This window comes from Streptomyces sp. NPDC053665 (genome assembly GCF_055585285.1).
In genome coordinates this window covers 336047-390802 of record NZ_JBVJKK010000003.1, presented here as the reverse complement: position 1 = coordinate 390802, position 54756 = coordinate 336047, and the positions used below count along the sequence as shown (strand labels likewise).

General features: G+C 73.7%; 53 protein-coding genes, 1 pseudogene and 1 riboswitch (2 of these 55 only partly in view). Of the genes and pseudogenes, 20 read left to right on the top strand and 34 right to left on the bottom strand.

What is annotated here, in order from left to right; all coding sequences use genetic code 11:
• Positions 1-956, top strand: partial view of an FAD-dependent oxidoreductase gene (locus ACZ6ZN_RS14760; RefSeq protein ID WP_469646237.1) — the 3' portion only. Its footprint begins 448 nt before the window's first position; 956 of the gene's 1404 nt are visible here — the last part of the coding sequence; its start codon lies beyond the left edge, outside the window; it ends in the stop codon at positions 954-956.
• Positions 957-1157: 201 nt separating this feature from the next.
• On the opposite strand, the gene leuE is transcribed toward ACZ6ZN_RS14760, so the two are convergent.
• Positions 1158-1808 (bottom strand): leucine efflux protein LeuE, encoded by a 651-nt coding sequence (gene leuE / locus ACZ6ZN_RS14755; RefSeq protein WP_398106905.1) that lies wholly within the window; start codon positions 1806-1808, stop codon positions 1158-1160.
• Positions 1809-1870: 62 nt separating this feature from the next.
• Positions 1871-3451, bottom strand: coding sequence for an acyl-CoA mutase large subunit family protein (locus ACZ6ZN_RS14750; RefSeq protein ID WP_469646233.1), 1581 nt, complete (start codon positions 3449-3451; stop codon positions 1871-1873).
• A 124-nt stretch (positions 3452-3575) separates the two neighbouring features.
• On the opposite strand from ACZ6ZN_RS14750, the gene ACZ6ZN_RS14745 reads away from it, so the two are divergent.
• A complete protein-coding gene (locus ACZ6ZN_RS14745; RefSeq protein ID WP_451876603.1) occupies positions 3576-4427 on the top strand; it encodes a L,D-transpeptidase family protein in 852 nt (283 codons plus the stop codon).
• 157 nt (positions 4428-4584) lie between these two features.
• On the opposite strand, the gene ACZ6ZN_RS14740 is transcribed toward ACZ6ZN_RS14745, so the two are convergent.
• The 4 genes from ACZ6ZN_RS14740 to ACZ6ZN_RS14725 all read right to left on the bottom strand — a co-directional run bounded on the left by ACZ6ZN_RS14740 (position 4585) and on the right by ACZ6ZN_RS14725 (position 8353).
• Positions 4585-5748, bottom strand: a complete 1164-nt coding sequence (locus ACZ6ZN_RS14740) for a hypothetical protein (protein ID WP_469646230.1) — start codon at positions 5746-5748, stop codon at positions 4585-4587.
• Positions 5748-6422 (bottom strand): RNA polymerase sigma factor, encoded by a 675-nt coding sequence (locus tag ACZ6ZN_RS14735; protein ID WP_398106909.1) that lies wholly within the window; start codon positions 6420-6422, stop codon positions 5748-5750. The genes ACZ6ZN_RS14740 and ACZ6ZN_RS14735 overlap by 1 nt, the downstream gene beginning before the upstream one ends.
• A 350-nt stretch (positions 6423-6772) precedes the next feature.
• Positions 6773-7591, bottom strand: a complete 819-nt coding sequence (locus ACZ6ZN_RS14730; protein WP_469646226.1) for a hypothetical protein — start codon at positions 7589-7591, stop codon at positions 6773-6775.
• Between the two features lie 144 nt (positions 7592-7735).
• Positions 7736-8353: an RNA polymerase sigma factor gene (locus ACZ6ZN_RS14725; protein ID WP_469646223.1), complete on the bottom strand. Its 618-nt coding sequence runs from the start codon at positions 8351-8353 to the stop codon at positions 7736-7738.
• A gap of 216 nt (positions 8354-8569) precedes the next feature.
• Here ACZ6ZN_RS14725 and ACZ6ZN_RS14720 point away from each other — a divergent pair, with 216 nt between their 5' ends.
• On the top strand, positions 8570-9745 hold the full coding sequence (locus tag ACZ6ZN_RS14720) for an N-acetylmuramoyl-L-alanine amidase (protein ID WP_469646221.1): 1176 nt from the start codon (positions 8570-8572) through the stop codon (positions 9743-9745).
• On the opposite strand, the gene ACZ6ZN_RS14715 is transcribed toward ACZ6ZN_RS14720, so the two are convergent.
• From ACZ6ZN_RS14715 to ACZ6ZN_RS14700, 4 genes are all read right to left on the bottom strand, one after another.
• Entirely contained in the window at positions 9742-10161 is a 420-nt protein-coding gene (locus ACZ6ZN_RS14715) for a hypothetical protein (protein WP_469646218.1), read from the bottom strand. The two genes, ACZ6ZN_RS14720 and ACZ6ZN_RS14715, sit on opposite strands and share 4 nt — an antisense overlap.
• 177 nt (positions 10162-10338) lie before the next feature.
• On the bottom strand, positions 10339-10893 hold the full coding sequence (locus ACZ6ZN_RS14710) for a hypothetical protein (protein WP_469646217.1): 555 nt from the start codon (positions 10891-10893) through the stop codon (positions 10339-10341).
• Positions 10894-11000: 107 nt separating this feature from the next.
• On the bottom strand, positions 11001-11507 hold the full coding sequence (locus ACZ6ZN_RS14705) for a hypothetical protein (RefSeq protein ID WP_469646213.1): 507 nt from the start codon (positions 11505-11507) through the stop codon (positions 11001-11003).
• A 95-nt stretch (positions 11508-11602) separates the two neighbouring features.
• The gene (locus ACZ6ZN_RS14700; protein ID WP_469646909.1) at positions 11603-13201 is read right to left on the bottom strand and encodes a beta-N-acetylhexosaminidase; all 1599 of its coding nucleotides are present in this window, start codon (positions 13199-13201) and stop codon (positions 11603-11605) included.
• A gap of 290 nt (positions 13202-13491) precedes the next feature.
• Here ACZ6ZN_RS14700 and ACZ6ZN_RS14695 point away from each other — a divergent pair, with 290 nt between their 5' ends.
• The 8 genes from ACZ6ZN_RS14695 (at position 13492) to ACZ6ZN_RS14660 (ending at position 19491) form a co-directional block, all read left to right on the top strand.
• Positions 13492-14019 (top strand): 2-oxo-4-hydroxy-4-carboxy-5-ureidoimidazoline decarboxylase, encoded by a 528-nt coding sequence (locus ACZ6ZN_RS14695; protein WP_451876595.1) that lies wholly within the window; start codon positions 13492-13494, stop codon positions 14017-14019.
• Between the two features lie 158 nt (positions 14020-14177).
• Complete coding sequence (gene sdhC, locus ACZ6ZN_RS14690; RefSeq protein WP_037670267.1) at positions 14178-14558, top strand: succinate dehydrogenase, cytochrome b556 subunit; 381 nt, start codon at positions 14178-14180, stop codon at positions 14556-14558.
• A 5-nt stretch (positions 14559-14563) separates the two neighbouring features.
• Positions 14564-15046, top strand: coding sequence for a succinate dehydrogenase hydrophobic membrane anchor subunit (locus ACZ6ZN_RS14685; protein WP_398106917.1), 483 nt, complete (start codon positions 14564-14566; stop codon positions 15044-15046).
• 19 nt (positions 15047-15065) lie between these two features.
• A complete protein-coding gene (gene sdhA, locus ACZ6ZN_RS14680; protein ID WP_451876594.1) occupies positions 15066-16820 on the top strand; it encodes a succinate dehydrogenase flavoprotein subunit in 1755 nt (584 codons plus the stop codon).
• A complete protein-coding gene (locus ACZ6ZN_RS14675) occupies positions 16820-17599 on the top strand; it encodes a succinate dehydrogenase iron-sulfur subunit (protein ID WP_369198797.1) in 780 nt (259 codons plus the stop codon). Before sdhA ends, ACZ6ZN_RS14675 begins: the two co-directional genes overlap by 1 nt.
• A 157-nt stretch (positions 17600-17756) precedes the next feature.
• Complete coding sequence (locus ACZ6ZN_RS14670) at positions 17757-18164, top strand: hypothetical protein (protein ID WP_398106919.1); 408 nt, start codon at positions 17757-17759, stop codon at positions 18162-18164.
• A 14-nt stretch (positions 18165-18178) separates the two neighbouring features.
• Positions 18179-18712: a thiol-disulfide oxidoreductase DCC family protein gene (locus ACZ6ZN_RS14665; RefSeq protein WP_398106920.1), complete on the top strand. Its 534-nt coding sequence runs from the start codon at positions 18179-18181 to the stop codon at positions 18710-18712.
• 17 nt (positions 18713-18729) lie between these two features.
• A complete protein-coding gene (locus ACZ6ZN_RS14660) occupies positions 18730-19491 on the top strand; it encodes a TetR/AcrR family transcriptional regulator (protein WP_451876592.1) in 762 nt (253 codons plus the stop codon).
• Positions 19492-19509: 18 nt separating this feature from the next.
• On the opposite strand, the gene ACZ6ZN_RS14655 is transcribed toward ACZ6ZN_RS14660, so the two are convergent.
• A complete protein-coding gene (locus ACZ6ZN_RS14655; protein ID WP_469646204.1) occupies positions 19510-20835 on the bottom strand; it encodes a metallophosphoesterase in 1326 nt (441 codons plus the stop codon).
• Positions 20836-20858: 23 nt separating this feature from the next.
• Positions 20859-21098: an SCO4848 family membrane protein gene (locus ACZ6ZN_RS14650; protein WP_398106923.1), complete on the bottom strand. Its 240-nt coding sequence runs from the start codon at positions 21096-21098 to the stop codon at positions 20859-20861.
• A gap of 91 nt (positions 21099-21189) precedes the next feature.
• Between ACZ6ZN_RS14650 and ACZ6ZN_RS14645 the strand changes: the two genes are divergently transcribed.
• Positions 21190-22485, top strand: a complete 1296-nt coding sequence (locus ACZ6ZN_RS14645; protein ID WP_469646201.1) for a D-alanyl-D-alanine carboxypeptidase family protein — start codon at positions 21190-21192, stop codon at positions 22483-22485.
• Here ACZ6ZN_RS14645 and ACZ6ZN_RS14640 read toward each other — a convergent pair.
• The 4 genes from ACZ6ZN_RS14640 to ACZ6ZN_RS14625 are packed head-to-tail and all read right to left on the bottom strand — an operon-like array spanning position 22433 to position 25245.
• Positions 22433-23350, bottom strand: a complete 918-nt coding sequence (locus ACZ6ZN_RS14640) for a YihY/virulence factor BrkB family protein (protein ID WP_398106925.1) — start codon at positions 23348-23350, stop codon at positions 22433-22435. The genes ACZ6ZN_RS14645 and ACZ6ZN_RS14640 overlap by 53 nt on opposite strands.
• Complete coding sequence (locus ACZ6ZN_RS14635; protein ID WP_398106926.1) at positions 23338-23790, bottom strand: GtrA family protein; 453 nt, start codon at positions 23788-23790, stop codon at positions 23338-23340. Before ACZ6ZN_RS14635 ends, ACZ6ZN_RS14640 begins: the two co-directional genes overlap by 13 nt.
• Positions 23787-24731: a decaprenyl-phosphate phosphoribosyltransferase gene (locus ACZ6ZN_RS14630; protein WP_469646197.1), complete on the bottom strand. Its 945-nt coding sequence runs from the start codon at positions 24729-24731 to the stop codon at positions 23787-23789. Before ACZ6ZN_RS14630 ends, ACZ6ZN_RS14635 begins: the two co-directional genes overlap by 4 nt.
• Positions 24724-25245, bottom strand: a complete 522-nt coding sequence (locus ACZ6ZN_RS14625) for a phosphatase PAP2 family protein (RefSeq protein ID WP_469646195.1) — start codon at positions 25243-25245, stop codon at positions 24724-24726. Before ACZ6ZN_RS14625 ends, ACZ6ZN_RS14630 begins: the two co-directional genes overlap by 8 nt.
• Before the next feature lie 133 nt (positions 25246-25378).
• Here ACZ6ZN_RS14625 and ACZ6ZN_RS14620 point away from each other — a divergent pair, with 133 nt between their 5' ends.
• A complete protein-coding gene (locus ACZ6ZN_RS14620; protein ID WP_451876587.1) occupies positions 25379-26761 on the top strand; it encodes an FAD-binding oxidoreductase in 1383 nt (460 codons plus the stop codon).
• A 38-nt stretch (positions 26762-26799) separates the two neighbouring features.
• The gene (locus tag ACZ6ZN_RS14615; protein WP_469646191.1) at positions 26800-27555 is read left to right on the top strand and encodes a decaprenylphospho-beta-D-erythro-pentofuranosid-2-ulose 2-reductase; all 756 of its coding nucleotides are present in this window, start codon (positions 26800-26802) and stop codon (positions 27553-27555) included.
• A gap of 19 nt (positions 27556-27574) precedes the next feature.
• On the opposite strand, the gene ACZ6ZN_RS14610 is transcribed toward ACZ6ZN_RS14615, so the two are convergent.
• On the bottom strand, positions 27575-28153 hold the full coding sequence (locus ACZ6ZN_RS14610) for a 2'-5' RNA ligase family protein (protein WP_469646188.1): 579 nt from the start codon (positions 28151-28153) through the stop codon (positions 27575-27577).
• 139 nt (positions 28154-28292) lie between these two features.
• On the bottom strand, positions 28293-29306 hold the full coding sequence (gene trpS / locus ACZ6ZN_RS14605) for a tryptophan--tRNA ligase (RefSeq protein ID WP_398106932.1): 1014 nt from the start codon (positions 29304-29306) through the stop codon (positions 28293-28295).
• Between the two features lie 133 nt (positions 29307-29439).
• Here trpS and ACZ6ZN_RS14600 point away from each other — a divergent pair, with 133 nt between their 5' ends.
• Complete coding sequence (locus tag ACZ6ZN_RS14600) at positions 29440-30156, top strand: hypothetical protein (protein WP_469646185.1); 717 nt, start codon at positions 29440-29442, stop codon at positions 30154-30156.
• Positions 30157-30177: 21 nt separating this feature from the next.
• On the opposite strand, the gene ACZ6ZN_RS14595 is transcribed toward ACZ6ZN_RS14600, so the two are convergent.
• The 3 genes from ACZ6ZN_RS14595 to ACZ6ZN_RS14585 all read right to left on the bottom strand — a co-directional run bounded on the left by ACZ6ZN_RS14595 (position 30178) and on the right by ACZ6ZN_RS14585 (position 33331).
• Complete coding sequence (locus ACZ6ZN_RS14595; RefSeq protein ID WP_469646183.1) at positions 30178-31626, bottom strand: glycine hydroxymethyltransferase; 1449 nt, start codon at positions 31624-31626, stop codon at positions 30178-30180.
• Positions 31627-31660: 34 nt separating this feature from the next.
• Positions 31661-31747, bottom strand: a riboswitch (ZMP/ZTP riboswitch).
• 46 nt (positions 31748-31793) lie between these two features.
• Positions 31794-32975, bottom strand: a complete 1182-nt coding sequence (locus tag ACZ6ZN_RS14590; RefSeq protein WP_451876583.1) for a glutathionylspermidine synthase family protein — start codon at positions 32973-32975, stop codon at positions 31794-31796.
• 14 nt (positions 32976-32989) lie between these two features.
• The gene (locus ACZ6ZN_RS14585; RefSeq protein WP_451876582.1) at positions 32990-33331 is read right to left on the bottom strand and encodes a hypothetical protein; all 342 of its coding nucleotides are present in this window, start codon (positions 33329-33331) and stop codon (positions 32990-32992) included.
• A 126-nt stretch (positions 33332-33457) separates the two neighbouring features.
• Between ACZ6ZN_RS14585 and ACZ6ZN_RS14580 the strand changes: the two genes are divergently transcribed.
• Entirely contained in the window at positions 33458-34351 is an 894-nt protein-coding gene (locus ACZ6ZN_RS14580; protein WP_469646907.1) for a DMT family protein, read from the top strand.
• 34 nt (positions 34352-34385) lie between these two features.
• Here ACZ6ZN_RS14580 and pdxR read toward each other — a convergent pair whose 3' ends face one another.
• Positions 34386-35816 carry a MocR-like pyridoxine biosynthesis transcription factor PdxR gene (gene pdxR / locus ACZ6ZN_RS14575; protein WP_469646179.1) on the bottom strand — a complete coding sequence of 477 codons (1431 nt, stop codon included), beginning with the start codon at positions 35814-35816 and terminating at the stop codon, positions 34386-34388.
• Between the two features lie 47 nt (positions 35817-35863).
• Between pdxR and ACZ6ZN_RS14570 the strand changes: the two genes are divergently transcribed.
• Both ACZ6ZN_RS14570 and ACZ6ZN_RS14565 read left to right on the top strand, forming a co-directional pair.
• Positions 35864-36373, top strand: a complete 510-nt coding sequence (locus ACZ6ZN_RS14570; RefSeq protein WP_451876580.1) for a carboxymuconolactone decarboxylase family protein — start codon at positions 35864-35866, stop codon at positions 36371-36373.
• Positions 36370-37088: pseudogene (locus ACZ6ZN_RS14565) on the top strand (isocitrate lyase/PEP mutase family protein). The gene ACZ6ZN_RS14570 and the pseudogene ACZ6ZN_RS14565 overlap by 4 nt, the downstream one beginning before the upstream one ends.
• A 6-nt stretch (positions 37089-37094) precedes the next feature.
• Here ACZ6ZN_RS14565 and ACZ6ZN_RS14560 read toward each other — a convergent pair.
• From ACZ6ZN_RS14560 to ACZ6ZN_RS14520, 9 genes are all read right to left on the bottom strand, one after another.
• A complete protein-coding gene (locus ACZ6ZN_RS14560; RefSeq protein WP_451876578.1) occupies positions 37095-38051 on the bottom strand; it encodes an ABC transporter substrate-binding protein in 957 nt (318 codons plus the stop codon).
• Between the two features lies 1 nt (position 38052).
• A complete protein-coding gene (locus ACZ6ZN_RS14555; protein ID WP_469646175.1) occupies positions 38053-40002 on the bottom strand; it encodes an ABC transporter permease in 1950 nt (649 codons plus the stop codon).
• The gene (locus ACZ6ZN_RS14550) at positions 40002-41108 is read right to left on the bottom strand and encodes a glycine betaine/L-proline ABC transporter ATP-binding protein (RefSeq protein WP_398106942.1); all 1107 of its coding nucleotides are present in this window, start codon (positions 41106-41108) and stop codon (positions 40002-40004) included. The genes ACZ6ZN_RS14555 and ACZ6ZN_RS14550 overlap by 1 nt, the downstream gene beginning before the upstream one ends.
• A complete protein-coding gene (locus ACZ6ZN_RS14545) occupies positions 41105-42637 on the bottom strand; it encodes a GMC family oxidoreductase (protein ID WP_398106943.1) in 1533 nt (510 codons plus the stop codon). Before ACZ6ZN_RS14545 ends, ACZ6ZN_RS14550 begins: the two co-directional genes overlap by 4 nt.
• A 207-nt stretch (positions 42638-42844) precedes the next feature.
• Positions 42845-44365, bottom strand: a complete 1521-nt coding sequence (locus tag ACZ6ZN_RS14540) for an aldehyde dehydrogenase family protein (RefSeq protein WP_469646173.1) — start codon at positions 44363-44365, stop codon at positions 42845-42847.
• Between the two features lie 277 nt (positions 44366-44642).
• Positions 44643-45632, bottom strand: coding sequence for a malate dehydrogenase (locus tag ACZ6ZN_RS14535; RefSeq protein ID WP_398106945.1), 990 nt, complete (start codon positions 45630-45632; stop codon positions 44643-44645).
• A 579-nt stretch (positions 45633-46211) separates the two neighbouring features.
• Positions 46212-47468, bottom strand: a complete 1257-nt coding sequence (locus ACZ6ZN_RS14530) for a helix-turn-helix domain-containing protein (protein ID WP_469646170.1) — start codon at positions 47466-47468, stop codon at positions 46212-46214.
• 391 nt (positions 47469-47859) lie between these two features.
• Positions 47860-48351 carry a DUF3017 domain-containing protein gene (locus ACZ6ZN_RS14525; protein WP_469646168.1) on the bottom strand — a complete coding sequence of 164 codons (492 nt, stop codon included), beginning with the start codon at positions 48349-48351 and terminating at the stop codon, positions 47860-47862.
• Positions 48341-49195, bottom strand: coding sequence for a bifunctional methylenetetrahydrofolate dehydrogenase/methenyltetrahydrofolate cyclohydrolase (locus ACZ6ZN_RS14520; protein ID WP_369196058.1), 855 nt, complete (start codon positions 49193-49195; stop codon positions 48341-48343). Before ACZ6ZN_RS14520 ends, ACZ6ZN_RS14525 begins: the two co-directional genes overlap by 11 nt.
• 277 nt (positions 49196-49472) lie before the next feature.
• On the opposite strand from ACZ6ZN_RS14520, the gene ACZ6ZN_RS14515 reads away from it, so the two are divergent.
• Both ACZ6ZN_RS14515 and ACZ6ZN_RS14510 read left to right on the top strand, forming a co-directional pair.
• Positions 49473-50051: a hypothetical protein gene (locus ACZ6ZN_RS14515; RefSeq protein WP_469646165.1), complete on the top strand. Its 579-nt coding sequence runs from the start codon at positions 49473-49475 to the stop codon at positions 50049-50051.
• Between the two features lie 304 nt (positions 50052-50355).
• On the top strand, positions 50356-51927 hold the full coding sequence (locus ACZ6ZN_RS14510) for a serine/threonine protein kinase (protein ID WP_469646163.1): 1572 nt from the start codon (positions 50356-50358) through the stop codon (positions 51925-51927).
• A 53-nt stretch (positions 51928-51980) separates the two neighbouring features.
• Here the strand turns inward: ACZ6ZN_RS14510 and ACZ6ZN_RS14505 are convergent, their stop codons facing one another.
• From ACZ6ZN_RS14505 to ACZ6ZN_RS14495, 3 genes are all read right to left on the bottom strand, one after another.
• Positions 51981-53039, bottom strand: a complete 1059-nt coding sequence (locus tag ACZ6ZN_RS14505; RefSeq protein ID WP_469646160.1) for a ScbA/BarX family gamma-butyrolactone biosynthesis protein — start codon at positions 53037-53039, stop codon at positions 51981-51983.
• A gap of 119 nt (positions 53040-53158) precedes the next feature.
• On the bottom strand, positions 53159-54163 hold the full coding sequence (locus ACZ6ZN_RS14500) for an NADP-dependent oxidoreductase (protein WP_469646157.1): 1005 nt from the start codon (positions 54161-54163) through the stop codon (positions 53159-53161).
• Positions 54164-54208: 45 nt separating this feature from the next.
• On the bottom strand, positions 54209-54756 hold the 3' portion of the coding sequence (locus tag ACZ6ZN_RS14495) for an HAD family hydrolase (RefSeq protein ID WP_469646154.1). Its footprint extends 196 nt past the window's final position; the window shows 548 of its 744 coding nt (coding positions 197-744); the start codon falls outside the window, past its right edge; its stop codon occupies positions 54209-54211.

The window sequence follows — 54756 nt, the reverse complement described above, 5'->3', positions numbered from 1 at the left end:
ACGTCACCGCGCGGTACGCGGTCGCGGCCGACGGCGGCCGGTCGGCCGTCCGGCGGCTGCTCGGCATCGCCATGACCGGCGAGACCCTCGACCCGCACCCGACGCTCGTGGCCGACGTGCGGATCAGCGGCCTGGACCGGGACAACTGGCACCTCTTCCCGCCGCGCGGCCCGGGCGACGGCTTCCTGGCGATCTGCCCGCTGGCCGGCACGGAGGACTTCCAGCTGGTGGCCGAGTTCCCGGACGGGTCCGCCCCGGACCTGTCCGTCGAAGGGCTGCGGAAGGTCGTCGCCGCGCGCTCCCACCTCGCGCCGGAGGCGGTGACGCAGGTGCGCTGGGCCTCGGACTTCCGGCCCCGGGCCGCCCTCGCGGACCGCTTCCGCTCCGGGCGGGTCTTCCTCGCCGGGGACGCGGCCCACGTGCACTCGCCGGCGGGGGGCCAGGGCCTCAACACCAGCGTGCAGGACGCCTACAACCTGGGCTGGAAGCTGGGCGCGGTGCTGCGCGACGGCGCCGGACCGGATCTGCTGGACTCCTACGAGGCGGAACGCCGGCCCGTCGCCGCGGACATGCTCGGGCTGTCCACCCGCGTGCACCGGGGCGAGACCCGGCGCGGCGGGGCCACCCGGCAGCTCTCCCTGGGCTACCCCGACTCGCCGCTCACCCGGGAGACCCGGACCGACCCGGGCCCCCTGCGGGCCGGGGACCGGGCACCCGACGGGCGGGTGGACGGCGTGCGGCTCTTCGACGCCTTCCGCGGCCCGCACTGGACCCTGCTGGCCCTGGGCGGCGCCGAGGCCCCCGGCCCCACCCCCCGGATCCGGGTCGTCCGGGGCTCCGCACCGGCGGCGTACGGCCCGGGTCTGTACCTCGTCAGGCCGGACGGCTACGTCGGCTGGGCGGGCACCACGGCGGCCGGGCTCACGGACTACCTGGCCACCGTGGGCCTGCGCTAGGGCCTGTCGTTCGGATCACGCCGCAGACGCGGGTCCTGGCACGCACACCTGCCACGTTGTCGTCGGTCACCGACGCTCCGCGTCGACTCCCTCCTCCGCCTTGCAGCTGCACGCACCAGGCCCCGCTCACCGGCGCTGACCAGTGCTGCGGATGCCCTGCGCCGTGATCCGAACAACAGGCCCTGGACCGGCCGGCCGGTCTCAGCCGCTCGCGAGGGACAGCTTCACCGCGAAGCCCAGGAACAGCGCGCCCGCCGCCGAGGTCGCCCCCGCCGACAGGCGCCTGCGGCGGCGGAAGGCGGCGGCCAGCCGGGTGCCGCCGAAGATCAGCGCGCTGAGGTACAGCACGCTGGCGAGCTGGGCCAGGATCCCGAGGACGACGAACGACAGCGCGGGATGGGCGTACCCCGGGTCCACGAACTGCACGAAGAAGGCGACGAAGAACAGGATCGCCTTGGGGTTGATCAGGCTCACGACCAGGGCGCGGCGGAACGGCCGCTCCTCGGCGGGCACGGGCGTCGACGCCGTGGCGGCGGTCCGCTCGGCGCGGGTGCGCCACATGGCCCGGGCGGCCCGCAGCATGCCGACGGCGAGCCAGGTCAGGTAGCCGGCGCCCGCGTACTTGACGACGGCGAACAGCACGGCGTTGGCCTGGAGCAGCGAGGCGACGCCGGCCGCGGACAGCGTCATCAGCACCGCGTCGCCGCACCAGACGCCGGAGGCGGCGGTGTACCCGGCCCGCACGCCGCGGCGGGCGGCCACGGACAGCACGTACAGCGAGTTGGGGCCGGGGAGCAGGATGATCAGGGCGAGGCCCGCCAGGTAGGTGGGCAGATCGATGACACCGAACATGCGAAGGAGTGTCGCACGCGGGACGGGCGGTACGACATGCCGTTTCCCGCTCGGTCCTGGCCTCAGAAGGCGTCCGACGGGACGTGCGTGCCCCACACCTCGCGCAGGGCGTCGCAGACCTCGCCGACGGTGGCCCGGGCGCGCAGGGCGTCCTTCATCGGGTGGAGGAGGTTGTCCTCGCCCTCGGCGGTCTTCCTGAGGGCGGACAGGGCGGTGTGCACGGCCCGCCGGTCGCGTCCGGCGCGCAGCGCGGCGAGGCGTTCGGCCTGCCGGGCCTCGATGGCGGGGTCCACGCGGAGGGGTTCGTAGGGTTCCTCCTCGTCGAGCCGGAAGCGGTTGACCCCGACCACGACGCGTTCGCCGGAGTCGGTCTCCTGGCTGATGCGGTAGGCGTTGCGCTCGATCTCGTCCTTCTGCACGCCGCGTTCGATCGCCTCGACGGCGCCGCCCAGGTCCTCGACCCTGCGCATCAGGGCGAGGGCGGCCTCCTCGACGTCGTCGGTCATCCGCTCCACGGCGTAGGAGCCGGCGAAGGGGTCGACGGTGGCGGTGACGTCGGTCTCGTGGGCGAGGACCTGCTGGGTGCGCAGGGCCAGGCGGGCGCTCTTGTCGGTGGGCAGGGCGATGGCCTCGTCGAAGGAGTTGGTGTGCAGCGACTGGGTGCCGCCCAGCACGGCGGCCAGGCCCTGGACCGCGACGCGGACGAGGTTCACCTCGGGCTGCTGGGCCGTCAGCTGGACGCCGGCGGTCTGGGTGTGGAAGCGCAGCATGAGCGACTTCGGGTTCCTCGCACCGAACTCCTCGCGCATCAGGCGGGCCCAGATCCGGCGTGCGGCACGGAACTTGGCGACCTCCTCCAGCAGGGTCGTGCGGGCGACGAAGAAGAAGGACAGGCGCGGCGCGAAGTCGTCCACGTCCATCCCGGCCGCGAGGGCCGTGCGCACGTACTCGACGCCGTTGGCGAGGGTGAAGGCGATCTCCTGCGCGGGCGAGGCACCGGCTTCGGCCATGTGGTAGCCGGAGATGGAGATGGTGTTCCAGCGCGGCAGTTCCGTGTTGCAGTACCGGAAGATGTCGGCGGTGAGCCGGAGCGAGGGCCGGGGCGGGAAGATGTAGGTGCCGCGGGCGATGTACTCCTTGAGCACGTCGTTCTGGACCGTGCCGGTCAACTGCCCGCCGTGCACGCCCTGCTCCTCGGCCACCAGCTGGTACAGGAGCAGCAGCAGCGCCGCCGGGGCGTTGATCGTCATGGACGTGGAGACCTGGTCCAGGGGGATCCCGCCGAACAGCACCCGCATGTCGTCGATCGAGTCGACCGCCACGCCCACCTTGCCGACCTCGCCGTGCGCGAGGGGGGCGTCGGAGTCGTGGCCCATCTGGGTGGGCAGGTCGAAGGCGACCGACAGACCCGTCGTGCCGTGCGCGATCAGCTGCCGGTACCGCGCGTTGGACTCCGCCGCCGTCCCGAAGCCCGCGTACTGGCGCATCGTCCAGGGCCGGCCGGTGTACATCGTCGGGTAGACCCCCCGCGTGTACGGATAGGCCCCGGGCTCCCCCAGCCGCCGTGCCGGATCCCAGCCCTCCAGGGCCTGCGGCCCGTAGACCGGCTCGATCGGCAGACCCGACTCCGACTCGCGCGCCATGGTGCATTGCCTCCCGCTCAGCAGTGACCTCGCTCACCACCATGCCCCCTGGTTCGCGGCGGGTCACGCCCGGGGAACATCTCAGGTGACATCCGGGCACGGCGGCGGGACGACAGGGGGGCGCGTGCGTATCACGGGCAGGGGACGAGCCGTCGCGACGGCACTGGCCGCATCGGCCGCACTGGCCGCACTCACGAGCTGCACCGTGCAGACGCCCGCGGGCGAGGGCGGGCACCGCCCGCCGGTGCACGTCGAACCGCCCGGCGGCACCCCCTCCCCCACCCGCACGCCGGGCGGCGGGGACGGGACGCCGTCCGGCGCCGACGGCAAGCCGCGCACCCCGCCCCGCGTGCTGTGGTCCTACGGCGACACCGGCCGGGACGTCCGGGAACTCCAGGCGCGGCTGCGGCAGGTGGCGTGGCTGTTCGAGGGCCCGACCGGCACGTACGACGAGCGGACGCGGGAGGCGGTGAGCGGCTTCCAGGGCAAGCGCGGGCTGCCGCGCACGGGCCGGACCGACAGCGTCACCTGGCAGCGGCTGCGGGGGATGACCCGCGAGCCGGGCCGGTGGGACCTGTATCTGATGGGCGGCCAGCCCGCGGACCGGCCCGACCCGCGCTGCGCGACGGGGCGCGTGCTCTGCATCGACAAGACCAGCCGGACCCTGCGCTGGATGATCGACGGCCGGACGGTGTCGACGATGGCCGTCCGCTTCGGCTCGGAGTACACCCCGACCCGGGAGGGTGTCTTCTCCGTCTACTGGAAGTCCCGCCACCACGTGTCGACGCTGTACGACTCGCCCATGCCCTACGCGATGTTCTTCAGCGGCGGCCAGGCGGTGCACTTCTCGGCGGACTTCGCGGCCCGGGGCTACGCGGGCGCCTCGCACGGCTGCGTCAACGTCCGGGACGAGGCGGCGATCGCCGCGCTGTACGCACAGGTCCGCGACGGCGACAAGGTCGTCGTGTCCTGGTGAGGGGCGCGGGCGGAAGATGGGGCGCGGGCGGGACCGGGGGAACGTGTCCCGCCCGCGCTCAGGTGCACGAGCCGTAGGTACGGGGGGAACCCCGGCTCTGTGCGACAGCCGATGACCAGTCGGCTCACTCAGTACTGCGTCGCGGGCCGCAAAAACGTCACACCCTCGGCGAGGCGCCCTTCACGGTGTACGAAACCGCAGGTCGCAGCGGTGCGGGCGCGTACTGGGCCCGGCCGCCGTCCGCGCCGCCGGCCGACGGGTCGCGGTGGGCCGACGGCTTGTCGGCCCGGTCGGGCCCGTCCTGCCCGCGGCCCCGGTCGCGGTCCTGCCCGCGGTCGGGCTTGTTCCGCTCCCAGCCCGGGTGGCCGCCTTCGCCCTTGCCGGCGCCCTTGCCCGTGCCCTTGCCGGAGCCCGCGCCGTCGCCGTGGGCCGTGCCCTTGCCGTGGTCCGCGCCCGTGCCGTCGCCCTTGCCCGCGCCGTTGCCCTTGCCCGCGCCGTTGCGCCCGGCGGAGCCCCGGTCGGCTCCGGACAGGAGGCCCTTGCAGTACGTCCACACGCGGGTGCCGTCCGCCGCGTCGCGCAGGGCGCGGTGGCGGTGGTCGTCCAGGCGCTTGCCCTGGCGCAGGTCGCGGCAGGCCGAGGCGAGGACCTCGCGGTCCCCGCCGGACGGCCCGGGCCTCCCGCCGGGCTCCGGCTTCGCGGTCGAGCCGCCTCCCGCCTCGTGGCGTCCGGCGCCGCCGGTCGCGCCCGTCGGGCCGCCGCCGGGGGCGAGGCCGCCGGAGCCGGCGCCGCCCTGAGCGGCGTCGCTCGGCGAGGGCGACCCCGGCGGGCGCCCGGAGGAGGCGGCGCCGGCCGAGACCGAGGAGCCGGGGGCGGGATCGTCCCCGCCGAACGGCGTCAGCGCTCCGGTTCCGGCGGCCACCGCGACCCCGCCGACCATGCCGACGGCCAGCGCGGCGGCCAGCGCGAGGCGGGCGGGGCGCAGACGGCGGGGTCCGCGGGCGGCCGCGCCCGCGCGGGCGTGCCCGATGTGCACGAGCCCGGCGTCGGCGGACCCGGACGGCTCCCGGCCCGCGGCCGCGGCACCGGCCGCGTGCGCGTCGGCGCGCTCGGCACGGACCTTGCGGAAAGCGGCCACCGCAGCGGCCTCGCCCGGCAGTTCCTCACCGGCCGGCGGGGGTGCGGGGGACAGGGCTCCGAGGATCGCGGCGAGCCGTGCGGCCTCGTCCCGGCCGGCGCCGTCGACAGCCTCCGGTGGCTCTCCGCTCAGCAAACGCTCCGCCGTCTCGCGGTCCAGCCACCCGTACTGCTCGTCGGCCATCACACATCCTTCTGCGTCCGCGCGACGCCGTGCGTCACACCTGCGGACGTCACCGCACCGCCACGTGGTTCTCTCTGGGGCGGCAGGGCGTCGAGCACCCCCGCCGATTCCGGATCGGCCCGAGGGGCGTCACCGAGCAGCTCGGCGAGCCGCTTCAGGCCCCGGTGCGCGGCCGTGCGGACGGCGCCGGGCCGCTTGCCGAGCGTCTCGGCGGCGCTCTTGGCGTCGAGTCCCACCACCACACGCAGCACCACCGCCTCGGCCTGGTCCTGCGGCAGCCTGGATATCAGGGAGAACGTTCCGTCGGTGGCGAGGGCCTCGATGGCCTCGCCGGCCGTGTCGGACTCGGCGGCCCGGCCGGTCAGTTCGGTCTCGTCGCCGCCGATGGCGGGACGGCGCCCGCGCATCCGTATGTGGTCCAGCGCCCGGTTGCGGGCGATCCGGGCGGCCCAGCCGCGGAAGCGGTCCGCGTCGCCGGTGAACCGCTCCAGGTCGCGGGCTATCTGCAGCCACGCCTCGGAGGTGACGTCCTCGGCGTCGGGGTCGCCGACCAGCGTCCGTACGTATCCGAGCAGCCGCGGGTGCACGGTGCGGTACACGGTCCGGAACGCGGTCTCGTCCCCGTCCTGTGCCGCGCGCACCGCGGCGGTCAGCTCCGCGTCGTCCCCCAGCACCGCGCGCCCTTCTGCGCCTGATCCGGCGCCGCTCTCGCGGGCCGGGTTCTCGCCGTCGTGGTCGTCCGATTGATGCTTGCGGTCACAAGCCCGCAGGTGATTGCGGTGGTCCTGCCGCCTCCGCCCCTGGCGCGAATGGCACGTTACGACCTGAAACCACTCCCCGTCCATGTCCGCCGGAGATGCAACTAAGCCGTGACACGGCGGGGTGTGACAGAAACCGCACTCGGCGCGCTGTAGGGAGTACGGGCCGCCGCGCGGCCCGTGCCGCGCGACGGCCGGGGCCTCTCCTGTGGGGGGTGGCGGCCCCGGCCGTTGCCATCGGCATCGGCCGGACGGCGCGAAGTCCCTCAGGGTCGGCGGCCGTTGGACGGTGAGCGCTTGCCGTCGGAGCGGCCCTTGTCCGCCCCCTGGCCCGCTTCCCCGCCCGCCTTGCCGTCCGAGCCCTCGCCCGCGGCCGGGGAGCCCTGCGCACCGGGACGCTTGGTGGCAGGGGCGCCGCTCCGGCCGGGTTCGGCCCCGGACCCCCGTGCGGCGCAGTACGCCGTGACGTTCCTCTCACCGCCCGCGGCGTCGATCAGACGCTTCAGGGCCGTGCTCTCCATCGCCCGGCCGCTGCCCCCGGCCCGTTCGTAGGCGCGGCAGTGCGCCTCGATGTCCCGGGCGTCCGCGGCGTTGCCGCCCTTCCCCGTCCCCGCCGCCTCCCGGCCGGGTGTCCGGCCGGCCGGGGCCGAGCCGTCGCCCGGGTGCGGGGTGCGGGGGGTCCCGGGCGGGTGCGGGGCCGGGTCGCGCGGGGCGGCGCTGGAGGAGGGCGGCCGCTCGGGGGTGTCGTCCGGTCCGTCCGCCGAGCCGCCGGCCACGCCGATCGCCGCCACGGCGACCCCGCCCAGGGTGAGGCTGGCGAGCAGCACGGACAGCGTGGTCCGCAGGGAGCGTCCGAGCAGGCGCGGTCCCCCAGGGCTCCAGTCGTCGCGCCGCCGGCGGACGTGCCGGTGCGCGGCCCCGGCGTCCCGGGCGGCCCGGAAGGCGGCCACGGCCCGCTGCTCGGCCTCGGCGTCGACGCCGTCCCGGACGAGGCACGCGACGATCAGCGCCTCGACATCGGCCTCGAGGAGGGTGTGACGGGAACCACGGCCGGCAAGCCCGCCGTCGCTTCGCCGTTCACCCATGTCCGCCCCGCCTCTGCTCGATCCGCCCGACCCGGCCCACCCGGTCTCCTCCGTACGTCCCGCCGATCGGCCCTGTTCAGAGCCCCGCGGGGTGCGTGCGCCCGGAAGCCCGGGCCCGCCGGGTGGCGGAGCCCGGGGCTCCGCTCACGTCGACTCACCCAGCGTCCGCGGCGCCTCATCCGTCACACCCGGCGCGCCGAGCCGGCTCGCGAGCCGCTTCAGTCCCCGGTGGGCGGCCGTGCGCACGGCACCCGGCCGCTTGCCCAGGACGCGGGCGGCCGCCGGTCCGTCGAGACCGACCACCACGCGCAGCAGCACCGCCTCGGCCTGGTCGCGCGGCAGCCCGCGCACCAGCTCCAGGGCCCACTCGGTGGACAGGGCCTCCAGCGCCTGGTCGTGGGTGCTCTGCGGCCCGGGCAGGTCCAGCACGTCCTGCTCCAGCGCCGACGGCCGGGGCCGTACCCGCTGCCGGCGCAAGTGGTCCAGCGCCCGGTGCCGGGCGATGGTCGCCGTCCAGCCTCGGAAGCCCGCCCCGTCGCCCCGGAACCGCCCGAGGTCCCGGGCGATCTCCAGCCAGGCGTCGGACGCCACGTCCTCGGCGTCGTCCCCGACGAGCCCGCGCAGGTAGCCGAGCAGCCCGGGCTGCACCAGCCGGTAGGCCGTCGCGAAGGCGTCCTCGTCACCCTGCTGGGCCCGTGCGACGGCCGCGCCCAGTTCCCCGTCGTGCGCCTGCGCGCGCCGGGGTTCCGCTCCCTGACCCAAGTGACGTCCTCGTCCGTGCCGCGTGCGCGATCCTCACGGTGATCAGCGCCGGTGCGCGCGGAAGTGTCACAGCGCGTCAGGCTCCCGGGTCCCGCCCACCGTTCGGGTCAATCCGACCCGCCGTCCTCGGGAGCGCGCGGCCGGACAGGTTTGGTCCAAGTGACGTACCGGGGAGTGCTGCCCGCGATGCCACCGCCCACGAAAGGCGAGCGCCGTATGACCTCCCGCCTGCTGCCCACCGCGGTCGCCACCGCCCTGGCCCTCGGTGCCCTCGGTCTGGCCCAGCCCGCCCGGGCCGACGCCTCCGACGGGGTGCACACCGTCCGGGTGCCGGACGGTGACCCGCACGACCGGTCCCTCGCCCCGCGCACCACCGAACCGTTCAGCCTGCTCGGGGTCACCTGGGACGACCCGAAGGCGCAGCTGGAGGGCACCGCTCAGGTGCGCACCCGCTCCCGTCAGACGGGCGCGTGGAGCGCCTGGCACGCCCTGGACCTCGGCGTCCGGACCCCCGAGACGGGGCCCGACCGCGACCGCGCCGGGGTGCGCGGCGGCACCCAGCCGCTGTGGACCGGCCCCTCGGACGGGGTGCAGGTGCGGGTCTCGGGCACGGCGCTGCCGGAGGGGCTGCGCGTGGACCTGGTGGACCCGGCCGGCGGGACGGACGCCGTGCACACCGGGGCCGTCGACCCGGACGCCGTGCCCCCGGCCGCCGTGCCCCCGGCCGCCGGGGCACCCTCGGCGGAGCGCCCGGCGGTGACGTCCCGCTCCGCGTGGGGCGCCGACGAGTCCCTGGTGAAGGACCCGCCCACCTACACCGCCGACACGAAGGCGATCTTCGTGCATCACACGGCGGGCACCAACGACTACGCCTGCTCGGAGTCGGCGTCGATCGTGCGGGGCGTGTTCCTCTACCACGTGAAGAGCAACGGCTGGAACGACATCGGCTACCACTTCCTCGTCGACAAGTGCGGCACCGTCTTCGAGGGCCGCGCCGGAGGCATCGACAAGCCCGTCCTCGGCGCGCACACCTACGGCTTCAACACCGCCACCAGCAGCATCTCCGTGCTCGGGGACTACTCGACGGCGACCGCCGGCGCCGCGGTGCGCGAGTCGGTCGCCAAGGTCGCCGCCTGGAAGCTCGGCCTGTACGGCCTCGACCCGACCGGGACCGTGGTGCTCACGGCCGGGGCGGACAACGGCAAGTACAAGCTGGGCCAGCAGGTCACGATGCACCGCATCTCCGGTCACCGCGACGGCTATCCGACCGAGTGCCCCGGGCAGCATCTCTACGACGACCTGCCCGAGATCCGCACCCTGGCCGCGAACGCCGCCAAGCCGGCGGAACCGGCCCCGGCCGCCCTCGGCGGCGAGGGCCCGCCCGTCCGCTAGAACCGCCTGCTGCCGCCTGCCTGCCGCCGGGGCGCGGCACCCGCCGCGTCCCGGCACAGCAGCCGCAGCGAGCCGTGCCCGGACCAGCAGCGGCGGGCCTCGTCGATCGGGTCCCACAGGCGCCCGTCGGGCGTGCGGATCCAGTGCTCGCCGCCACTCGCCCACCACTCGGCGCCGCTCTGACGCGCCATCACCTCGCCGGCGTAGGCGCCGAAGCCGCGCAGCACCTCCTGCACCGCCGCGTAGGGCGCGCCCTCGCGCCGTATCTCCTCGATCATCCGGTCGATCCTCCACAGGCTCTGCGCCGAGTAGTCGAGGCGCAGTCGTGCTCCCTCGCGCATGGTCGCCACTGTGTCCGCCGCCCAGCGCACCGGCTTGGCCGCGGCGGAAGGCCTGGTCTCCGCTTGAGTCGTCACACTCGGGAAAGCGCTCGGGAGAACCGTTTCGTCACCCCGATCCGGCGGCTTTCCCGAAGCGGCGCAGGACCACCCCATGCCGTCCGGGGGACACTCACAGGACCCTTGCAGGAGCGGGGTTTGGGCCGGGCGGCGGCACGGGAGGGCGTTGCGCGGCAGGCCCTGGCCCGGCAGGCCCTAGCCCTGCTGCCGGTTGCGGCGCGACACCACCGCGCGCAGCACCCGGCGGCCCTCGACGGAGATCTCCAGGGCCCGGCGCAGCCCGGCCGGTCCGTGCCCGGCGAGGACCTCCAGCACGATGACCTGGCGGCGCAGTTCGGCGGCGACGAGCGGCGACATGCCGTCCGTACGCCCCTCGCGGCGCGCGTCGACCGAGCCGGCCTCGTCCTCGGCCGTGTCGAGGAGGCGGTGGATCTGCAGGGAGGCCACGGAGCAGGCGTCGGCCCACGCCCGGACCGGACCGCCCGACAGCTCGGCGGGGGCGTCCCGGAGCATCCGGTGGGCGAGCACGGCGGCCTCGTCGTCCGTGCCCGGGGCGTCCAGCTTCGCCCGGGTCTGCTCCAGCCGCTCGCCCCACTCACCGGTCCCGGCGGCCTCGGTGAGACTGGCCCACACCGGCCGCAGCACCTCGTCGTCACCGCCCAGCAGGGGCACGCACCGATCCAAACAAGCCAGTCCGCTCGCGGCCAGCCCGCGCTCGTCGGCCTGCGCGATCAACTCCACCAGACTCATCCACGCCTCCCTCCGCGGGCCTTCACCAGGGCCCTGCCAGGCCCTTCCCGGCCACACCCCTCACGGATCCCGCACTTCCCCTTACTGCGTGCAACGGACCGGGAGTGTCACAGGGGCACCACGCCCAGCCGGTCGAGGAAGCGGAAGAACAGGTTTTCGGCCAGGGGGTCGGGGTCCGCGGTCAGGACGTCGGCCACGGCCTCGGCGTCCACCTCGTGCCCGGCCTCGGCAGCCCAGCGGACGGCCCGTTCGGCCGCGTCGCGCGGCTCCAGGAAGTAGTCCTCCAGAGTGAGGCCCTCCCTGCCGCCGCCCAGGTACGCGGCCGTCGCGGACCGGGCGAGGCAGGTCGTCCAGCCCCCGCTCTGCGGGGCCGCTGCCTCCAGCACCACGCAGGCGCTGTCCATCACGTACCCGAACAGCGCGGGCGCGCCGGTCTCGCCGGCGAGGGCGTTCATGCTCCCCACGTCGCCCTCGCGGCTCGCGTACTCCCACACCTGCCATCCGCCCGGCGCCGACGCCCGCCGGGTCAGGGCGTCCCGCGCCCCCGACAGCGCGGTCGTTCCCGCCAGCGGCCGGTCCCCCCGGCCCACGACGAAGTAACCCCAGTAGCCCATGTCCGGTCCCCCCGGCCTGTCCGACTCGGCTCGCGACGCCAGACCACCACAGCCGCACGGGCGGGCGCAGCCGGACGGGGCAATTCCTGCGCCGGTCAGCCGAGGCTGTCCGCCAGTGCCCGGAACTGCGCCCAGGACGCTTCGGGCTTGTCCGGGTCCCACAGCTTCTGCACCATCGCCCGCAGCGGCATCCGGATCCCGGCGGCCACCTGCGCCTCGGTCTGGGCGTTCGCCTGGTCGCACCAGACGGCGAACGACCCGCCGAGGATCTGCCCGTCGTACCGCGCGGGCACGGGGGTGGTGCCGCGCAGCACCCGTGGCGTCCACTGCTCGTAGATCCGCTGGCCGGTCGGGTAGACGAAGGTCTGCGGCTCGCCGAGCACGTAGTACAGGAACTCGTCGTTGTAGTTGATCACCTTGCGGCCGGCCTCCAGGTACTCCAGGGGTGTCCGGGCGCCGATCTCCTTGCCCGTCCAATAGGCCACCTGGATGTCCTTGCCGGCCTGCACGGACCCGCCGCGGAAGAAGCCGTCGTTCCAGGCCCGCGGGACGCGCTGGTGCTCGCGGACGGTCGCGGCCCGGTCGTTCAGCCAGCCGGTGGTGAGGTCGGCGACCGTGGCGCCGGAGCCGTACTTCTCGCGCGCCGCGGCGGCCAGCTGCGGGAAGGACGCCTCGGGGTCGGAGCGGACCAGTGCCTGGTACTCGTCGGCCCCCAGGTGCCAGGGCGTGCCGGGGAACAGCTCCGCGTACTCGTTGAGCAGGTCGTCGACGATCTCGGCGCTCTCGGCCTTGGAGATGTCGATGGCGCCCTGCACGGGCGATCCCTGCACGGTGCGCAGTTGCAGGTCGGGGTGGGCGTCGATGACCGCGCCGAGGTGCCCGGGCGAGTCGATCTCGGGCACGATCGTGATGTGCCGGCTCTCCGCCAGGTCGATGATGTTGCGCACCTGCGCCTTGGTCAGGTGCTCGGCGGAGACGATCTCCGGGTGCGTGTCGGACTCGATGCGGAAGCCCTGGTCGTCGGAGAAGTGCAGCCCCAGCTGGTTGTACTTCAGGTCGCCCAGCTCGCGGATCCGGTCCTCGATCCAGCCGGCGGTGAAGTTCTTGCGGGCGATGTCGAGCATGAAGCCGCGCACCGGCTTGGCCGGCTCGTCCTTCACCACGCCCTCGGGCGCGGTGCCGCCGTCGTGCGTCTCCTGCTTGAGGGTGCGGGTGCCGTGGAAGACGCCGGCCTCGGTGGGTCCGCTGATCTCCACGCGCCCGCCGCCCACGGTCATCACGTACGACTCGGGGTTCGCGCCCTTGCCGTCGTTCAGCGTGAGCCGCAGGTCCCCGTCGCGCTTGTCGTCCTTCTCGCCCGCGTACGTCAGTCCCAGCTCGCCGGCGACCAGGCGGCCCTCGTCGGCGAGGGCGGGGTCGTTCACGACGACCCGGTCGCCCTTCGCGGGGCGCCAGCCCGGCCCGCGCGCGGGCGTGTGCTCCCGCACGGCGGGGATCGTCCTCGGTGCCTCGGACAGGGGGTAGGAGCGGCTGGGAGCGGGGCTCGCGCCCCCGTCCGGCCCGGTCGTGCTCGGCGCGGCGGCCGCGCCCCGGGTGGACCCCGCCTCCGGCCCGGTGGACCCGCCGTCGCCGCCGGAGGCCGCCCACAGCCCGAGACTCACCCCGGCCGCGACCACCACCAGGGCTACCGCCATGGTCACGACCAGCACCTGCCGCTGCTTTCCCTGCTTCGCCGGAGCCCGGCGCCTGTGCTGATTCACACCGCCAACCTAAAACCCGATCCGGTACCGCGCGCGTCCACCACGCGTTCCGAAACTCTCTCTCCCGAGTGAAATTCGGGCATCCGTCGGACACGTCTCGGTCGCACTCGATAGCGTGACGTCACAACTCTCACAGAGTGCCCTGCTGACACACGTGACGCCCACGAGGACCCACGCTGCCCGCGCACCGTCTCCCCGATCTCCCCGGCCGGCTCGACATACCGGTGGACCCGTTCAACGCGGCCTCCACCGAGGACCTGCGCCGCATCCTCCTCCGCTGCCTGCACAGCGCCCGGTGGTCGCGGCGGGTCGCCGACCACCGCCCCTACCCGGACGTGGACTCCCTGCTCGCCGCCGCGGACGAGGCGGCCTACGACCTCACCTGGGCCGATCTGAGCGAAGCCCTGGCCGCCGAGTCCCTGCCCGCCCTCCCGCCGGACACCTACGCGGCGGCCCACACGGCCCTGGGCGCGGCCCACGCCGCCTACGAGGCCCGCTTCGGGCACGTGTTCGTCATCTGCCTGGACGGGGTGCCCCCCTCCGAGGCGCTGGACCGGATCCTGGAGACCGTCCGGTCACGATTGGCGAACGATCCGGAGGAGGAGCGGGAGGTGGTGGCCGACGAACTGCGCCGCCTGGCGAGAGAACGGCTGGTCCACGCCCTCAGAGGCGCCGGGAACCGCGCGACGGGCCACGACGGCGCCGCGCCCGGCCGGCAACCGGACATCCCGCTCCACGACCCGCGGGGCTAGGCCGTACGCATGCCAGTTTGATCACACAGCCGGACCCCCGCTCAGCGCCGCGTCGGCGCCTCGCTACGATGCTGGGGGCCGGTGGACCGTACCCGGCCGGGCCCGACCGACAAGGAAAGCCGGCGCGGCCCCAATCACCGCTCCCGGAGGAAACTTCCGTGCCGGCTGGAACGCTGTACCGCGGCCGGGAAGGAATGTGGTCCTGGGTGGCTCACCGAGTCACCGGCGTCCTCATTTTCTTCTTCCTGTTCGTTCACGTGCTGGACACCGCGCTCGTCCGTGTGTCCCCCGAGGCCTACGACAAGGTCGTGGCCACGTACAAGACGCCGATCGTCGCGCTGCTGGAGTACGGCCTCGTCGCCGCCATCCTCTTCCACGCGCTCAACGGCCTGCGTGTCATCGCCGTCGACTTCTGGATCAAGGGCGCCCGCTACCAGAAGCAGATGCTCTGGACCGTCGTCGCCCTGTGGGTCGTGCTGATGCTCGGGGCGATCTACCCCGTTCTCGGCCACGCCGCTCGTGAACTGTTCGGGAGCTGACGCCAATGTCCACGACTGACAAGACCGCAGCCGGCGTGGGCCCCGTCGAGGGCGGGGCCGTCTACACCGTCGACAACCCGGCGCCCCTCATCGAGGCCCCGCGCAAGCGCACCAAGAAGTCCCCCAGGTCCACCCGGGGCAACTTCGAGCTCGCCGCATGGCTCTTCATGCGCCTGTCGGGCGTCGTGCTGGTCGTGCTGGTCCTCGGCCACCTGCTGATCCAGCTCGTGCTGGACGGCGGCGTCTCCAAGATCGGCTTCGCCTTCGTGGCCGGCCGCTGGGCGTCCCCGTTCTGGCAGGTCTGGGACCTGCTGATGCTGTGGCTGGCGATGCTGCACGGCGCCAACGGCCTGCGCGTGGTCATCAACGACTACGCCGAGCGCGCGCAGACCCGGCTGTGGCTGAAGGCTCTGCTCTACACCGCCACGGTGTTCACCATCCTGCTGGGCACGCTGGTGATCTTCACCTTCGACCCGAACATCCGCTAGGCACGGGGCTGCGAGAATCATGAAGATCCACAAGTACGACACCGTCATCGTCGGCGCCGGTGGCGCCGGTATGCGCGCCGCCATCGAGTCGACGAAGCGCAGCCGCACCGCCGTGCTCACCAAGCTCTACCCCACCCGCTCCCACACGGGCGCCGCGCAGGGCGGCATGGCCGCCGCGCTGGCCAACGTGGAGGAGGACAACTGGGAGTGGCACACCTTCGACACGGTCAAGGGCGGTGACTACCTGGTCGACCAGGACGCCGCCGAGATCCTGGCGAAGGAGGCCATCGACTCCGTCCTCGACCTGGAGAAGATGGGCCTGCCGTTCAACCGCACGCCGAACGGCACCATCGACCAGCGCCGCTTCGGCGGTCACAGCCGCAACCACGGCGAGGCCCCGGTCCGCCGCTCCTGCTACGCGGCCGACCGCACCGGCCACATGATCCTCCAGACGCTGTACCAGAACTGCGTCAAGGAGGGTGTGGAGTTCTACAACGAGTTCTACGTCCTCGACCAGCTGATCACCGAGGTCGACGGCGTCAAGAGGTCGGCCGGTGTGGTGGCGTACGAGCTGGCCACCGGCGAGATCCACGTCTTCCACGCGAAGGCCGTGATCTACGCCTCCGGCGGCTGCGGCAAGTTCTTCAAGGTGACGTCCAACGCGCACACCCTGACCGGTGACGGCCAGGCCGCCGTCTACCGCCGGGGCCTGCCGCTGGAGGACATGGAGTTCTTCCAGTTCCACCCGACCGGCATCTGGCGCATGGGCATCCTGCTGACGGAGGGCGCCCGCGGTGAGGGCGGCATCCTCCGCAACAAGGACGGCGAGCGCTTCATGGAGAAGTACGCGCCGGTCATGAAGGACCTCGCGTCCCGTGACGTCGTGTCCCGCTCCATCTACACGGAGATCCGCGAGGGCCGCGGCTGCGGTCCCGAGGGCGACCACGTCTACCTCGACCTGACGCACCTGCCGCCGGAGCAGCTGGACGCCAAGCTCCCGGACATCACCGAGTTCGCCCGCACCTACCTCGGCATCGAGCCCTACACGGACCCGATCCCGATCCAGCCCACCGCGCACTACGCGATGGGCGGCATCCCGACCAACGTCGAGGGTGAGGTCCTGGCGGACAACACCACGGTCGTCCCGGGCCTGTACGCGGCCGGCGAGGTCGCCTGCGTGTCCGTGCACGGCGCCAACCGCCTGGGCACCAACTCGCTGCTGGACATCAACGTCTTCGGCAAGCGGGCCGGCATCGCGGCGGCGGAGTACTCGCAGAAGGCGGACTTCGTCGAGCTGCCGGAGAACCCGGCGGAGCTCGTGCTGGAGCAGGTGGAGCGGCTGCGCAACTCCACCGGCGCCGAGCGCGTGGCGGAGCTGCGGCGCGAGCTGCAGGAGACCATGGACGCCAACGTCATGGTGTTCCGCACCGAGCAGACCATCAAGACGGCGGTCGAGAAGATCGCGGAGCTGCGCGAGCGCTACAAGAACGTGGCGATCCAGGACAAGGGCAAGCGGTTCAACACGGACCTGCTGGAGGCCATCGAGCTGGGCAACCTGCTCGACCTCGCCGAGGTCATGGCCGTCTCCGCGCTCGCCCGCAAGGAGTCCCGCGGCGGTCACTACCGCGAGGACTACCCGAACCGCGACGACGTCAACTTCATGCGGCACACCATGGCGTACCGCGAGGTCGGCGCCGACGGCTCCGAAACCGTCCGTCTCGACTACAAGCCGGTCGTCCAGACCCGCTACCAGCCGATGGAGCGTAAGTACTGATGGCTACCCCCGTTCTGGACAAGGAAGACGCGGCCGGCAAGCCCGAGCCCGGTTTCGCCGACTCCCCCTACATCACGGTCACCTTCCGGGTCCGCCGCTTCAACCCCGAGGTCGCGGCCGAGGCCACCTGGGAGGACTTCCAGGTCGAGATCGACCCGAAGGAGCGTGTGCTCGACGCCCTCCACAAGATCAAGTGGGAGGTCGACGGCACGCTGACGTTCCGCCGCTCGTGCGCGCACGGCATCTGCGGGTCGGACGCGATGCGGATCAACGGCAAGAACCGTCTTGCCTGCAAGACCCTCATCAAGGACATCAACCCCGAGAAGCCGATCACGGTCGAGCCCATCAAGGGCCTGACGGTCCTGAAGGACCTCGTGGTCGACATGGAGCCGTTCTTCCAGGCGTACCGGGACGTCATGCCCTTCCTCATCACGAAGGACACGAACGAGCCCACGCGTGAGCGGCTGCAGTCCGCCGAGGACCGCGAGCGCTTCGACGACACCACGAAGTGCATCCTGTGCGCGGCCTGCACCACGTCGTGCCCGGTCTTCTGGAACGACGGGCAGTACTTCGGCCCGGCCGCCATCGTCAACGCGCACCGCTTCATCTTCGACTCGCGCGACGAGGCCGGCGAGCAGCGCCTGGAGATCCTCAACGACCGCGAGGGCGTGTGGCGCTGCCGCACGACCTTCAACTGCACGGACGCCTGCCCGCGCGGTATCGAGGTCACGAAGGCGATCGCCGAGGTGAAGAGGGCGCTCATCACGCGCCGCTACTGAGCCCCACCGCTCGACCGCTCGACCGGAAGGCCCCGTCACCGCTGGTGACGGGGCCTTCTCCCGTTCCCGGCCCTCCCCATTGTGTTGAACATGTTCAAAAAGAGGTCTACAGTCATCTCCGACAGCGTTTTGAACGTGTTCAAGAAGGGTGGGGGCAATGGACCGCACGGTCGTCGCCTACGTCATCTACCTGCTGGTCAGCATCGGTCTGACCATCTGGGTGGCCCGCACGCTCAGCCGGAACGGCAGGATCTTCCTCGCCGACGTGCTGCACGGCAACGAGAAGCTCGCCGACGCCGTCAACCACCTCCTGGTGGTCGGCTTCTACCTCGTCAACCTCGGGTTCGTCGCGCTGTACCTGAGCGACGACGAGACCATCACCGACACGCGCGGCGTCTTCGAGGCCCTGTCGACCAAGCTCGGTGTGGTGCTCCTCGTGCTCGGCTTCATGCATCTGGCCAACGTCTACGTGCTCAACCGCATCCGGCGCCGGGGCGCGATGGAGCGGGAGCAGGTGCCGCCCGTCCCGCCGCAGGGCTGGGTCGCCCCGCAGGCCCAGGTCTGAGCGGAGACCACCCCGTGAACGCCACCACACCGGCCGGGCGGCCCGCCGCCGCCCCGGTCCGCCGGCTCACCGTCCTGTACGACGCCGAGTGCTCCCTGTGCGCGTTCCTGCGCGACTGGCTCCTGCGGCAGCCCCACCTGGTGCCGCTGGAGCCGGTCCCGGCCGGCTCCGAGGAGGCCCGGCGGCGCTTCCCCGGGCTGGACCACGCGGCGACCCTCGACGAGATCACCGTCGTCGGGGACGCCGGGCAGGTCTACCGGGGCCCGGCCGCCTGGGTCGTCACCCTCTGGGCGCTGCGCGGGCACCGGCGTCTCGCCCACCGGCTCAGTACCCCCGCCGGAGCCCTGCTGGCCAGGGGCGCGGTCCTCGCCGCCGCCAAGTGGCGCGGAGCGCAGGGGAACCGGGGGCAGGGCGGCGCCGGTCCGTGGGGCGGCCGGGTGTACCGGCGGGCGGACGGCTGGTCCTACGCCCCGGACACCGGCTGGACCTACGGCAGCCCCGGCTGCGCCGACGGGAGCTGCGCCCCCCGGCAGGCACCGGGGCGCTGACGTTAGGCTCTCTTTCCGTGCCCGCGAAGAACGACGGCCCCGACGACGGCGCCAACCCGACCAAGTCCGAGCAGACCCGCGCACTGATCCTGGAGACGGCCATGCGGCTGTTCCAGGAGCGCGGTTACGACAAGACGACCATGCGGGCCATCGCCACGGAGGCCGGGGTCTCCGTCGGGAACGCGTACTACTACTTCGCGGGCAAGGAGCACCTGATCCAGGGCTTCTACGACCGGATCGCCGCCGAGCACCAGGTGGCCGTCCGGGAGATCCTGGCCCGGGAGACCGACCTGGAGGCCCGGCTCGCCGGGGTGCTGCGCGCCTGGCTGGACATCGCGGCGCCCTACCACGAGTTCGCGGTGCAGTTCTTCAAGAACGCCGCCGACCCGGACAGCCCGCTCAGCCCCTTCTCCCCCGAGTCCGAGCACGCGCGCCAGGAGGCCATCAGCGTGCACCGGCACGTGCTGGCCGGGGCGACGAAGACCAAGGTGCCCGAGGAACTGCGGGACATCCTGCCCGAGTTGATGTGGCTGTCCCAGATGGGCCTGTGCCTGTACTGGATCTTCGACCGGACCGAGGGCCGCGAGCGCAGCTACCGGCTCGCGGAGCGGGGCGCCCGGCTCACCGCACGCGGCGTCTCCCTGGCCCGCTTCCGGGTGCTGCGCCCGCTCGTGCGCGAGGTGCACGAGCTGTTCACGGACTTCCTGCCGGGGATGACCCGGGCGATCCCGGACCCGGCGGCACGCCGCGAGGACACGGCACCCCGGGACGGCTCCTAGGGCCTGCCCCGGGGACGCCTACGCCTGCTTCGAGGCCAGTTCGATCACCGTGACGTCCGAGGGCGCCCCCACGCGCGTGGGCGGGCCCCAGGCCCCGGCGCCGCGCGAGACGTACAGCTGGGTGTCGCCGTAGCGCTCCAGGCCCGCGAGGGTGGGGTTGGCGCCGGACGCGACGAGGTTGCCGGGCCAGAGCTGGCCGCCGTGGGTGTGGCCGGACAGCTGCAGGTCGACGCCGTGCTCGACGGCGTCGTGGATCTGCACGGGCTGGTGGGCGAGCAGCACGCAGGCCCGGGCGGTGTCCCGGTCGCCGAGCGCCCTGGCGAAGTCGGGGCCCCGGCCCTCGTCCTCGCCGGCCACGTCGTTGACCCCGGCCAGGTCGAAGTGGGGCATCTCCCGGCGGGCGTTCTCCAGGGGGATCAGTCCGAGCCGGCGCACCTCCTCGACCCACTGCTCGGCGCCGGAGAAGTACTCGTGGTTGCCGGTGACGAAGTAGGACCCGTGACGCGCCGTCAGCTGTGCGAGCGGGGCGGCGGCGGGACCGAGGTCCTTCACACTGCCGTCGACCAGGTCGCCGACGACGGCGATCAGGTCGGGCTGGGTCGCGTTGACGGTGTCGACGACCTTCTGGGCGAAGCCGCGGCCCAGGACGGGCCCGAGGTGCACGTCGCTGACGACGGCGATCCGGTAGCCGTGCGCGGCGCGCGGCAGCTTGGCCAGCGGCACGGTGACCCGCTTGACCTTCGGCCCGCGCAGGACGCCGTACGTGCCGTACCCGACGGTTCCGACGGCGGCGGCAGCGGCGGTCCCGGCGACGACCCGGGAGACGAAGAGGCGGCGGGAGGGGCCCGAGGCCGCGGCGGGGGCCGGGCCCGTGGCCGTGGGCGGCTCGGCGGGGCCGCCGGACGCGGGCGCGGGGCCCGCCTGCGGGTCGGCCGTCGCGGTGCCGGCCGGCCCGCCGGGCACGGCGACGCGCTCGGTCCGCGACGGGGGCGCCGGCTCCGGCGCCTGGCCCCGGGACCCGGCCCGCCGTCGCAGGAACCGGCCCAGCAGCGGCCGGACGAGCTCCCCGGCCAGCACCGCCAGCAGGAGGTACATCGACAGCGCGAGCCACAGGAAACCCGGCCAGGCGAGGGTCCGCTGGAGCCAGAAGGGGGCGCCCGAGCGTTCGGCGACCAGGGCCGCGATCGCCAGGACCCAGCCGCCGGCGATCAGGACCGCGCCCGCGCGGCGCAGGGGGCCAGGGCCCCGGGTGGTGTCGCGGAACAGGCGGCGCCACACGTACCAGTTGGCCGTCACGATGACGGCCAGGACCAGCAGGGCGACGAGCACGAAGACGATGGCCACGGTGTCGTGTCTCCCGATTGCCGTTATGACGTCCGGCGCAGTGCGCGCAGACCACGCAACCCGATGGCCCCGACGATCGTCCCCAATACGAAGGACACGACGGCGAGCAGCAGGTGCACCCAGAAGTAGGCCGTGGGACGGCCGTCGTCGAAGGCGAGCCCGCTGCCGTCCGCGGCCAGGTTCTTGACGAAAGTGATCCAGATGACCCAGCTCCACACCCCGAAGGCGAGCAGGAACCAGGAGACGGGGCGGCTGAGCTTCATGCACCCAGTATCGCCAGGGCCTGTCCGGTTCCGTTCGCGGGGTGGGGCCGGGGGCGGGACTTCCCCCCGCACGGCATGTACGTTTCCGATCGTGCCCGCACCGAAGAAGACCGCCGGGCGATCCCTGCTGGTCGCCTCCGCCGTTCTGTCGTCCCTCGCCCTGACCGCGCCGGCCGCCGTCGCGGCCCCCAAGCCCTCGGACAGCCCCTCGGCGAGCCCGTCGGCCACGCCCCCGGCGTCGATGTCGACCGTGGGCGGTGCCCGGCTCGGCAGGCCGGGGACGCAGGTGAACCTGGCGAGCGGTGTGCCGGTGCTGCCCAAGGGCGTCAGCGCCCGCTCCTGGATCGTCGCCGACGCCGAGACCGGTGACGTGCTGGCCGCGCACAACGCCCACTGGCGCCTCGCCCCGGCGAGCACGCTGAAGATGCTGTTCGCCGACACGCTGCTGCCGAAGTTCCCCAGGACCGGCAAGCACAAGGTGGTCCCCTCCGACCTGGCCGGGATCGGCGCCGGGTCCAGCATGGTCGGGATAAAGGAGGAGGAGACCTACACCGTCCACGACCTGTGGCTCGGGGTCTTCCTGCGCTCGGGCAACGACGCGGTGCACGTGCTGTCCGCCATGAACCAGGGCGTCGACAACACCGTCCGGGAGATGAACGAGCACGCCGTGGAGTTGCAGGCGCTCGACACGCACGTGGTCAGCCCGGACGGCTACGACGCCGAGGGCCAGGTCTCCTCGGCCTACGACCTGACGCTGATCGCCCGGTCCGGGATGCAGAAGAAGGACTTCCGCGAGTACGCCGCCACGGTCTCCGCGAAGTTCCCCGGCGAGACGAAGAAGGGCAAGAAGGGCAAGTCGGTGCGCGAGTCCTTCGAGATCCAGAACACCAACCGGCTGCTGTCCGGCGACTCGGACGTGCCCGTCTACCAGGGCATCGCGGGGGTGAAGAACGGCAACACCACCAACGCGGGCGCCACCTTCACGGGGGTCGCCGAGCGGAACGGCAAGGTGCTGCTGGTGACCGTCATGAATCCGGAGAAGCCGGAGCACAACGAGGTCTACAAGGAGACAGCCCGGCTCTTCGACTGGGGCTTCAAGGCGGCCGGGAAGGTGCAGCCGGTGGGTGAGCTGGTGCCGCCGCGGAGCGCCGCCCGGCCCAGCGCCCAGCCCGGCGCGAACCCCTCCGGGGAGGCCGGGGGCGCCGGGAGCGGCGCCGGGACCGGCGGCCGGCCGGTGGCCGGCGCCCCGGCGGCGGGCGGCTCCAGCGGGATGGGCACCGCACTGGGCATCACCGGCGGGGTGCTGGTGCTGCTCGTGGGCGGCGCGTTCCTGGTCAACCGCCGCTGGCCGCTGCCGGATCTGGTGCGCCGCCGGACCCGCCCGTGAACGCGGGGACCTCGTCCCGCTTGCTCTGCGTCGCCGTCCAGGAGGCGCAGAACAGCACCAGTTTCGAGGTGAAGTTGATCCACAGCAGCAGGGCGACGGGCACGCCGAACGCGCCGTACATGCTCTTCGCGGCCACGCCCTGCAGATAGCCGCTGAGCAGCAGCTTGAGCAGTTCGAAGCCGACCGCTCCGGTCAGCGCCGCCACGAACAGGCGGTGGCGCGTGGGCTCCACGCCGGGCAGCAGGGTCAGGACGTAGAGCAGCAGCAGGAAGTCGGCGAGGACGGCGACCAGGAACGCGGCGATGTGCAGCAGCACGCCGCTGAAGCCGCCCTCGTCGATGCCGAGCTGCCGGGTGATCCAGCCGACCATCGCGGAGGCGACGGCGGAGGCGGCGATGGTCAGCAGCAGCGCGCCGCCGAGGCCGATCAGGACCCCGGCGTCCTTGCCGTAGCGCACGAGGGGGTTCTCCTCCTCGTCGGGCAGCTCCCACACCGCCCGCAGGCACTCGCGCATGGAGCCGGCCCAGCTGACGCCGGTGAAGAACAGCACCGCGCCCGCGATCAGCCCGACCGTGCCCGCGTTGTCGACCAGACCGGCGATGTCCAGCTGGTCGGAGATGCCGGGCACCTGCTCGGCGATCTTGTCCTGGAGCTGGTCCTGCTGCTCGGTGCTGAGCGTGGCGGCGGCGATGGTGGCCGACACCGTGAGCAGCGGGAAGAGCGCGACGAAGCTCGTGAAGGTCATCGCGGCGGCCAGCCGCGTCCACTTCACCCGGTCGAGCCGCTCGTACGACCGCCACGCGTGGGTGATCATCAGCCGCTCCGCCCACGGCCCGACCACCGGGAGTCTTTTCAGCCAGTCCATGATCCGACTCTGCCCTCCGCCCGGAACACCCATGTACGGGTACCCCAGAACCGCAGGATCGTGGCCAGGGCCATGCCGACCACCGCGCCGGAGACGGTGTCGGCGCGCTGGGAGGTGAGGCCGAGGCCGTAGTGGCTCACGGCGAGGCACAGCAGCTGCACGGCGGCGCCGGCCAGGTTCACCGCGGCGAACACCGCGCAGGGCAGCAGGCCCCTCGGCCGGCGGTCGCGGTAGGGGCCGAGGGCGTTGCCCGCGTAGGCGACGGAGCAGGCGGCCAGGAAGGACAGCGCCTTGGCGGTGAGCGGGCCGCACCCGGCCGGGCCGCGCAGGCCGGTGAACAGGGCGAGGTCGACGGTGTAGGCCAGCAGGCCGACGCCGGCGAAGCCCAGGACCTCCCGCCGCAGCGGCGATCCCGGGCCCCACGCCGCGCGTGCGGTCACCAATTGGCCACCGCCAGGGCGTACATGGCCGCCCAGGCCACGCCGATGAGGGCGAGGGCCCGGTCGCGCAGGACGACGTCCTCGGGCTCCCCCGCCGTGCCCCGGTCGGCGAACACGGCGTAGCGGAGGACGGCCAGGATGAAGGCGACCATGGACAGCTGGCGCCAGGGCAGCACGCTGGTGTGCGGGACGCCGCCCTCCTCCATCGCCCACAGGCAGTAGCCGAGGACGGCGACACCGGCCGCGAGCTGCCAGACGAAGCGCAGGTAGCCGGTGGTGTACTCGGTGAGCAGCGCGCGGGTGGCGCCCGCCTTCCCGGCCATCTGCACGGCCTCGGAGTAGCGCTTGGCCGCGACCATGAACAGCGCGCCGAACCCGGTGGTGATCAGGAACCAGCGCGAGAGGGGGATGCCGAGGGCGAGCCCGCCGACCATGGCCCGCATCAGGAACCCGGTGGTGACGACCGCGAGATCGACCACGAGGACGTGCTTCAGGCTGATGCAGTACGCCAGTTGCAGGGCGAGGTAGGCGGTCAGCAGGGCGGCGACGGCCGGGCCGCACAGCCGGGCGGCCGCGACGGGCGCGAGGACGCCGAGGGCGCCGCCGACGGCGTAGGCGACGGGTACCGGGACCTGCCCGGCCGCTACGGGGCGGTGCCGCTTGACCGGATGGGCGCGGTCGGCGTCGGCGTCGCGGGCGTCGTTGACGAGGTAGACGGCGGCGGCGCAGGCGGTGAACAGCACGAAGACCAGGCCGAGTTGCGCCATGGCGTGTGCGGTGAACAGTTCGCCCGCCGCCGCCGGGGCGGCGATCACGAGGACGTTCTTGACCCACTGCCGGGGCCGGGCGGTTCTGACCAGGCCGGCCAGGAGGCCGCCCTTGCGGGGCGGTGCGGGCCGCTCCTCGCGGGTGCGCTGCCGCAGGACGGCCGTCTCAGTCACGGGGGGCTCCCGCCGTCATCCAGCGGGCGCCGAGCCGGGCCGTGAGCGCGCCGAGGGCCGCGCCGGCGGCGACGTCCGAGGGGTAGTGGACACCGGCCACCAGGCGCGAGACGCACACGGCGGCGGCGAGCGGCGGAACGGCACGCGCCCCGAGGGCGCCGAAGGCGACGGCGGCGGCCGCCGCGGACGTGGCGTGGGAGCTGGGGAAGGAGTGCCGGCCGGCGGTGCGCACCAGGGGCTCGACGTGCGCGGGGCGCGGACGGCGCACGATCCTCTTCACCCCCATGCTGACGAGGTGCGCCCCGGCGGTCAGGGCCGTGCCGCGCAGCCAGGCGCCGCGTCTCCTGCGGTCCACGGCGGCTCCGGCGAGCCCGGCCGCGAGCCAGAGCGCCGCGTGCTCCCCCGCCCAGGACAGGGCACGGGCGGCGTCCGCCACCCGCGGGTCGCTGCCGCAGTCCCTGAGCGCCGAAACGATCCGGTGGTCCATGTCGTGCAGGTCGTCGAGGTCGTCCATGTGGACTCACTGTTCACGCCAACCCGCCATGAACTACGGCAATATTGAGCGACATCCCATTAATCACCCATTTCGGGGAGGGGTGCCATGTTCCCGAACTGATAGCCCACAGTGGGGCGATACGGTCACGGACATGTCTGCCGACACCGATTACGTCTCCGACGACATGGGCTTGGACCACACCACCGTCACCGGCTGGGGTCGCACCGCCCCCACCGCCGCCCGGCTGATCCGGCCCCGGACGTACGAGGAGGCCGCGGCAGCCGTCCGGGAGTGCGGGGCCCGCGGCGGGATCCCGCGGGGGCTGGGCCGGGCGTACGGGGACGCCGCGCAGAACGCGGGCGGATCCGTGCTCGACATGACGGCCCTGGACCGCATCCACGCCATCGACGCCGACGGCGGCACCGTCCTGTGCGACGCGGGCGTCTCGCTGCACCGGCTGATGCAGGTGCTGCTGCCGCTCGGCTGGTTCGTGCCGGTCACCCCCGGCACCCGCTACGTCACCGTCGGCGGGGCGATCGGCGCCGACATCCACGGCAAGAACCACCACGTCTCGGGCTCCTTCGCCCGGCACGTCCTCGCCCTCGAACTGCTCACCGCCGACGGCGAGATCCGCACGGTGATCCCCGGCACCCCGCTCTTCGACGCCACCGCCGGCGGCATGGGACTCACCGGGGTAATCCTCACCGCGACCGTCCGGCTCCAGCCGGTCGAGACGACCCTGGTGTCGGTCGACACCGAGCGGGCGGCGGACCTGGACGACCTGATGGCCCGGCTGGCCGCCACCGACCACCGCTACCGCTACTCGGTGGCCTGGATCGACCTGCTGGCCCGGGGCGCCTCGACCGGGCGCGCGGTGCTCACCCGCGGCGACCACGCGCCCCTGGACGCGCTCCCCGCCCGGCTGCGCCGCGACCCCCTGGCCTTCCGCACCTCCCGCCTGCCTCCCGCACCCGCCGTCCTGCCCGAGGGCCTGCTCAGCCGCACGACCGTGGGCCTGTTCAACGAGCTCTGGTACCGCAAGGCCCCCCGGGCCCGCACCGGGCAGCTCCAGCGGATCTCCGCGTTCTTCCACCCGCTGGACGGCGTGCCGCACTGGAACCGCGTCTACGGCCGCGGCGGCTTCGTCCAGTACCAGTTCGCCGTCGGCTACGGCCAGGAGGACGCCCTGCGCCGCATCGTGCACCGCATCTCGGCCCGCCGCTGCCCGTCCTTCCTGGCCGTCCTCAAGCGCTTCGGCGAGTCCGACCCGGGCTGGCTGTCGTTCCCGGTGCCCGGCTGGACGCTGGCGCTGGACGTCCCGGCGGGGCTGCCCGGCCTCGGCGCCTTCCTCGACGAGCTCGACGAGGAGGTCGCCGCGGCGGGCGGGCGCGTCTACCTCGCCAAGGACGCCCGCCTGCGCCCGGAGCTGCTCGCGGCCATGTACCCGCGCCTCGGGGAGTTCCGCACGCTGCGCGCCGAACTGGACCCGCACGGCGTGTTCGTGTCCGACCTGGCCCGCCGCCTCCATCTCTAGGCAACCACCAGGTCCCCAGGCAACCACTAGGAGCTGTCATGAAGGACGCCTTCGGCCTCCCCCAGTCCCTGCTCGTCCTCGGCGGTACCTCCGAGATCGCGCTGGCCACCGCCCGCCGGCTGATCGCCCGCCGCACCCGCACGGTCTGGCTGGCGGGCCGGCCCTCGCCCGCGCTGGAGGAGGCCGCCGGGCACCTGCGCGAGCTCGGGGCGGACGTGCGCACCGTCGCCTTCGACGCCCTCGACCCGTCCGCGCACGAGGCCGTGCTGGAGAAGGTGTTCGCCGAGGGCGACATCGACATGGTGCTGCTCGCCTTCGGGCTCCTGGGCGACCAGGCGCGCGACGAGCGCGACCCCGAGGCGGCGGTACGGGTCGCCCAGACCAACTACACCGGCGCGGTCTCGGCGGGCCTGGTGTGCGCCCGGTCCCTGCAGTCCCAGGGGCACGGCTCGCTGGTGGTGATGTCGTCCGTGGCGGGCGAGCGGGCCCGCCGCGCCAACTTCATCTACGGCTCCAGCAAGGCCGGCCTGGACGCCTTCGCGCAGGGGCTCGGGGACGCGCTGCACGGCACGGGCGTGCACGTCATGGTCGTCCGCCCCGGCTTCGTGCGGACGCGGATGACCGCCGGGCTGCCCGAGGCGCCGCTGGCGACCACGCCCGAGGCGGTCGCGACGGCCGTGGAGCTGGGGCTGCGGCGCCGCTCGGAGACGGTGTGGGTGCCCGGCCCGCTGCGCGTGGTGATGGCGGCCGTCCGGCACCTGCCGCGCGCGGTGTTCCGCCGGCTGCCGCTCTGAGTCCCGCGGCGCGGGGCCGTCAGCGGGTCGGGACCGAGCCGCGCTCCGCGCGGCCGGTCTGCGGCGGGACCACGGAGCTGCCGAAGGGGAACTCGCGCAGCTTGCGCCACACGCCGTCGGGGCCCTGCTCGTAGAGGGCGAAGCCGGTGCAGGGCCACTCGGCCTCGTAGCCGGCGAGTTCCTCGAAGGCCCGGTCCATCGCCGCCTCGTCGATGCCGTGGGCGACGGTGACGTGCGGGTGGTACGGGAACGCCAGTTCCCGTGCGACCGGCCCGGCGGGGTCGCGGAGCTGCTCCTGGAGCGCCGTGCAGGCGTCCGCCCCGGCGACGACCCGGACGAACACGACCGGCGACAGCGGCCGGAAGGTGCCCGTGCCGGACAGCCGCATCGGGAACGGCCGGCCGGCCGCGGCCACCTCGGTGAGGTGCGCCTCGACGGCCGGCAGGGCACTCTCGTCGATCTCGGTCGGCGGCAGCAGGGTGACGTGCGTGGGGATGCCGTGAGCAGCGGCGTCGCCGAAGCCCGTGCGCAGCTGCTGAAGCCGGCTGCCGTGAGGCTCCGGGACCGCGATCGACACACCGATCGTTACGGTCCCCACGTCGTCTCCTGTCATGTCAGTGTGGCCGCTGATACGACCACCCGGTTATCGACTGTACGGCCACGAGGGGGTTACGGGCAGGCGCAACGGGAGTGATGTACAGCGCTGTTCGGTGCTGCGGCCGTACGCCGGGGCGGGTTCAGTGCTTGGCGGGCAGGAAGCCGACCGCGTCGTACGCCCGGGCGAGGGTCTCCGCGGCGACCGCGCGGGCCTTCTCGGCGCCCTTGGCCAGGACCGAGTCCAGCGTCTCCGGGTCGTCCAGGTACTGCTGGGTGCGCTCCCGGAACGGGGTGACGAAGTCGACCATGATCTCGGCGAGGTCGGTCTTGAGCGCGCCGTACATCTTGCCGGCGTACTTCTCCTCCAGCTCGCCGATGGTCTCGCCGGTCAGGGTCGAGTAGATCGTGAGCAGGTTGCTGACGCCCGGCTTGTTCTCGGCGTCGTAGCGGATCACGGTGTCCGTGTCGGTGACGGCGCTCTTGACCTTCTTGGCGGTGGCCTTCGGCTCGTCGAGGAGGTTGATGAGGCCCTTCGGCGTGGACGCCGACTTGCTCATCTTGATCGACGGGTCCTGGAGGTCGTAGATTTTCGCCGTCTCCTTGAGGATGTACGGCTTCGGGAGCGTGAAGGTCTCGCCGAAGCGGCCGTTGAAGCGCGTGGCGAGGTCCCGGGTGAGCTCGATGTGCTGGCGCTGGTCCTCACCGACCGGGACCTCGTGCGCCTGGTAGAGCAGGATGTCCGCGACCTGGAGGATCGGGTACGTGAACAGGCCGACCGACGCGCGCTCGGCGCCCTGCTTGGCGGCCTTGTCCTTGAACTGCGTCATCCGGCCCGCCTCGCCGAAGCCGGTGAGGCAGTTCATGACCCAGGCGAGCTGGGCGTGCTCGGGGACGTGGCTCTGCACGAAGAGGGTGCAGCGGTCCGGGTCGAGACCGGCCGCCAGGAGCTGGGCGGCGGCCAGGCGCGTGTTCGCGCGCAGGTCCTTCGGATCCTGCGGGATGGTGATGGCGTGCAGGTCCACGACCATGTAGAACGCGTCGTGGGTCTCCTGGAGGGCCACCCACTGGCGGACGGCGCCGAGGTAGTTGCCGAGGTGGAACGAGCCGGCGGTGGGCTGGATACCGGAGAGCACGCGGGGTCGGTCAGTGGCCATGCCCACCATTCTCTCAGGTCCCGGGCCCCGATCCGGAACCGGCCGGAAACAGCCGGGGCCCCGTTTCCCGGCGCGGTGTAACAAGGGTGGGGCACCGGCGGCTCGGCCGGGTGCGGTGGACCGGGGGGGACCGATGGGGGCACGGGGCGGAGTCCGGTGGGGGGCGGGTGCGGTCGTGGCCACCGTGCTGGCGGTGGGACCGGCCGCTGCCGGTGCGCGGGCGCTTCCCGCGCGGGAGCCGGGCGTGCCCGACGTGGCCGTGGTGATCGCCGGTAGTACGGGACGGACGGTGGCGGTGCGGTCGGGCGACCCGGTCTTCGCGCGGCTGTGGCAGGTGCTGCAGCCGCTGCACACCCGGACCGAGCGGGTGCCGGAGGACTGGACGGAGGGGCGGTTCCCGCCCGTGCGGTTCACGGTCGTGTGGGGCTTGTCGGGGGTCGGCGGGTGGCCCGCCACGAGCCGGCCGCCCGGTGGCGACGTGGCCGTTGAGCGCCAGGACCAGCTGGTCGTCGCACCGGACGGCACGCCCTGGGTGCGGTCCGACCCCGCGCCGGCCGTGGAGGACGACGACATCCGCTGGCACCGGGCGCCCCGGTCGGCCCTGCGGCGGCTCGGCCTGGCGCCGCTGCTCGGCGGCGCGGGGGACGGCTCGGACGGGAGCGCCGGCGCGGCGGCCGGTGCCGGCGGCGGCGCGGTCCGCGACGACGTCCGCTGGGCGGTCGCGGGACTGGTGACCGGACTCGCCGCCGGCGTCGGCGGCACGGTGCTCGGCCGCCGCGCGGCGGCCCGGCGCGAAGCCGGACCGCCGCGGGAGGAGTCGCGCCGGGTGCTGTACGACCTGGACGAGTGAGCCCGCGGCCGGGGCGGGGCCTCAGCCCAGGTCGATCTCCGGGTACAGCGGGAAGCCGGCGACCAGGTCCGTGGCGCGCTGGGAGATCTCGTCCGCCACCTTCGCGTCGAGGACGTGGGCCGCCTTGGAGGGGGCGCCCGACTTGGTGGTGCCCGCCTCGGTGGCGGTGAGCACGCGGTCGATCAGGCCGGCCACCTCGTCCATCTCCGCCGTGCCCAGGCCGCGGGTGGTGAGCGCGGGCGTGCCGATGCGGATGCCCGAGGTGTACCAGGCGCCGTTCGGGTCGGCGGGGATCGCGTTGCGGTTGGTGACGATGCCCGACTCCAGCAGCGCGGCCTCGGCCTGGCGGCCGGTGAGGCCGTAGGAGGAGGCCACGTCGATCAGGTTCAGGTGGTTGTCGGTGCCCCCGGTGACCAGGGTCGCGCCGCGGCGCATCAGGCCCTCGGCGAGGGCGCGGGAGTTGTCGACGATGCGCTGGGCGTAGTCGCGGAAGGACTCCTGGCGGGCCTCCGCGAGGGCGACCGCCTTGGCGGCCATCACGTGCGGCAGCGGGCCGCCGAGGACCATCGGGCAGCCGCGGTCGACCTGGTCCTTCAGCGAGTCGTCGCACAGCACCATGCCGCCGCGCGGGCCGCGCAGCGACTTGTGGGTGGTCGTGGTGACGATCTGGGCGTGCGGGACCGGGTCGAAGTCGCCGGTGAGGACCTTGCCCGCGACCAGGCCGGCGAAGTGCGCCATGTCGACCATGAGGGTCGCGCCGACCTCGTCGGCGATCTCGCGCATGATCCGGAAGTTCACGAGACGGGGATAGGCCGAGTAACCCGCGACGATGATCAGCGGCTTGAACGTGCGGGCCTGCGCGCGCAGCGCCTCGTAGTCGATCAGGCCGGTGGCCGGGTCGGTGCCGTAGGAGCGCTGGTCGAACATCTTGCCGGAGATGTTCGGGCGGAAGCCGTGGGTGAGGTGGCCGCCGGCGTCGAGGGACATGCCGAGCATCCGCTGGTTGCCGAAGGCCTGGCGCAGTTCGGCCCAGTCGGCGTCGGTCAGGTCGTTGATCTGCCGGACGCCGGTCTTCTCCAGGAAGGGCACCTCGACGCGGGCGCCGAGCACGGCCCAGAAGGCGACGAGGTTGGCGTCGATCCCGGAGTGCGGCTGGACGTAGGCGTGGCGGGCGCCGAAGAGCTCCTTGGCGTGTTCGGCGGCCAGGGACTCGACGGTGTCGACGTTGCGGCAGCCGGCGTAGAAGCGGCGGCCGATCGTGCCCTCGGCGTACTTGTCGCTGAACCAGTTGCCCATGGCCAGGAGGGTGGCCGGGGAGGCGTAGTTCTCGGAGGCGATCAGCTTGAGCATCTCGCGCTGGTCGGCGACCTCCTGGCCGATGGCGTCCGCCACGCGGGGCTCGACCGCGCGGATCACGTCGAGGGCGGCGCGGTAGGCGGTGGAAGCGGTGGAGAGGGGCTCGGCGGGCATGTGTGGACCTCCGGGACGTTGCGTTCGGCGTTCACGGTACGGCCCAGGCGCACGGCTCTGTCCTGCTCGGGCCGCTCCCCGATGGTTCGTCCATCCCAGCGCGCCAGTCACGGCCCTCGGTCAGCCTACCGGGTGGCCCCGCGCCGAAGGCGTCGGCCCACCCCCGCTCAGAGGATCACGTGGGGCAGGAACCGCGCGTACTCGTCCGTGACCAGGCCCGAGGACTCGCGGATGCCCAGGCCCGCCGACTCGTCCTCCACCACCCAGGCGCCCAGGACCACGCGGTTGCCGTCGAAGTCCGGGAGGGGGGCGAGCTGCTGGTAGCAGCAGGGCTCGTCCCGGAGGGCTGGGGTGGATCCGGGCTCGTGGACGGTGACGCCCGCGCCCTCGCGGCCCAGCAGCGGCTTGGCGACCCAGCCGGTGGCGGTCAGGTCACGGGGTCCGTCCAGGTGGGCGGGGAGCAGGTTCGGGTGGTCCGGGTAGAGCTCCCACAGGATCGCCAGGAGGGCCTTGTTGCTGAGGAGCATCTTCCAGGCGGGCTCGATCCACAGCGTGGAGCCGGTGCCGCCGCCGTTGTCCAGGGTGTCCAGGACGTGGTCGGCGAAGCGGTCGGTGGTGAGCCACTCCCAGGGGTAGAGCTTGAAGACGCTGCGGATGAAGCGCAGGCGCAGGTCGACGAAGCGGCGGGAGAGGCGGTCCCAGCCGATCTCCTCCACGGAGATCCAGTCGGTCTCCAGGCCGGCCTGCTCGGCGGTCTCCTTCAGGTAGGCGACCGTCATCAGGTCCTCGCCGAGTTCGTCGGCGGAGGAGTGGGCGAAGTACAGGGGGCTGCCCGGCGGGAGGAGGGCCGCCTGCTTCTTCCACGCCCCGACGAGGCGTTCGTGCAGGGAGTTCCACTGGTCGGCGCCGGGGAAGCGCTCCTCCATCCAGAACCACTGCGGGGACGCGGCCTCGACCAGCGAGGTGGGGGTGTCGGCGTTGTACTCCAGCAGCTTGGCCGGGCCGGTGCCGTCGTAGCGCAGGTCGAACCGGCCGTACACGGACGGCAGTTCGGCTCGGCGGTGCCAGGCCTCGGCGACCGCGCGGGCCACCCGGGGATCGGTGATGCCCAGATCCGCGAAGCGGTCCTCGGCGACGATGTGCCCGGCGGCGGCCAGGCACATGCGGTGCAGCTCCTCGACGACCTCCTCCAGCGCCTCGACCTCCGGCAGGCCGAAGACGTAGTAGGCGCTCTCGTCCCAGTAGGGGCGCAGGGAACCGTCGGGGTAGCGGGTCAGCGGGTAGATCAGGCCCTGGTCCTCGACGGTGCGCTGCCAGTCGGGGCGCGGGGTGATCGTGCGGCGTTCCATCCTCCCGGTGCCCGTCAGCCGCCGCTGCTGCCGCCCGAGCAGCCGAAGCCGCCCCGGTCGACGGCCTCGCTGCGGCTGAAGGTGCCGTCGTCGGCCCAGCCGTTGCTCACGTCGGCGTCGTAGTACCAGTCGGCGTCCCTGCTCTTGCCGATCTTGCGGCCCTTGCCGGACGAGGAGCCGGCGGACGTGCAGTTCTTGTCGGCGACGACCTTGTAGCCGTTGAGGTAGTCGTAGCTGTCGCGGTCCACGCAGCGGCGGTCGGGGTCGGAGCCGCAGGCGGACAGGGCGGCCGCGAGGACCCCCATGCCGCCCAGGACCACCGTGCTGGAGCGCAGCCGTCGTCGTGTCTCGGCCATGTGCGATCCCCCTGTGATTCTCCCCGTTGTGCACTGACGAGCGGTCAGCCTAGAGAACTTCGCGGGCGGGCGCGCATGCCCCCCTGCTTCCGGCCGCTGTCCTACTGTCGATACGTGATCTTTGGAATGGTTTGCGCCCTTGGTGCGGCGGTGTGCTTCGGTACGGCGACGGTGCTGCAGGCGATCGCCGCCCGGGCCGCCGCGGCGAGCGGCCCCGGCGGGGACGTGGCGCTGCTGTGGCGGGCGCTGCGGCAGTGGCGGTATCTGGCCGGGCTGGCGCTGGACGGGCTCGGGTTCGTGCTGCAGATCCTGGCGCTTCGCTCGGTGCCGATCTACGCCGTCGGGGCGGCGCTGGCGGCGAGCCTGGCGGTGACGGCCGTGGTCGCCGCGCGGCTGCTGAAGGTGCGGCTGAGCCGGCTGGAGTGGACGGCGGTCGGCGTCGTGTGCGCCGGGCTGGCACTGCTGGGGCTGGCGTCCGGGGAGGAGGGCGACGAGACCGGGCCGGCCTGGCTGAAGTGGGCGCTGCTCGGGGCGGCGGCCGGGGTGCTGCTGCTGGGTGCGGCGGGCGGGCGGCTCCCGGAGCGCGGGCGCGCCCTGGCGCTCGGTCTCGGGGCCGGGCTGGGTTTCGGGGTGGTGGAGGTGGCGGTACGCCTCATCGACGGGCTGACGCCCGCGGCGCTGTTCACCAACCCCGCGTTCTACGCGCTGCTGCTGGGCGGCGGCGCCGCGTTCCTGCTGCTGACCTCGGCGCTCCAGCGGGGCTCGGTGACGACGGCGACCGCGGGGCTGGTGCTGGGCGAGACGGTGGCGCCCGCGCTGATCGGCGTGATCTGGCTCGGCGACCGCACCCGCCCGGGCCTGGGCTGGCTGGCGATCCTCGGCTTCGCGGTGGCGGTGGCGGGCGCGCTGGCCCTGTCACGCTTCGGGGAGGCGCCGGTGGAGCCCGAGCAGGGGGCGGCACGGGGGCCGGCCGAGCAGGGGGCGGCCGGTGGTGGGGACGCGGGAGGACGACGGCCCTGAGGAACACCGGGCCCGCGCCGACGCCCGCGTGGCGTCAGCCCGGCAGGGTTGCGCACAGGGCGTCCAGGGCGCCCGACCAGGCGTGGTCGGGCGGGGTGCCGTAGCCGACGACCAGGGCGTCGAGCGGCTCCACGCGGGCCGCGGGGTCGCGGTAGCGGGCCAGGCCGTGCAGGGCCAGGCCACGCCAGTTGGCCGCCTGGACCACCGACTGCTCCGCACCGGGCGGCAGCCGCAGCAGCACGTGCAGACCGGCCGCGATGCCGGTGACCCGGGCCTGCGGGGCCCGGGCCGCGACGGCGGCGACCAGGGCGTCCCGGCGGCGCCGGTAGCGCAGGCGGGCGGCCCGCACGTGCCGGTCGTAGGCGCCGGAGGTGAGGAACTCGGCCAGGGTCAGCTGGTCGAGCGCGCCGCAGGTGTCGACGTCGCCCTTGGCCGCGGCGACCTCCCCGGCCAGGTCCGGCGGCAGCACGGCCCAGGCCAGCCGCAGCCCGGGCGCCAGGGACTTGCTCGCCGTGCCGAGGTAGGCCACCCGGTCGGGGTCGAGGCCCTGGAGCGCGCCCACGGGCTGCCGGTCGTAGCGGAACTCGCCGTCGTAGTCGTCCTCCAGGACCAGCGCGCCGGTGCGCCGCGCCAGCTCGACGACGGCCGCCCGGCGGTCGCGGTGCAGCGGTACGCCCATGGGGAACTGGTGGGCCGGCGTGAGGAGGACCGCGTCGGCACCGGGGACCGCGGCCGGGTCGGTGCCCCGCGCGTCGAACGGCAGCGGCGTGGTGGCCAGCCCGGCGCCGGTCAGCAGGTCCCGGTGCGCGTCCAGGCCGTACGACTCCACCGCCACCGTCCGGGCTCCGCGGGCGCGCAGGACCGTGCCGAGCAGCCGCAGCGCGTGCGCGAACCCGGCGCACACCACGATCCGTTCGGGGTCGGCGCGCACGCCCCGGGCCCGGGACAGGTACCCGGCGAGTGCGGCCCGCAGCTCGGGGCGTCCACGCGGGTCCCCGTAGTCGAGGGCGTGGTAGGGGGCCGCGGCGAGGGCCCGGCGGGCCGCCCTGAGCCACTCCGCCCGGGGGAAGGACGCGAGGTCCGGGCTGCCCGGGCGCAGGTCGTAGACAGGGCGGCTGCGCGCACGGGGCTGGGCGTGCGCCGCCGTGCCGGACGGCGGGGCGGGCGGTGTCCGCCCCGGCGGCCGGGCGGGCGCGGCCGGGGCTCCCGTGGCGACCCGGGTCCCCGAGCCCTGCCGGGCCGTGAGCCAGCCCTCGGCGACCAGGTCGGCGTAGGCGTCGGCGACCGTGTTGCGCGCGATGCCGAGGTCGGCGGCGAGCGCGCGGGAGGAGGGCAGCCGGGTGCCGGGGGCCAGCCGTCCGGAGCGCACCGCCTCGCGCAGGGCGCCGGTCAGCCCGCGCCGCAGGCCCGGCCCGGTCGGTTCCAGATGCAGGTCGATGCCCAAAGTGGCCCAGGGTTCCGCCATGGAAATGGACCATACTCCTGGGCTGCCTGCTGCCTAGGGTCGACGGCATGACGACGCACACCGACGACACGGCCCCCGTGGAGTACACCCCCGAGCAGCCCGCCCGGCTGGAATGGGCCAAGCACGCGCCCGAGGTCTACAAGGCGATGGTCCGGCTGGACACCGCCGCCCGCAAGGGCCTGGATCCCACGCTGTACGAGCTGGTGAAGATCCGCGCCTCCCAGATCAACCACTGCGCCTTCTGCCTCGACATGCACACCAAGGACGCCCTCGCCGCGGGCGAGAGCGTCGAGCGGATCGTGCAGCTCGGCGCGTGGGAGGAGTCGCGGCACTTCTACACCGCCAAGGAGATCGCGGCGCTGGAGCTGACGGAGGCCGTGACCGTGCTGACCGACGGTTTCGTGCCGGACGAGGTCTACGAGCGGGCGGCGAAGCACTTCGGCGAGGCCGAGCTGGCCCAGGTCGTCGCCGCGATCACGGTGATCAACGCCTGGAACCGCTTCGGCGTGACCTGCCGGATGGCGCCGGGGCACTACCGGCCCGGGCAGTACAAGTGACCGCTGCCGAGGCGTTCCGCGCCCTGCACCACCACAGGGCGCCCGGTGATCCGCTGGTGCTGCCCGGGCCCTGGGACGCGGCCAGCGCCCGGGTCTTCGAGGAGGCCGGGTTCCCGGCGCTGGCGACCCCAGTGCCGGGGTGGCCGCCGGTCTGGGGTACGAGGACGGGCAGGTCCCCGCGGCTGAGATGTTCGCCGCGGTCGCCCGGATCGTCCGGGCCGTCGAGGTGCCCGTGTCGGCGGACGTCGAGGGCGGGTACGGGCTGGCGCCGAAGGAGCTGGTGGAGCGGCTGCTGGAGACGGGCGCGGTCGGCTGCAACCTGGAGGACTCCGAGGCCGGGGAGCTGAAGGACCCGCGCGCGCACGCCGACTGGCTGGCCGGGGTGCGGGATGCGGCCGGGGACCGGCTGTTCCTCAACGCGCGCGTGGACACCTTCCTCCGCGGGGTGGGCGACCCGGACCGGGCCATCGAGCGGGCCGCGCTGTACGTCGCCGCCGGGGCCGACTGCGTGTACCCGATCGGCGCGCCGCCCGAGGTGCTGCCGCTGCTGCGCGCCGGGATCCAGGGGCCGATCAATGCCGTGGCGCCCGCCGACGGCGGCCCCTCGCCCGCCGAACTCGGCGCACGAGGGGCCACCCGGATCACCTTCGGGCCGGGACTCCAGCGGCGTGCCGCCCGCGCCCTGCGGGAGATCGCCGACGGGCTCCTGGCGTAGGCGGGCTCAGGACAGCCACTTCCTCCAGGTGGACTCGTGGCTGTCCACCCACTTCTTCGCCGCGTCCTCGGGGGACATCTTCTTGTCGGCGATCATCAGGGAGACCTCGTTCTGGTCCTCGGTCGTCCACCTGAACTTCTTCAGGAAGGCCGCCGCCTTGCCGCCCTTCTTCGCGAAGTCCGCGTTGAGGTACTTCTGGAGCGGGGTGTGCGGATAGGCGCAGGCGACCTTCTCCGGGTCGGCGTCGCAGCCCTCCTTGTACGGCGGCAGCTTCACCTCGGTCATCGGGACCTTCTCGAAGAGCCACTGCGGCGAGTACCAGTAGGTCAGGAAGGGCTTCTTCTCCTTGGCGAACTGCTTCATCTGCGTGATCTGCGCCGCCTCGGAGCCGGCGAACACCACCTGGTAGTCCAGCTTCAGGTTCTTCACCAGCGCCTTGTCGTTGGTGACGTAGGACGGCGAGCCGTCCATCAGCTGGCCCTTGCTGCCGCTCTCCGGGGTGCGGAAGAGGTCGGCGTACTTGTCGAGGTTCTTCCAGTTCGTGATGTCCGGGTGCTGCTCGGCGAGATACGTCGGGACGAACCAGCCGATGTGGCCGGTGACGCCGAGTTCGCCGCCGGGCGCGATCGTCTTCTTGTCCTTGACGTAGCGCTGTTCCTGCTCGGGATGGCCCCAGTCCTCCAGGAGCGCGTCGACGCGGCCCTGGCTGAGGGCGTCCCAGGCGGGCACCTCGTCGACCTGGACGGTGTCGACGCGGTAGCCCAGCTCGTGCTCCAGGAGGTACTGGGCGACGGCCACGTTGGACTGGGCGCCCACCCAGGACTGCACGGACAGGGTCACGGTCCTAGCACCCTGCGCGTTGGCGAAGGGCGAGGCCTGCTTGGTCATGTCGGCGGCACCGCAGCCGGTGAGCAGCGCCAGGGAACTCACCGCGGCGATCGCGGCAGTGGTACGGACGCGCATGTCAGGCTCCCTTCCTCGCGCGGCGTTCGGTGGGCTGGGTCACCCGGTCGAGCATCAGGCCGAGGCAGACGATCGCGCCGCCGGCCACCAGACCGGTCGCCAGGTCGCCCTGGGCGAGGCCGAAGACCACGTCGTAGCCGAGGGCACCGCCGCCGACCAGGCCGCCGATGACGACGACGGCGAGGACCAGGACGAGGCCCTGGTTGACGGCGAGCAGCAGCGCCGGGCGGGCCAGCGGGAGCTGCACCTGCCGCAGCTGCTGCCAGCTGGTCGCGCCGAGCGAACGGGAGGACTCCAGGGCGGCGGGGTCGACCTGGCGCAGGCCCTGGGTGGTGATGCGGACGACGGCCGGCAGGGCGTAGACGATCGCGGCGGCGACGGCCGGGGCGCGGCCGACGCCGAACAGGGCGACGACCGGAATGAGGTACACGAACTGCGGCATCGTCTGGAACACGTCGAGCACGGGCCGCAGGGCTCGCTCCAGCCGGTCGCTGCGCGCCGCGGCGATACCGACGGCGAAGCCGACGACGAGGGTGACGGCGACGGCCGCGAGGACCTGCGAGAGGGTGTCGAGGGAAGGCTTCCACACGCCGAGGACGCCGATGGCGGCCATGGCGAGGACGGCCGTCAGGGCGGTGCGCCAGGTGCCGATGACCCAGGCCAGGGCGGCGACGGCGAGGAGGACCGCCCACCAGGGCAGCCACTGCAGGCCGTCGCGCATCGGGTCCAGGACCCACGTGGTGAAGTGGCCGGCCCAGTCGGCGGTGCCGCCGATGACGGGGACGCCGGAGTACAGGTGGGCGGTCATCCAGTCGACGGCGCGGTTGACGGGCTCGGCGATGCCGACGACCCAGGCGTCGGGCCAGTCGAGGCGGCCGGCGAGCCGTCCGGCGACCGCCACGGCGACGACGCCGGCGAGGGCGTACAGCCAGCCGCGTCCGCTGTGCGGCTCGGGGTCGGCGCCGAGCCTCTCCCCCGCCGCGCCGGTGACCCGGTCCAGGACGACGGCCAGCAGCACGATCGGGATGCCGGCGGCGAGCGCGGCACCGACGTCGACGGAGGCCAGGGCCTGGTAGACGCGGTCACCGAGACCGCCCGCGCCGATGACGGCCGCGATGACGGCCATGGACAGCGCCATCATGATCGTCTGGTTGACGCCGAGGAGGAGTTCCTTGCGGGCCAGCGGGATCCGCGCGGTCAGCAGCCGCTGGCGGGCGGTGGCGCCGAGCGACTCGACGGCCTCCAGCACCTCCTTGTCGGCGCCGCGCAGTCCGAGCGAGGTCAGCCGGGCCATGGGCGGGGCGGCGTAGACGACGGTGGCCAGGACCGCCGCGGGGACGCCGATGCCGAAGACGAGGACGACGGGCAGCAGGTAGGCGAAGGCAGGCAGCACCTGCATGGTGTCCAGCACCGGGCGCAGGACGCGGTCCATCCGGTCGGACAGCCCGGCGGCGAGCCCGAGCAGCACGCCCACGACGATCGAGGCGAGGACGGCGACCACCATCAGGGCGAGCGTCTGCATGGTCGGCACCCACATGCCGAGCAGTCCGCAGGCGAGGAAGGCGACGGCCGTGCCGAGCGCCAGCCTCACCCCGGCGACCCGCCAGGCGACCAGGGCGCCCAGGGCGGTGACCCCGGCCCAGCCGACGGCGAGGAGGGTGAGGTAGACGGCGCGGACGGCGAGGACGACGACGTTGCTGACGTGGCCGAAGAAGTAGAGGAACAGCGGGTGGCTGTCGCGGTTGTCGATGATCCAGTCGCTGGTCCTGGCGAGCGGCTCGGACAGGTCGACGGTCAGGGCGCCCGGCCAGGTGCCGCTCGCCCAGCGGGCGTTCGCGAGCGGCACGAGGACGGCCGCGGCGACCGCGAGCAGCAGGAGCTTGCGCACGGTCGGGTTCCTCAGCAGTCCGGGCAGGCCCGCGCGCGGCGGGTTCGCGGTGAGCGTGGCCATCACACCGCCTCCTTGGGCTGCTCCGTCCCCGGTGGAGCGGGCTGCTCCGTGCCGGCGACCACACCGAGGAGCGTGTCGGAGTCGACCACGCCGACGCAGCGGCCCTGGTCCACGACGCGGGCCGGTGCACCGGCGCGGGCGACCGCCTCGATCGCCTCGGAGACCGTCGCCTCGGGCCGCAGCGCGGGACCGCTGCCGTCCTGGCCGGCCGTGGGGCGGCGCATGGCGGTGCGGACGGTCATGACCTGCTCGCGCGGGACGTCGCGGACGAACTCGCGGACGTAGTCGTCGGCGGGCGCGCCGACGATCTCCTCGGGGGTGCCGAGCTGCACGACCCGGCCGTCGCGCATCAGCGCGATGCGGTCGCCGAGCTTGAGGGCCTCCTGGAGGTCGTGGGTGATGAAGACCATCGTGCGGCCCTCCTCGTGGTGCAGCCGGACCACCTCCTCCTGCATCTCGCGCCGGATCAGCGGGTCGAGCGCGCTGAACGGCTCGTCGAACAGCAGGACCTCGGGGTCGACGGCGAGGGCGCGGGCCAGGCCGACGCGCTGCCGCTGGCCGCCGGAGAGCTGGCCGGGGCGGCGGTGCTCCATGCCCTCCAGGCCGACCTTGGCGACGACCTCCGCGGCCCGCTCGCGCCGCTCGGCCTTGCCCATGCCCTGGATCTCCAGGCCGTAGGCGACGTTGTCGAGGACCGTGCGGTGCGGCAGCAGGCCGAAGTGCTGGAAGACCATGGCGGCGCGGTGGCGCCGCAGTTCGCGCAGCCGGGAGCGGTCCATGGCGCGCACGTCCTCGCCGTCGATGGCGATGGTGCCGGCCGTGGGCTCGATGAGCCGGGTCAGGCAGCGCACCAGGGTGGACTTGCCGGAGCCGGACAGGCCCATGACGACGAAGACCTCGCCCTTGCGCACGTCGAAGGTGACGTCCCGGACGGCGGCCGTGCAGCCGGTGCGCGAGCGCAGCTCGGCCGGGTCGAGGGCGGTGAGTTCCGGGTCGGCGGGGATGCGCTCGGCCTTCGGGCCGAACACCTTCCACAGTCCCTCCACCGAGAAGACGGGCGTGGTGTCCATGGTCTGCTCCGTGGGGGGTTCGAGGGTCGCGGTCATCGGGAACCACCACCGATCAGCTCGGCGGCACGCTCCCCGACCATGAGCACGCCGATCATGGGGTTCACGGTGGTCATGGTGGGGAAGACGGAGGCGTCGGCGATGCGGATGCCCTCCAGGCCGCGCACGCGCAGCTCGGGGTCGACGACGGCCTGCTGGTCGTCTGCGGCGCCCATCCTGCACGTCCCGGCGGGGTGGTAGACGGTGTGGGCGACCTTGCGGGCGTACTCGCCGAGCTCCTCGTCGCCGGTGACGTCCGGGCCGGGGGCCACCTCGCGCTTGAGCCAGCCGGCCAGCGGCTCGGTCTTCGCTATCTCACGGGCGATCCGGATGCCGTCGACGAGGGTGCGGCCGTCGTAGTCGTCCTCGTCGGTGAAGTAGCGGAAGTCCAGGGCGGGCTTGACGTCGGGGTCGGCGCTGGTGAGGTAGAGGCGTCCGCGGCTCTTCGGCTTGGGGATGTTCGGGGTCATGGAGACGCCGAACTCGGGCCGCCGGTAGCCCAGTCGCTCCGGGTTGTCGGTGAAGGGGATCTGGTAGAAGTGGAACATCAGGTCCGGGTGCGGGAGTTCGGGGTCGCGCCGCACGAACAGGCCCGCGTCGGAGTCCATCGCGGAGTTCTCCGGGAGGGGGCCGTTCGTCTCCCAGACGATGACCGACTCGGGGTGGTCGAGCAGGTTCTCGCCGACGCCCGGCAGGTCGTGCGTGACGGGGATGCCGAGCTTCTCCAGGTCGGCCTTGGGGCCGATGCCGGAGTGCATCAGCAGCCGGGGCGAGTCGACGGCCCCGGCGCACAGCAGCACCTCGTTGCGCGCCTTGACGAGGATCTCCTCGCCGTCCTTGGTGCGCACGTGCACGCCCTCGGCGCGGTTGCCGTCCAGCTGGAGCTTGTACGCCCAGGTCTCCAGCAGGAGTGTCAGGTTGGGCCGCTCGTCCATCACCGGGTGGAGGTAGGCCACCGACGCGGAGGACCGCTTGTTGTTCTCGGGGTGGTAGGCGAGGTCGAAGAAGCCGACGCCCTCGGTGAACGGCTTCTTGTTGAAGCCCTCCACCCGCGGGACGCCGAGTGCCTCCTGGGCCGCGTCGACGAAGTCGCGGGCGATGGCGTTCCGGTCCTTCTCGTCGACCGGGACGATGTTGTTGAGCAGCCGGGCGAAGTAGGCCTCCATCTGCACCGCGCCCCAGCCCTCGGCGCCGGCGGCCTCCCACTCGTCCCAGTCGGCGGGCAGCGGCTTGAAGGCGATCAGGGTGTTGTGGGAGGAGCAGCCGCCCAGGACGCGGGCGCGGCTGTGCCGGATGTGCGAGTTGCCGCGGGGCTGTTCGGTGGTCGGGTAGTCGTAGTCGAGTTCGCCGCCCAGCAGGCCCATCCAGCGGCGCAGGGTCAGCACGTCGTCGCGGCCGACGTCGCTGGGTCCGCCCTCGATGACGGCGACGGTGACGTCGGGGTTCTCGGTGAGTCGGGAGGCGATCACGGAACCTGCTGTTCCGCCGCCTATGACGACGTAGTCGAATTCATGGGTGTGGTCGGACATGAGGGTGGTACTCCAGGAGAGCCGGGACGAGTGTGCTCGTCGGGGACAGGGTGCGGAGCCGTGTGAGCCGTCGTTCGCGGGGCCGTCCGTGAGGGGGACTGCCGCTCGGGGGGCCGCCGTTCGCCGGGCCGCCGGTCTCGTGGGGGCACCGGAGCGGAAGGACGTCGGGTCGGGACAGGCCGGCGGGGCGCGGGTGCCCCGGTCCGCTCAGCCGGCGAACCAGCGCACCGGCTTGGGCGCGAGGTTCTGGTAGACGTGCTTGGCCTCTCGGTACTCGGCGAGCCCGGCCGGGCCCAGTTCGCGGCCCACGCCGCTCTTGCCGAAGCCGCCCCACTCCGCCTGCGGCAGGTAGGGGTGGAAGTCGTTGATCCAGATGGTGCCGTGGCGCAGCCGGCCGGCGACGCGGCGGGCCCGGCCCGGGTCGGCGGTCCAGACGCCGCCCGCGAGCCCGTACTCGGTGTCGTTGGCCAGCGCGACGGCCTCGTCCTCGGTGCGGAAGGTCTCGACGGTGAGGACCGGCCCGAAGACCTCCTCGCGCACGACGCGCATCTCGCGGTGGCAGTGGTCGAGGACGGTCGGCTCGTAGAAGTAGCCGTTCTCCGGGCGCTCGGGGGACGGTTCGGGGCGCTTGCCGCCGCAGCGCAGCACCGCGCCCTCCTCGAGGGCGGAGGCGACGTACGCCTCGACCTTGGCGCGCTGCTGCTCGGAGACGAGCGGGCCGCATTCCACGCCGTCGCCGGTGCCACGGCCGAGACGGATCTTCCCGGCGCGGCGGGCGAGTTCGGCGACGAACCGCTCGCGCACGGACTCCTCGACGATGAGGCGGGCACCGGCCGAGCAGACCTGGCCGCTGTGGATGAAGGCGGCGTTGAGGGCCTGGTCGACGGCGGTGTCGAAGCCCTCCTCGGTGGCGCAGGCGTCGGCGAAGACGACGTTGGGGTTCTTGCCGCCGAGTTCGAGGGCGACCTTCTTCACGGTGGGTGCGGCGGCCTGGGCGACCTTGGTGCCGCTGACCAGTCCGCCGGTGAAGGAGATCAGGTCGACGTCGGGGTGCTCGGACAGGCGCGCGCCGACCGAATGGCCGGGCCCGGTCACGAGGTTGGCGACACCGGCGGGCAGTCCGGCCTCGACGAGCAGGTCGATCAGCGCGACGGTGGTCATCGGCGTGATCTCGCTGGGCTTGACGACGAAGGTGTTGCCGGCGGCGAGGGCCGGGGCGATCTTCCAACTGGCCTGGAGCAGCGGGTAGTTCCAGGGCGTGATCATCGCGCAGACGCCGACCGGCTCGTGCACGACGACGCTGTGGACGTCCGGCGAGCCGGCGTCCACGACCCGGCCCGGGGCCTCGCCCGCCACCAGGTCGGCGAAGTAGCGGAAGGCGTCGGCGACGCAGTCGATGTCGACGCGGCCCTCCTCGACGGTCTTGCCCGCGTCCTGGGCCTCCAGCCGCCCGAGTTCGTCGCGGTCGCGCACGAGGAGGTCGGCGACGCGGCGCAGCAGCGCGGCACGCTCGGCGACGGGGGTGCGCGGCCACGTGCCCTCGTCGAACGCCTGCCGGGCCGCGGCGACGGCCAGGTCGGCGTCCTTCTCGTCCCCCTCCGCGACGAGGGCGAAGGGCACGGCGTCCGCGGGGTCGATGATCGCGCGCGTGTCCCCGGAGAGGGCGGCCCGCCACTCTCCTCCCGCATGGATGGTTTCGCGCGCCTGAAGTTCGGTACTTTCCGCCATGATCGCTCTTCGCCTTCCGTTCCTGATCAGCGTCCCTGTGTCACATACGTGTCACTAAGGGACCGAGTTCGCCTGCCCGACTCCCTGGATTGCATGCGCCTGCGCGACCGAAAGTGCGCTGTGTCACGGGAGATGTGGGCAAACCAGGGCATAACGTCCGGCGATCGCCTGCACCCGGGTGTGGCCGGAAAGGAACGGGAACGCGTGCAGGCCCCGCACCGGGGAACCGGTGCGGGGCCTGCGCGGAGGAAGCGGTCGGCCCGGATGGGCCGGGGTGTCAGATGAGGCCGAGGGCGCGGACCGCCTCGCGCTCCTCCTCGAGCTCCTTGACGGAGGCGTCGATGCGGGTGCGCGAGAACTCGTTGATGTCCAGGCCCTGGACGATCTCGTACTTGCCGTCCTTGCAGGTGACGGGGAAGGAGGAGATCAGGCCCTCCGGGACGCCGTAGGAGCCGTCCGACGGGATGCCCATGGAGACCCAGTCGCCCTCGGCGGTGCCGTTGACCCACGAGTAGACGTGGTCGATGGCGGCGTTGGCGGCGGAGGCGGCCGAGGAGGCGCCGCGGGCCTCGATGATGGCGGCACCGCGCTTGGCGACCGTCGGGATGAAGTCCTCGGCCAGCCACTTCTCGTCGTTGACGACCTCGGCGGCGTTCTTGCCGGCGACGGTCGCGTGGAAGATGTCCGGGTACTGCGTGGCGGAGTGGTTGCCCCAGATCGTCAGCTTCCTGATCTCGGAGACCGGGGTGCCGGTCTTCTTCGACAGCTGCGTCAGGGCGCGGTTGTGGTCCAGGCGGGTCATGGCCGTGAACCGCTCGGCCGGGACGTCCGGCGCGGCGGCCTGGGCGATGAGGGCGTTGGTGTTGGCCGGGTTGCCGACGACCAGGATCCGCACGTCGTCCGCGGCGTGGTCGTTGATGGCCTTGCCCTGCGGCTTGAAGATGCCGCCGTTGGCCTCCAGCAGGTCGCCGCGCTCCATGCCCTTGGTGCGGGGGCGGGCGCCGACGAGCAGGCCGACGTTGGTGCCGTCGAAGGCGACGTTCGGGTCGTCGGTGATCTCGATGCCCTGGAGGAGCGGGAACGCGCAGTCGTCCAGCTCCATGGCCGTGCCCTCGGCCGCCTTCAGCGCCGGCGTGATCTCGAGGAGGCGCAGCTTCACCGGCACGTCCGCGCCGAGCAGCTGACCGGAGGCGATGCGGAAGAGCAGGGCGTAACCGATCTGGCCGGCCGCGCCGGTGACGGTGACGTTCACGGGAGTGCGGGTCATGGCGTTCTCCGTATGACAGCTGGCGGTAGGGGCGGGGTCCCTGCCCCGGACATGTGATCGATCTCTTGGCGTCAAGAGATCCGACCAGCGGTCAGGCTATCGCGCTCCCGGGATCCCGGGCCGCCGGGTCGGTGTGGCCCGGCCCACAACCCCTCCCCCGGCCCGCACGGGAAGCGGCCGCCCGTCCGGGAGAGGAGGACGAAGGCGGCCGCAGGAGGGGGAACCGACCGAGCCGGACTCCCGTGGGGGTACGCTCCGCCTGCCCCGATCCGCCCGGCCCATGCCCGCCCCGGGCACATTTCCGGCCACTTCCCTGCCCGGGGCCCGGCCGCGCTGCCGGGCGTCACCTCCGGGATCGGGGCCCGGACGCACTCTCCCGTGCGTCACCTCCGGGATGGGGCCCGGATGCGCTCCCCCGCACGTCACCACCGGGACCGGGACCCGGACGCACTCCCCCCGCGTCACCTCCGGGGATTGGGGCCCGGACGCACTCCCCCGCGCTCCACCACCGGGACCCGGACCCGGACGCACTCCCCCGCGCGCCACCACCGGGACCCGGACCCGAACGCGCTCCCGCGTCTACTTCGTGCAGCCCCGGCCGCCCGCTGCCAGGGTCGCGCACGCCTTGGCGTCGGCGGCGCTCCGCACCGGGACCATCGGGGTGTACGCGATGGTGTCGCCGGTCGCGGTGATGCTCCCGGACTGCTTCCTCCCGCCCGCGCTGATCTTGACCTCGTCGCCCTGCGCGGCCCCGGTGATCCGGCCCCAGGCCGCCTTGCAGGTCTCGCTGTAGCGGACCTCCACGACGGTCGTGCCGACGGTCGCGGTCGTGGCCGTGGTGACCCGGTCGCCGCTGCACCCCATGTTCTCCGCGTCCTTGCCCGCGCAGCTGTCGCCGCTGCACTTCACGCCGGGCGGCAGCTGTGCCTTGGCCGTGGCGGTCGGGGACGGCGACGCGCCGCCCTCGCGCGCCTCGTCGTCCCCTCCGCCCCCGGTCAGGTAGAGGGCGCCGGCGATCACCACGAGCACACCCACGGCGGCCGCGACGAAGGTCGCGGTCCGGCGCCTGCCGGCGGCCGGTGCGGCCCCGTCGGCCGGCCGGGCCCCGGCGGGGACGGCGTCCTGCGGGGGTTCACCGGACGCGCCGGCGTCGGCCGGACGGGAGCGGTCGCCGGAGGGCGTGGAGGGGCTCGCGGGGCCGGAGCCGGACCGGCCGCCCGTGCCGTCACCGGCGCCCGCCGGGCGGCCGGCCGGCGACGGCCCCTTGTACCCGGCCAGCCCCCAGGAGTTGACGTCGCCCGCCCCGCCCCGGCCGCCCTCGCGCGGAGCGCTTCCGGTGGAGTCCTGCACCTCGGGCGCGGTGGGCTGCACCGGCACGCTCGGCGCGACCCCGGCGGGACCCGCGATCCCCGGCGTGACCGTGGCGCTGCCGCCGCGGCGGGCGGGCCGGCCGCCCGGGGAGGCCGCCGTGCCGCCACCGGACGCGCGCGCGGCGTCGCCGAAGTCCTGCCCGCCGAACTCCCCCAGCGCCGCGCGCGCCTGGGAGATCCGTATGGCCTCCATCGTCATGTCGTGCCGCATCTCCGAGCGGCTCCAGGCGCGTTCGGCGAGCTCCCACATGGTGGTCAGGTGCAGCGGATTGGTGCCGGTGACCTCGGCCAGGGCCACGACGGCGCCCTTCGGCGCGAGCAGCCGGCCGTTCAGATAACGCTCCCAGGACGTCTTGCTGTAGCCCGTGCGGTCCGCCACCGACGCGATGCTCAGCCCGCTGCGGTCCACGAGCCTGCGCAACTGGCTGGTGAACTCCCTGATCTGCGGATCGAGCTCATCGGGCAAGGCCTTCCAACGAGGCATTGCGTCCCCCCTCTTCCCCCCGGTCGTGCTGATGTTTCCCCGCGCCCTGCGCGCCCCCCGCGCGCGGCGGCCCTGGCCGAGTCCCGGTGTGGCTACCCACTGGGATGCGCCCACGCAGGATCTCAGTTCCCGGCTCCGGGGCGCACAGGAGCGCGGATACCGCGCGCAGAAAGACGCCGAGCCGTCCCGATTGTCCACGCCCGAACCGGTGTCACACCACTTCGTGCAGAATCGGACGCCGGACGTACCGGAACCGTCACTTCCGTGCCACAGCGCTCTGACAGCCGTTGAACAGGCCGTTCGCCGTGCAGGAGATTGTTCCTACGGCGGCGGCCCGTCCTTCCTCGGGGGAGAGGACGGGCCGCCGCTCAGGTCATCCGCTGGTGACGGTGAAGTGCAGGGTGTCCTTGAGGAAGGGGATCTGCAGCCACGGGTTCGGCTGGACCATCAGCGCCAGCAGGACGATCACCGCGCCCAGCACGCCGTAGGTGGCGATGTCCGTGAAGCGGGAGCGGACCGCGAGCATGCCCACGCCGGGCAGCAGCCAGCGCAGCGCCCCGCCGCCCAGCAGCGCGACACCGATCAGGAGCGTCCCGAGCCGGAACTGGTCGAACGCGGTCACCAGCAGGCCGGCCCCGGCCAGCCCCAGGACGGCGAGCAGCGGCCACTGCCGGGCCGGCGCCGGCGCGTCCCCGGGCGCCGCCCGGCCACCGCCCTCGGGCCGAGCCGTGTCCCGGGTGAACAGCGGGAACCGCCGGGTGACCCGCCGCGGCCGGCCCTCGGCGTCGGGCGCGCTGACGGGGTCGCGGACGGTGATCTCCTCCGCGGAGTCCTGCTCGCCGCGGGCGGGGTGCTCAGCCGACACTGCGCTCCGCCGCCTCGACCACGTTGACGAGCAGCTGCGCGCGGGTCATCGGGCCGACCCCGCCGGGGTTCGGCGAGATGAAGCCGGCGACCTCGGCCACGTCGGGGTGGACGTCGCCCACGATCTTGCCCTCGGCGCTGCGCGAGACGCCGACGTCGAGGACGGCCGCGCCCGGCTTGACGTCCTCGGCGCGGATCAGGTGGGCGGAACCGGCGGCGGCGACGATGATGTCCGCGCGCCGCAGGTGGGCCGACAGGTCGCGCGTGCCGGTGTGGCACTGGGTCACGGTGGCGTTCTCGCTGCGGCGGGTCAGCAGCAGCGGCATGGGGCGGCCGATGGTCACGCCGCGCCCGACGACCACCACCTCGGCGCCCTTGATCTCCACCCCGTACCGGCGCAGCAGGGTCAGCACGCCGTTCGGCGTGCAGGGCAGCGGCGCGGGCTCGTTGAGGACGAGCCGCCCGAGGTTCATCGGGTGCAGGCCGTCCGCGTCCTTGTCCGGGTCCATGAGTTCGAGGATGCGGTTCTCGTCGATGCCGCGGGGCAGCGGCAGTTGCACGATGTACCCGGTGCAGGCCGGGTCCTCGTTCAGTTCGCGGACGACCGCCTCGATCTCCTCCTGCGTGGCGGTGGCGGGCAGCTCGCGCTGGATGGAGGCGATGCCGACCTGGGCGCAGTCGCGGTGCTTGCCGGCGACGTACTTCTGGCTGCCGGGGTCGTCCCCGACGAGGATCGTGCCGAGGCCGGGCGTGACGCCCTTCTCCTTCAGCGCCGCCACGCGGGCGGTCAGATCGGACTTGATCGCGGCTGCGGTGGCCTTGCCATCGAGAATCTGGGCGGTCATGCCCCCATCCTCGCGGATGACCCGCCCGCGGTTCCAATCCGCCCGCGATCCGGGCACCGGGCCGCCCGTCCCGCCGTATCCGCACATGATCGGCGATGTTGCACTTGCACAACACATCGGGAACGCGGCTGGACAAGCCCGTGCGCGGTGCAGAACGATGAGCTGACAAGTGCTGCGGGCAGCTCAACGGGGGGACGGTCGCAACTGCAGAACTTTCCTCCGTGCGGGATGTCGCGCGCCGTCCCCGCACTCGGAAACCAACGGAGGAAAGCCCGCCATGAGCTACGGCGACCCGAACAACCCCTACGGCGCCCCCCAGGGCCAGCAGCCGCAGCAGCCCGGTTACGGCTACCCGCAGCAGCAGGGACAGGCGCCCGGCTACGGCTACCCGCAGGCCCCTCCGGTCTCCCCCTACGGCGGCCCCGCAGCCCCCACCACGATGCCGGGCTCGGTCGGCGCGGCCCGCGTGATGCTGTGGGTCATCGTCGGCCTGCAGGTCATCGGTGTGGCGATCTTCGCCTTCTCCGCCATAGCGCTGAACGCCGCGAAGGACGACGAGTCCCTGAAGGACAACGCCGCCTTCCAGGACCTGGTCGGTGACTCGACCGGCCTTATCTGGGGCTATGTGGTGTTCGGCCTGGCCTGGCTGGTGTTCGCGGCCGTACTGGCCACGAAGTTCAAGAACGGCGGCAACGGCGCCCGCGTCACCATCCTGGTGTTCGCCATCATCACGGCGGTCCTCGGCATCTACCCGTTCGTCATCGTCGGCCTGGTCCACACGATCCTGGCCGTCCTCATCGCCGTGTTCGTCGGCAACGCGGCCGGCAAGGCCTGGTTCAACCGCCCCCGTTACTGAGCGGATCCGGTCGGGCGGACCACTTCACGCCAATCACATCCAAGGGCCGTGTCTCACCCGTACGAGGGGGGCACGGCCCTGGTGCGTCGCCCTAGTCTGACGGTGCAGCCGTTCAGGCACGGGGAGACACCTTGTTCAGCATCGTCGTGGTACCTCCGCCGACCACGGAGGACGAGCGAGACCGCACCCGGACCGCATGCGCGCCCCGCACGGACACCCCCGGCGGCCGCGCGCCCGACAACGTTGCCCACCCCCTCCGTCCGGCCCTCCGGCACCGGCGGTACGGCCCGGCCCGGGTGACCCGGTGACCGAGCCCTACGCCGTGTCCGTCCCGAAGGGGTACCGGGTCGGCGTCTGGGAGGTGCGCGAGCCGCTGGCGACCGGCGCCTTCGGCAGTGTGTACGCCGCCCGCCGCGTCGGGGACGGCGCCGAACTGCCGGCCACGGCCGCCCTGAAGTTCCTGCCCACCGGCACGGCCACGCCCCGCCGGCTGACGCACCTCAGGGAGCTGGCCGAGCGGGAGGTCGCCCTGTACCGGCGGTTGAGACGGCCGCGTCTGGTGCGGATGTACCAGACGCTGACCGTCGACGACCCGGGCCGCCCGCACCTGGACGGCGCCACCGTCCTCGTCCTGGAACGGGCCGAGGGCTCCCTGTCCGCCCTGCTCGCCGGCGCCGCACGGCCCGCCTCCGGACCCGTGCTGCTCGCGCAGATCTGCGAGGGCCTGGTCCAGCTGCACGCGGCGGGATGGGTGCACGGCGACCTGAAGCCGGCCAACGTGCTGCTGATGGCGGACGGTTCGGCGCGGCTCGCCGACTTCAACATGGCCGCCGAGCTGGAGGGGACGCACGCGTACACCCCGGCCTTCTCCACTCCGGACTACACCCCGCCGGAACTGCTGTGGACGGAGATCGGCGAACGCGGCCGCCGCATCCGCCCCTCCGCCGACGTGTGGGCCTTCGGCGTCCTGGCGCACCTGGTGCTCACGGGCTCCTACCCGCTGCCCGGCGCCACCCCGGCCGCCCGCCGCGACGCCGCGGCCGCCTACGCCCGCGGCACCGAGGCGCTGCGCCTGTCGCCCGAACTGCCCGAGGCCTGGCGGCGGATCATCACCGCCTGCCTGACCCGCACCCACCGCGACCGCATCGCCACCCCGGCGCTGCTGCGGTCGGCCCGCGCGGCCGCCGGCGCCGGGCACCGCCCGTTCCCCGCGCTCAGCCCGCTCCTGCCGCGCCGCCCCGCCCGGCGCCCGGCGCGCGCGTGGATCACGGCGGGGGCGGCCGCCGCCGTCTGCGCCCTCGCGGCCCTGGCCTACGGCATCGGCCTCTGGGCGGACGGCACACCGGGCGGCAGCGGATCCGGCGCGGGCGCCCACGTCGCCGCCGCCACGTACGGGGCCCCGGAACTGCGCACCGACCGGGGCATCCCGCCCGCCTACCGGCTGCTGATCGTGGAGACGGCACACGACTGCGACCAGGAGGAGGTCAGCCCGGTGCTGCTCGCCGCCATGCTGAAGGTGGAGAGCGACTTCGACCCGGACCTCGCCGACCCGGACCGCGACGAGTACGGCATCGCCCGCTGGACCCCGCGGGTGCTGCGCTGGTGGATGAACGAGGACGGCACCCCCAACGAGACCGTGCCGCGGCCGCCGTTCCCCCCGGCCGAGTCCATCCCGGCGATGGGCCGCTACCTGTGCTGGATCGCGCCGCGCCTCAGCGACGACCTGCCCGGCGACCGCCGGGTCCTGGTCGCCGCGGCCTACCGGACCTCGTACGGGACGCTGAACAAGGCGGGCGGCGTCCCCCCGGACCAGCGCGCCTACGCGGCGCGCGTCGCCCGCTACCTGGAGGAGTACGCCCCGCCGCCCAGCCGGTGACCCGCGGCGGCGCGCAACCGCCGCGGCGCACGGCCGCCGGGCCGCGCCGCGGCTCAGGCCGCGGGCACGAGCCTCGGGCGGGGCTCAGGCGGCACGACACTGCTCACCACCGCGGCGTCGCGCCGCTCCTCCCGGCGGACGGCGGTCCCGGCGTCGAGGGTCACCCGCGCCGTCGCCAGGACGTCGCCCTCCTGCTCGACGACCAGGTCGACGACCGGACGGCCCCCGGGCCCCTCGGCCACGCGGGCACGGCAGTGGGTGGGCAGCTCGAACTCGCCGAACCGCAGGAACGTCACGTCGCAGGCGGTCAGGACGGGGTGCCGGGGCAGGTCGTCGCCGTCCCACAGCTCGTGGACGGCCGTGGTCGCCGTCTGCCGGAGCGCCTCGAACATCACCGCGCCCGGGATGTGGTCCACGGGGTGGTCGAACAGCGAGGGGTGGTCGCGGTCGACGACCACCTGCGCCACCACCTCCGCGCCGGGCGCGACGGTGACCCGGCCCAGGACGACGTTGGCGGACAGCTCGCGGCCGACCTGCGCCGGTGCCCGGCGGTTGGCGAGCGGGTGAGCGCGCGCCGGGCTCAGGTCGAGGGCGGAGCGGGTCCGGGTGCGCAGCCGCCGCATGGCAGGGCGCGGTATCCAGCGGAAGTCGAGCCGCATAGCCGCCGCGGCCGTGCCGTCGACCGACGCCCGCACCTCCACGACGGTGCCGCACGGCCGCCCGGCCCGCTCCCGGACCTCGGTGAACTCGCCGTCCACGGTCACGGAGGCGGGCGCGTCACCGATGCGCAGCGCGTCCAGGTCGAGGATCTCCAGGGTGCCCCGGTCGAAGACGAAGCTGCTGTCGGCCGGCGCCGCGAGGTACTCGTGCGAGGCGAGGATGCACGCCTGCCGGAAGATCTCCAGCACGAGCAGCGGGTCGTAGTACGCGTGCGGCGACGCGTCCCTGACGTGGTCGCTGTAGTACAGGTGGGCACGGGGCGGTTGGGCCGCCACCCGGAACGTGCGCCGGCCGGTGCGCTCGGCGTCGGTCAGGAAGCATTCGCTGACGGCGGCGCGGTGGGTGAGCGCGCGGTCGACGGTCCGTGCGAAGGAAAGGGCGCCGTCTGCCATGGGTGTCGCCTCCTCGGGCGGGTTCGGTGTCGTCGGAAGTGCCGTCCGGCGCTGTCACACCGGGTGCCGGGGCCGGGCCGGGGCGGGGGCCGTCCCGCCGCCCCGGTGGGGAGAGCCGCTCAGCGGGCGGGGATGTCGTGCCGTCCGTCGAAGACGACGAGCTGGCGTCCTCGTACCCCGCCCGCGGCGAGCCGCCGGTGGGCCTCGGGCACGGCCGACGGGGCGAGCAGCGAGTCGGTGCGGACCGAGAGCACCCCCTCGCAGGCGAGTGCGGCGAGTTCGGTGAGCGCCCCGGCCTTGTCCGGGTAGGCCATCACGTTGAGCTCGTGACGCACGATCCCGCGGGGCAGGTGCAGTGCGCCCGGCCGGCAGGTCACCACCGCACCGCGGTCCCGGACGACGTCGAGGACCGGTTCGCCCAGGACGGCCGCGTCCACGAGTGCGTCCACGCCCTGGGGCACGGCACGGCGGTAGCGCTCGGCGAGCGCGGCCGGGCTCACCGGCGCCTGGGGCCGCGGGGCCGCCGGTCCCGCGTCGCGGGGCACGACGATCTCCGCACCGAGCTCCTTGAGCAGCGGCTCGTCCTTCTCGGCGGCCTCGGCCACCACCCGCAGCCCGCGGTGCACGGCCAGTTGGATCACGAAGCCGCCCAGGGCGCCCGCCCCGCCGGTGACGGCCAGGGTCGAGCCGGACCGGAGTCCCAGCAGGGCGAGCGCCTGATGGGCGGTGAGCGCGTTCATCGGCAGCCCGGCCGCCCGGACGAGGTCCAGACCCGGCGGGACCAGGACCGTGTCCGCCGCGGAGACGACCACGTACTCCGCCTGGGCGCCGCCCTGCGGGCGGAACGGGTCGACGAAGGCCATGACGTGGTCGCCCAGGGCGAACAGCGTGCCCGCCCCGGCGGCGTCGACGGTGCCGGAGACGTCCATGCCGGGGACGTACGGGGGCTCGAAGGGGGCCACGTAGGCCGCCAGCTCGCCCGAGCGGAGCATGAGGTCGGTGGGGTTGACGGCTGCGGCGGCCACCCGCAGACGCAGCTCCCCGGGGCCCGGGTCGGGGATGGCCCGGTCGATGACCTCGAGCACGTCGGGCGCGCCGTGTTCCAGGATTCCGACTGCACGCATGGTGGAGCACCTTCTTCAGGGGCCGATGAGGCCGGCGGGTGGGATTCAGTGGTGGACGGGGGCGGGCAGCGTCCCGGCTGCCCGGAGGGACGCCGGCGGCAGGGGCGTCGGCGGGGCCTGCGGCGGTGCCGGGAGCAGCCGCCAGCCCTCCCGCGCGGCGATCGCCCGCAGTTCGCGGTCGCCGCCGACCACCACGCCCCGGCCGGCGGCCCGCAGCATGGGCAGGTCCGAGACGTGGTCGCCGTAGGCGGTGGTGGCGGCGGGGTCGATGCCGTGTCCGGCGCACCAGGACCGCAGGGCGTCGGCCTTGCTGCCGCCGATCATGGTGAGGGCCGCGTCACCGGTGTAGTGGCCGAGGACGATCTCCGGTTCCGTCGCGAGGACCGCGTCCACCCCGAGCAGCCGGGCGAGCGGGGCGAGGAGCGCCGGGAAGGAACCCGAGACGAACACGACGGGCTCACCGGCGGCCTGGTGCCGGCGCAGCTCGGCGACGGCGCTGCCGTGGAGGAACCCGCCCGTCTCCAGCTCCGAGCGGAACCAGTCCTCGGCCAGTTCCTCGACGTAGGCGGCGCTCAGGCGGGCGTAGCTGGCGA

What these genes read in the sequence shown, in the direction of transcription:
- leuE (WP_398106905.1), bottom strand. Translation starts at nt 1,808, where the DNA reads ATGTTCGGTGTCATCGATCTGCCCACCTACCTGGCGGGCCTCGCCCTG.
- ACZ6ZN_RS14750 (WP_469646233.1), bottom strand. Translation starts at nt 3,451, where the DNA reads ATGGCGCGCGAGTCGGAGTCGGGTCTGCCGATCGAGCCGGTCTACGGG.
- ACZ6ZN_RS14740 (WP_469646230.1), bottom strand. Translation starts at nt 5,748, where the DNA reads ATGGCCGACGAGCAGTACGGGTGGCTGGACCGCGAGACGGCGGAGCGT.
- ACZ6ZN_RS14730 (WP_469646226.1), bottom strand. Translation starts at nt 7,591, where the DNA reads ATGGGTGAACGGCGAAGCGACGGCGGGCTTGCCGGCCGTGGTTCCCGT.
- ACZ6ZN_RS14720 (WP_469646221.1), top strand. Translation starts at nt 8,570, where the DNA reads ATGACCTCCCGCCTGCTGCCCACCGCGGTCGCCACCGCCCTGGCCCTC.
- ACZ6ZN_RS14710 (WP_469646217.1), bottom strand. Translation starts at nt 10,893, where the DNA reads ATGAGTCTGGTGGAGTTGATCGCGCAGGCCGACGAGCGCGGGCTGGCC.
- ACZ6ZN_RS14705 (WP_469646213.1), bottom strand. Translation starts at nt 11,507, where the DNA reads ATGGGCTACTGGGGTTACTTCGTCGTGGGCCGGGGGGACCGGCCGCTG.
- ACZ6ZN_RS14700 (WP_469646909.1), bottom strand. Translation starts at nt 13,201, where the DNA reads ATGGCGGTAGCCCTGGTGGTGGTCGCGGCCGGGGTGAGTCTCGGGCTG.
- ACZ6ZN_RS14685 (WP_398106917.1), top strand. Translation starts at nt 14,564, where the DNA reads ATGTCCACGACTGACAAGACCGCAGCCGGCGTGGGCCCCGTCGAGGGC.
- sdhA (WP_451876594.1), top strand. Translation starts at nt 15,066, where the DNA reads ATGAAGATCCACAAGTACGACACCGTCATCGTCGGCGCCGGTGGCGCC.
- ACZ6ZN_RS14675 (WP_369198797.1), top strand. Translation starts at nt 16,820, where the DNA reads ATGGCTACCCCCGTTCTGGACAAGGAAGACGCGGCCGGCAAGCCCGAG.
- ACZ6ZN_RS14670 (WP_398106919.1), top strand. Translation starts at nt 17,757, where the DNA reads ATGGACCGCACGGTCGTCGCCTACGTCATCTACCTGCTGGTCAGCATC.
- ACZ6ZN_RS14650 (WP_398106923.1), bottom strand. Translation starts at nt 21,098, where the DNA reads ATGAAGCTCAGCCGCCCCGTCTCCTGGTTCCTGCTCGCCTTCGGGGTG.
- ACZ6ZN_RS14640 (WP_398106925.1), bottom strand. Translation starts at nt 23,350, where the DNA reads ATGGACTGGCTGAAAAGACTCCCGGTGGTCGGGCCGTGGGCGGAGCGG.
- ACZ6ZN_RS14625 (WP_469646195.1), bottom strand. Translation starts at nt 25,245, where the DNA reads ATGGACGACCTCGACGACCTGCACGACATGGACCACCGGATCGTTTCG.
- ACZ6ZN_RS14620 (WP_451876587.1), top strand. Translation starts at nt 25,379, where the DNA reads ATGTCTGCCGACACCGATTACGTCTCCGACGACATGGGCTTGGACCAC.
- ACZ6ZN_RS14615 (WP_469646191.1), top strand. Translation starts at nt 26,800, where the DNA reads ATGAAGGACGCCTTCGGCCTCCCCCAGTCCCTGCTCGTCCTCGGCGGT.
- trpS (WP_398106932.1), bottom strand. Translation starts at nt 29,306, where the DNA reads ATGGCCACTGACCGACCCCGCGTGCTCTCCGGTATCCAGCCCACCGCC.
- ACZ6ZN_RS14600 (WP_469646185.1), top strand. Translation starts at nt 29,440, where the DNA reads ATGGGGGCACGGGGCGGAGTCCGGTGGGGGGCGGGTGCGGTCGTGGCC.
- ACZ6ZN_RS14595 (WP_469646183.1), bottom strand. Translation starts at nt 31,626, where the DNA reads ATGCCCGCCGAGCCCCTCTCCACCGCTTCCACCGCCTACCGCGCCGCC.
- ACZ6ZN_RS14590 (WP_451876583.1), bottom strand. Translation starts at nt 32,975, where the DNA reads ATGGAACGCCGCACGATCACCCCGCGCCCCGACTGGCAGCGCACCGTC.
- ACZ6ZN_RS14585 (WP_451876582.1), bottom strand. Translation starts at nt 33,331, where the DNA reads ATGGCCGAGACACGACGACGGCTGCGCTCCAGCACGGTGGTCCTGGGC.
- ACZ6ZN_RS14580 (WP_469646907.1), top strand. Translation starts at nt 33,458, where the DNA reads ATGGTTTGCGCCCTTGGTGCGGCGGTGTGCTTCGGTACGGCGACGGTG.
- pdxR (WP_469646179.1), bottom strand. Translation starts at nt 35,816, where the DNA reads ATGGCGGAACCCTGGGCCACTTTGGGCATCGACCTGCATCTGGAACCG.
- ACZ6ZN_RS14570 (WP_451876580.1), top strand. Translation starts at nt 35,864, where the DNA reads ATGACGACGCACACCGACGACACGGCCCCCGTGGAGTACACCCCCGAG.
- ACZ6ZN_RS14560 (WP_451876578.1), bottom strand. Translation starts at nt 38,051, where the DNA reads ATGCGCGTCCGTACCACTGCCGCGATCGCCGCGGTGAGTTCCCTGGCG.
- ACZ6ZN_RS14555 (WP_469646175.1), bottom strand. Translation starts at nt 40,002, where the DNA reads ATGGCCACGCTCACCGCGAACCCGCCGCGCGCGGGCCTGCCCGGACTG.
- ACZ6ZN_RS14550 (WP_398106942.1), bottom strand. Translation starts at nt 41,108, where the DNA reads ATGACCGCGACCCTCGAACCCCCCACGGAGCAGACCATGGACACCACG.
- ACZ6ZN_RS14545 (WP_398106943.1), bottom strand. Translation starts at nt 42,637, where the DNA reads ATGTCCGACCACACCCATGAATTCGACTACGTCGTCATAGGCGGCGGA.
- ACZ6ZN_RS14540 (WP_469646173.1), bottom strand. Translation starts at nt 44,365, where the DNA reads ATGGCGGAAAGTACCGAACTTCAGGCGCGCGAAACCATCCATGCGGGA.
- ACZ6ZN_RS14535 (WP_398106945.1), bottom strand. Translation starts at nt 45,632, where the DNA reads ATGACCCGCACTCCCGTGAACGTCACCGTCACCGGCGCGGCCGGCCAG.
- ACZ6ZN_RS14520 (WP_369196058.1), bottom strand. Translation starts at nt 49,195, where the DNA reads ATGACCGCCCAGATTCTCGATGGCAAGGCCACCGCAGCCGCGATCAAG.
- ACZ6ZN_RS14515 (WP_469646165.1), top strand. Translation starts at nt 49,473, where the DNA reads ATGAGCTACGGCGACCCGAACAACCCCTACGGCGCCCCCCAGGGCCAG.
- ACZ6ZN_RS14505 (WP_469646160.1), bottom strand. Translation starts at nt 53,039, where the DNA reads ATGGCAGACGGCGCCCTTTCCTTCGCACGGACCGTCGACCGCGCGCTC.
- ACZ6ZN_RS14500 (WP_469646157.1), bottom strand. Translation starts at nt 54,163, where the DNA reads ATGCGTGCAGTCGGAATCCTGGAACACGGCGCGCCCGACGTGCTCGAG.